The sequence below is a fragment of the Sinomonas atrocyanea genome (genome assembly GCF_001577305.1).
Lineage (GTDB): Bacteria > Actinomycetota > Actinomycetes > Actinomycetales > Micrococcaceae > Sinomonas > Sinomonas atrocyanea.
Genome location: NZ_CP014518.1, coordinates 2,776,544 through 2,833,179 on the forward strand (window position 1 = coordinate 2,776,544; position 56,636 = coordinate 2,833,179).

Genomic DNA, 56,636 nt, shown 5'->3' on the forward strand with positions numbered 1-56,636 from the left:
GCCCGCGAGGAGTGGATCTTGTTCAGGATCGAGTCCTTGAGGGCGGCCGGCGCCTGCTCGTGGCAGCTGCGCTTCATGGCCGACCGGATCATGCACTCGAGGTCATGCTCCTCGAGGCACTCGGGGCAGGACTCGAGATGGTCGCGGATCTCGGCGACCTCGTGCGCCGGGAGCGCTCCGTCGAGGTACTCGTACAGCCGGTGGAGGCGGCTGTCGTCACAGTCGCCCAGGCCCTGGCAATCGCTCATTGTTCCTTCTCCTGGGATGCCGCCACGGCCCGGGCACCGGCGAACCCGCGCTCGGCGGCGTAGTCCGCGAGACGGTCCCGGAGCATCTTGCGGCCGCGGTGCAGGCGGCTCATGACCGTGCCGATGGGGGTGTTCATGATGTCCGAGATCTCCTTGTACGCGAAGCCCTCCACGTCCGCGAAGTAGACCGCAAGGCGGAACTCCTCCGGGATGGACTGCAGGGCCTCCTTGACGTCGGAGTCCGGCAGGTGATCGAGGGCCTCGGCCTCGGCCGAGCGGAGCCCCGTCGAGGTGTGGGACTCGGCGCGCGCGAGCTGCCAGTCCTCGACGCTGTCCGTCTGCGCCTGCTGGGGCTCGCGCTGCCGCTTCCGGTACAGGTTGATGTACGTGTTCGTGAGGATCCTGTACAGCCAGGCCTTCAGGTTGGTGCCCGGCTTGTACTGGTGGAAGGCGGCGAACGCCTTCGCGTAGGCCTCCTGCACGAGGTCCTCCGCATCGGCGGGGTTGCGCGCCATGCGCATCGCGGCCGAGTAGAGCTGGTCGACGTACTGCATCGCGTCGCGTTCGAAGCGCTCGCGGCGCTGGTCGTCGGTCTCGGCTGCGACGTCGGCGCGTGCGCCCGACTCGCCACCCTGACCGTGGACGGGGGCTCTGGCTCGTGGGACTCGGCGGCGCTCATTGCCGCCCAGTCTACTGTCGGTGCCGCACGGACTGCTGTGCGTACATCAGGGCGTTCGAGGACCAGCACTCGGCTCCTTCCATCCGGCGGCGCCTGCTGGCGCCGCGTTCACCGTGCCCGGGGTACCGCTGACGCAGGCCCGCGGGGCCGCTGCGAGGCGCTCTGCCCGCCGGACACGAGGGAGAACGCGGCGGGAGAAGGAAAATATTCCCCAAAGATGCCAGACTGGGTCGCGTCGGAACACGCCCGAACCCAGCCTCAGGAGGCCCGATGTCCGCAGTCCGATTCCTCGCCCGACCGCTTCTCGGCTCGTCATTCATCGTCGCCGGCGCGGGAAAGCTGAAGAACGCGGATGACACGGCCGAGCAGCTCTCGCCCGTGCTGCGCCAGGCGGCCGATGCCCTCCCGATCCAGGTGGACGAGAAGGTCCTCGCCCGGGCCGTCGGCGCCAGCCAGCTCGGCGCCGGCATCCTCTTCGCGCTGGGCAAGGCGCCGCGGCTGTCCGCCTCCGTGCTCGCGATCACGAGCGCACTGAACACCTTCGTCGAGTGGCGCAGCGCCGACATCAGCACCCCGGCGGGCCGCGAGGCGCGCCGGAGCGGGCTGCTGAAGAACCTCTCGCTCCTGGGCGGCGTGCTGCTCGCGAGCGTCGACACCAACGGGCGGCCCTCCCTGGCCTGGCGCACGCAGCATCTCGCGGCCGACGCCACCAAGGCGGGCCGGCGCCAGTTCGCGGCCGCCGAGAAGCACACGAGCAAGGCGGTCCACCGCGCCGCGCGCCGTGCCGAGCACACCGCCCGGCGGGCGCAGCGCACCGTGCGCTCCGCGGCGAAGGAAGCGGCCAGCGCCGCCTCGGACGTCCTCTCGTGAACCACTGGCCGGCGCCCTTCGCTGACCGGCCGGTCGACGCCACCGTCACCGTGCCCGGCTCGAAGTCGCTGACCAACCGCTACCTCGTGCTGGCGGCGCTCGCCGATGGCCCCTCCCGCCTGCGGGCACCCCTCCACTCGCGCGACTCCGCCCTGATGGTCCAGGCCCTGCGGGTCCTCGGTGCCACGGTGACCGAGGTCCCCGGCGACGGCGAGTACGGTCCCGACCTCGAGATCGTCCCGGCCCCCCGCGGCGCCGACGCCGCCGATCTCGGCAGCGTGGCCGTGGACTGCGGACTGGCCGGCACCGTGATGCGCTTCGTGCCGCCGCTCGCCGCGCTCGCCCGCGGCGTGATCGCGTTCGACGGCGACCCGCACGCGCGGGTGCGTCCCATGGGCCCCGTGATCGAGGGCCTCCGCGGGCTGGGCGTCGACCTCACGTCCCCCGACGGCGGCACGCCCCGCTCGCTGCCGTTCACGGTGCAGGGCACCGGCGCGGTGCGGGGCGGCCACGTCGCCGTCGACGCCAGCGGCTCGAGCCAGTTCGTCTCCGCGCTCCTGCTCGCGGGCGCCCGCTTCACCGACGGGCTCCACCTCGAGCACGTCGGCGGCCCGGTGCCGAGCCTCGACCACATCTCGATGACCGTCGAGGTCCTGCGCGGCGTCGGGGTGGAGGTCGACGACACGGTCCCCCACCACTGGGTCGTCTCGCCCGGCCCCATCCGGGCCTTCGATGTCCGGATCGAGCAGGACCTCTCCAACGCGGGCCCGTTCCTCGCCGCGGCCCTCGCCACCCGGGGCACCGTCCGCGTCCCCAACTGGCCCGAGCACACCACCCAGGTCGGCGACGCCTGGCGCGAGATCCTCCCCCGCCTCGGAGCCGAGGTGACCCTCGACGCCGGCACCCTCACCGTCCGCGGCGGGGAGCGCATCACCGGAGCGGACCTGGCCGACACGAGCGAGCTCGCCCCGACGGTCGCGGCGCTGTGCGCGCTCGCCGACTCGCCCTCGCGGCTCACCGGCATCGCGCACCTCCGCGGGCACGAGACGGACCGGCTCGCGGCGCTCGTCGCCGAGATCACCCGGCTCGGAGGGGACGCCGAGGAGACCGACGACGGCCTCGTGATCCGGCCCGCCCCGCTGCACGGCGGCGTGGTCCGCTCCTACGCCGACCACCGCATGGCCACCGCCGGCGCCATCCTGGGGCTCGCCGTCCCCGGGGTCGAGGTCGAGGACATCGCCACGACGTCCAAGACCATGCCGGAGTTCCCCCAGATGTGGGCGCGCATGCTGGGCCAGCACGCGCAGGCGGGAGCCGGCTCCTAGCATGGGGCAGCGCGAGTGGGACGAGAGCGACGTCCGCGTCCGCCCGAACAAGCGTGGCAGCCGTCCGCGCACCAAGGACCGGCCGAGCCACGAGGACGCCGTCGTGGGCCGCATCGTCACGGTGGACCGCGGGCGCTACACGGCGGTCCTCGACGAGGACACGCCCCAGGAGCGGGTGGTGATCGCCGCACGGGCCCGGGAGCTGCGCCGCACGCCCGTGGTGCCCGGCGACTTCGTGGGCCTGGTGGGCGACGTCAGCGGCCGGCCCGACACCCTCGCACGGCTCGTCCGCATCGAGGAGCGCTCGACCGTCCTGCGGCGCAGCGCCGACGACACGGACCCGGACGAGCGGGTCGTCGTCGCGAACGCGGACCAGCTCGTGATCGTGGTCGCCGCTGCCAACCCCGAGCCCCGCACCGGCTTCATCGACCGGGCCCTCGTCGCGGCCTACGATGCCGGGATTGAGCCACTGCTGCTCGTGACGAAGGCGGACCTGAAGGATCCGGCCGCGCTCCTGGCCAACTACCGGCTCCTGCCCCTCACCGTCGTCGTGAGCCGCACCGCCGAGGAGCCCGCAGAGGGCGCCCAAACCGAAGACGGCGCCTCGGCCCGGCTCGACGACGAGGCCGTGGAGCGGCTCCGCGCCCAGCTCGAGGGCCACGTGACGGTACTGCTCGGCCACTCGGGCGTGGGCAAGTCCACCATGGTCAACGCGCTCACCGGCGCCGACCGCGCCACCGGCGGGGTCAACGCGGTGACCGGGCGCGGCCGGCACACCTCCTCCTCGGCGCTCGCGCTGCGCCTCGCCGACGCCCCGTCGGGCAGCTGGATCATCGACACTCCCGGGATCCGCTCGTTCGGGCTCGCCCACGTGGACCCCGACCGGATCCTGCACGCCTTCGCGGACCTCGAGCCGGGCATCGAGGCATGCGAACGCGGCTGCCGGCATGACGCCGCGGCAGTGGGCTGCGGCCTCGACGCGTGGGTCGCCGGCGGGCACGCGGGCGACGCCGGCCCGGCCCGCCTCGCGTCGCTGCGCCGCCTCCTCGGGGCCGGCCCGCGGGAGGAAGCGCAGGACGAGAAGGAACTCGGCGTCTAGGCTGTGCTCCCGTCTCGGCTGTGCCTCGCGGCCGGCGCGCGCCCCAGGGGATAGCGTGGGGTCCATGACCTCAGTGACCGAGACCTCGTACAACGACGACCTCCGCCTCGCCCACGTCCTGGCGGACTCGGTCGACGCCCAGACGATGGAGCGGTTCAAGGCCCTCGACCTGAAGGTGGAGACCAAGCCGGACCTGACCCCGGTCACCGACGCCGACCGCGCCGCCGAGGAGGCGATCCGCGGGCAGCTCTCCCGCTCCCGGCCCCGCGACGCGGTGGTGGGCGAGGAGTTCGGGACCACGGGCCACGGGTCCCGCCGCTGGATCATCGACCCGATCGACGGCACCAAGAACTTCGTCCGCGGCGTGCCCGTGTGGGCGTCCCTGATCGCCCTGGCCGACGGCGACGAGATCGTGGTCGGCGTGGTGAGCGCCCCGGCCCTCGGCCGGCGGTGGTGGGCGGCCAAGGGCACCGGCGCCTACACGGGGCGCTCCCTCGCCTCCGCCACGCGGCTGAAGGTCTCCGACGTCTCGAAGCTGCAGGACGCATCGCTGTCCTATTCCTCGCTCTCGGGCTGGAAGGAGCGCGGGAGCCTCGAGGACTTCCTCGGCCTCACCGACGAGGTCTGGCGGACCCGCGCCTACGGGGACTTCTGGTCCTACTGCCTCGTCGCCGAGGGCGCCGTGGACATCGCCACAGAGCCCGAGCTCGCCCTCTACGACATGGCCGCCCTCGTGCCCATCGTCACCGAGGCGGGGGGCCGCTTCACCTCCCTGGACGGGCAGGACGGCCCGTGGGGCGGCAATGCGCTCGCGACCAACGGGATCCTGCACTCCGAGGTGCTCGGCAAGCTGAACCCCGGCCGCGACGACCTCCTGCCGGACTGACGCGGGCCCCGGCAGCCGGCCCGCGCCCCGTCACCGTTCGTCACACTGACCCGCTGCGCGCCGCCCGGCGTGCGCGGCCCTCCCGCGTGCCCTAGGGTCTTTGCCAAGGTCACGAGTGCCAGCGCGAAACCCCGGTTTGCTGGCCGGCAACCCTCCCAGACGCGGCGGGGTGCCCCGGGTGACGACCGGGCCGGTCCGGAACGGATGCGGCAAGCGCGGACCCGAGGGTCCCTCGCCTGTGAGGAACGCCGATGAGCACTGTCCTGTCCCCCACCGCCGACGCTGCCGAGCTGAGCGCGCGGTACCCCGACGCGCTCGAGCCACTCGCCGCCGTCGTCGGCGCCGACCTCGCCGCGCCGCTCGTGACCGGCGGGAGCGTCCGGTACGCCAATCTCGACTACGCGGCCTCCGCCCCGGCGCTGGCCGAGGTCGCCGACCACCTCACCGAGGTGCTGCCCTTCTACGCGAGCGTGCACCGCGGCGCCGGCTACGCCTCGCAGATCAGCACGAGCGTCTACGAGAACGCGCGCGGAACCGTGCGCGCCTTCGCCGGGGCGAGGCCGGACGACGCGGTCGTGTTCACGCGCAACACCACCGACTCCCTCAACCTGCTCGCCGGCTGCGTCCCGCCCGGCCTCGACGTCCTCTACCTGGACATCGAGCACCACGCGAACCTCCTGCCCTGGCAGGGCCGCCCGCACCGCAGCGTCGTCGCCGCGGACACGGTCGCCGAGACGCTCGAGCGCCTCGGCGCAGAGCTCGCCCACGGCGGGGTGGGCCTCCTCGCCGTGACCGGGGCCTCCAACGTCACCGGGGAAGTCCTCCCCCTCGCCGAGCTCGCCGCCCTCGCCCACGCCCACGGGGCCAGGATCCTCGTCGACGCCGCCCAGCTGGCCCCGCACCGCCGGATCGACATGGCGGGGGACCCCGGAGCCGTCACGGGCATCGACTACCTCGCCTTCTCGGGCCACAAGCTCTACGCCCCCTTCGGCAGCGGCGTGCTCGTGGGCCGGCCGGACTGGCTCGACGCCGGCCGGCCGCACCTCGCCGGCGGCGGCGCCGTCAGCGAGGTCCGCCTCGAGTCCGTGGCCTGGGCCACCGGGCCGGCCCGGCACGAGGCCGGCTCCCCCAACGTCCTCGGCGCGGCGACGCTCGCCCGCGCCGCCGAGGTCCTCGGCGCCCTGGACCCCGTCGCGTGGACCCGCCACGAGGAGCAGCTGCGCGCCGCGCTCGTGGACGGCCTGGAGGCGATCGACGGCGTCGGCGTCCACCGCCTCTTCGCCGACGCGCCGTCGGCGATCGGCGTGGTGAACTTCTCGATTGCCGGCTACGACGCGGGCCTCGCGGCCGCCTACCTCTCCGCAGAGCACGGCATCGGCGTGCGGGACGGGCGATTCTGCGCCCATCCTGCCCTGACCCGGCTCGGGCTGCCGGCGGGCTCCCTGCGGGCCAGCTTCGGCGTCGGCTCCCGGCTCGAGGACGTCGAGCGGCTCGTGGCAGCGGTCGGGCAGCTCGTCGAGGCCGGGCTGGGCATCGACTACGCCGTCGACGCCGGGCGATGGGTCCCTGCCCGGGACACCCGGCCGTTCCCCGCCTGGGCGCCCAACACCCCGGGCACCGCGGGGGCGGCGCCGTGCAGCCTCGGCGAGTGAGCGGCGTCGTCCGCACGCCCTAGGGGCCGCGCCCGACGTAGAGTGGGGAGCCGGAATCCTCGAAAGGAACTGATGGGACGGGGCGGGCCGAAGTTCGACGACGCGCGGCGGCGCGAGCTCGCCGGGGCGTTCTCCGCCGGCGGCGAGCACTACGAACGGGTCCGCCCCGGCTACCCGAGGGAGGCGGCCGACTGGATCGTCCCGGACGGCGCGCGCACCGCGGTCGATCTCGGGGCCGGCACCGGCAAGTTCACCGAGCTGCTCGTGGCCCGCGGCCTCGCCGTGACCGCCGTGGACCCGTCCGCGGACATGCTGGCCCAGCTCGCCGCCAGGCTCCCCTCGGTCACGTGCGTCGCTGCCCCCGCCGAGCGGACCGGGCTGCCGGACGCCTCCACGGACGTGGTGGTCGCCGCCCAGGCCTGGCACTGGTTCGACCCGGCGGCCGCGACCCGCGAGGCGGCCCGCCTCCTCCGTCCGGGCGGCCGCGCCGGGCTCGTGTGGAACCAGCTCGACACGCGCATCCCCTGGGTCCACCGGCTCTCGCGCATCATGCACGCCGGCGACGTCCACAAGCCGGACTACCACCCGCCGTCGGGCCCGGAGCTGCACGGCTGGGAGCCGCTCGTGATCGCCTGGGAGGACCCGACCACCCCCGAGGGCATCGTGGAGCTGACGAAGTCCCGCAGCTACTACCTGCGGGCCTCCGAGAAGAACCGGCGCAGGGTCGAGGACAACCTCGCCTGGTACCTCTTCGAGCACCTCGGCCACTCCGCTGGCGAGCCCCTCGCCCTGCCCTACATCACCCAGGCGTGGCGCGCCACGGAGGCACCGCGCTGACGCCGGTGCGCAGCACCTTGCCGCACGCAAGCGCAGCCCGTAGTGTTTAGGTGTACCGAAAACTTATGTTTGGCGCGTCTAAGTGCCAGGCAGGCGCTGGCGAGGAGGCCGGTCGAGGGTGGACAGGGTGCTGAAGGCGCAGCGCACGGCCGCGGGCCGCTCCCGCTGGCCCCTGCTCCTCGGGGCCCTCGGACCGGCGTTCGTGGCCTCCGTGGCCTATGTGGACCCCGGCAATGTGGCGGCGAACCTGACCGCAGGCGCCCGATACGGCTACCTGCTCATGTGGGTGCTCGTCCTCGCCAACCTCATGGCGATGCTCATCCAGTACCTCTCGGCGAAGCTCGGCGTGGTCACGGGGCGCACGCTCCCCGAGCTGCTGGGAGCCCGCCTGAGGCCCGGACCCCGCCGGCTCTACTGGGCGCAGGCCGAGATCGTCGCGCTCGCCACAGACCTCGCCGAGGTGGTGGGCGGCGCGCTCGCGCTGCAGCTCCTGTTCCGGGTCCCGCTCCCCGTGGGCGCCGTCATCGTCGGGGTCGTCTCGATGGGGATCCTCGCGATCCAGGATTTCCGCACCCAGCAGCGGTTCGAGCTGGCGATCGTTGCCCTCCTCGCCGTCATCGCGCTCGGCTTCCTCGCCGGCCTCGCCGTCAGCGCGCCCTCCCCGGCCGCCATGGCCGGCGGGCTCCTTCCCCGGTTCGACGGCCCCGACTCGGTCCTGCTCGCCGCCTCCATGCTGGGGGCCACCGTCATGCCCCACGCGATCTACGTCCATTCGGCGCTGTCCCGCGACCGCCACCGCGGCGACGCCGACGGCCACCCGGGCGCCCCGGCCATCCGGCGGCTCCTGCGGGGGACGCGCGTGGACGTGGTCATCGCCCTCGGGGTCGCGGGCGTCGTCAACATCGGCATGCTCCTCCTCGCAGCCTCCACTCTCGGCGGCACCGAGGGAACGGACTCGATCGAGGGGGCGCACGCGGCGATCGAGAGGGCGCTCGGCCCCGCCGTTGGCATCGTCTTCGCCGTGGGGCTGCTCGCCAGCGGCCTCGCCTCCACCGCCGTGGGCTCCTACGCCGGTGCGACGATCATGCAGGGCCTGCTCGAACGCCGCATTCCCCTCGTCCTCCGCCGGGCGATCACGCTGGTCCCGTCGGTGCTGGTCCTCGCCCTCGGCGTGGACCCCACGTGGGCCCTCGTCGTGAGCCAGGCGGTCCTGAGCTTCGGGATCCCGTTCGCCCTCGTCCCGCTCATCCGGCTCAGCACCCAGGCCGCCGTGGTCGGCGAGCACACGCTGCGGCCGCCGCTGGTGGTCGCCGCCTGGCTCAGCGCGGCGCTGGTCATCGTGCTCAACGTCGCCCTGCTCTGGCTCACGGCCGGCCCCCTGCTCGGACGGTAGGGTGGATGGCGTGAAGAGCCAGCTCTCCTCCTCCACCGAGGACTACGTGAAGACGATCTATGCCTTCACCGAGTGGCAGGACGCCCCCATCACGTCCTCGCAGCTCGCGGCACGGCTCGGCGTGGCGAACTCGTCGGTGTCCGAGATGGTGCGCAAGCTCAAGGACCTCGGCCTCGTGGACCACCGCCCGTACGGCGCGGTGCGGCTCACCCAGGAGGGCCGGCGCGTGGCGCTCACCATGGTCCGGCGGCACCGCCTCCTCGAGACCTTCCTGGTCAGCGAGCTGGGCTACAGCTGGGACGAGGTCCACGTCGAGGCCGAGCTGCTCGAGCACGCGGTCTCCGACCTCTTCGTCGAGCGCCTGGCCGCCAAGCTCGGCAACCCTGCCCGCGATCCCCACGGGGACCCGATCCCGACGGCGGAGGGGACCGTGCCCCGCATCGACGCCCACCGCCTCAGCGAGCTCGATCCCGGCCACACGGGACGGATCGCCCGGATCAGCGACGAGAACCCGGATCTGCTCCGCTACCTCGCCCAGGAGAGGATCTCCCTCGACACGGACGTGACGGTGGTGCGGCGCAAGCCGTTCGGCGGCCCGCTCGTGGTCCGCATCGACGAGGGCGACGGCTCGCGCGACTTCGACGTTGCCGACGAGGTGGCCGGAGCGGTGTGGGTCCGGAACGGGCCGCCCCACGCGGGCTGTGCCCTCGAGCCCGGCTCCTAGTACTTCCGCTGGAGCCAGAACGCGAGCACCGTATCGGCCAGCGCCAGCACCGCCAGGACGAGGCCCAGCGGCTGCCCGCAGGCCGCGGCGGCCAGCCCCGCCGCCGCGAACGCGGCCAGGCCCACGAGCGGGCGCCGGGGCCAGGAGATCCTCCGCCGCGCCTTCGGCGCCATGAACAGGCCCCACGCGACCGCGAAGGCGCCGGCCAGGACCAAGCCCGCGACGGCACCGCCTGCCGCGGGGGCCAGCCTGCTGCCGATGTACCAGAACGCACCGAGGGCGGCGACCTCGAGGAGGAACGCGAGCGCCGCGTGCAGCATCCCCCACGGGCCGCCTGGCGCCTCGGGGCCCGGTGCGGCGGGCCGGCGGCTGTCCCGGCGGCGCGTGGCATCAGAGGTCATGGCTGTCCCTCCCAGAACGTGTTCGGTCCCCCCGTGCCCTGATCCTAGCCGCGGGGATGCCCACCGCAGAGGTCGCCGCGGCGGCGGCGAGCAGGAGCGCCGTCGCCGCAGCCCCGCGGCGGAAGCCCACGTCGTCGAGCACCCCTCCGACGATCGCCCCCGAAGCGGCGATCGCCACGAGGGACGCGATGCGCGCGGCGGCGTTGTTCACCGCGGAGCCCACGCCCTCCGACCCGGCGGGCACGGCCCCGAGGACGGTCGAGGTGAGCGGGGCGACCATGACCGCGAGGCCGAGCCCCAGGAGCACCATGGGCCCGAAGACGTCCCGCCAGTACGCCAGCGGCGGCGCGGCGAGGGCGAGCCACACGAAGCCCGCGGCAGCGGTGGCCGGACCGGCGGCCATCGGCAGCCGCGGACCAGTGCGCCCGGTCAGCCGGGCCACCGTGCCCGAGAGCAGGAGCATCGGCACCGTGGCGGGCAGCATGCCGACGCCGGCCGCGAACGCCGTCAGGCCCATCCGCTGCTGGAGGTAGAGGCCCACGAGGAACGCACCGAGCCCGAGGGCGCCGTAGGCCCAGACGGTGGCCACGTTCCCGGCGGCGAAGGTGCGGTTGCGGAACAGGGCCAGCGGGAGCTGGGGCGAGGCGGTACGGCGCTGCCGCGCGACGTAGGCGCCGACGGCCGCCGCCCCGACCGCGAGCGGGCCGAGGACCAAGGCGCTCGCCCATCCCAGCGTGGTCTGCCAGATCAGCCCCAGGACGATTCCTCCCAGGCCCACCACTCCCATCACGGCGCTCGCCAGATCGAACGGCCCGGGCTGGGGCGGCCGCGGGGACGCGTCGCGCCGCAGCACGGCCAGCGGGCGCGCCAGGACGGCGGCGGGGACGAGATTGACGAGGAACACGAGCCGCCAGCTGCCGAGCGTCACGAGGGCGCCGCCGAGGAACGGCGCCGCCACGGAGGCCGCCGCCGTCCACGCCGTCCAGCGGGCGATGAGCCGGAGCCGGACCGGGCCCTGTGCGGACGCCGTGATGAGCGCGAGGGCACTCGGGGTGATGAGGGCGCCCGCCGCCCCCTGGAGCACCCTCGCGCCCACGAGGAACCAGCCCGCCGGCGCGAGGCCGCAGGCCAGGGACGTCAGGGTGAACGCCGCGGTGCCCACCGCCAGCACGCGCTCGGTGCCGAACCGGTCCGCGACCGCCCCGGCGGCGAGGAGCAGCGAGCCGAGGGTGAGCAAATAGCCGTCCACGACCCACTGCTGGAGCAGGAGTCCGCCGCCCAGCTCGCGCTGGATCGCCGGCAGGGCGAGGCTCACCCCCGAGGAGTCGATGATCACGAGGCAGCTCGAGGTCACGGCCGCGAGCAGCACGCGGCGCAGGCCGGCCGCATCCGGGACGTTCACAGGGCCATCCTGCCCGCGATCGCCGGCCGGGACGAGGTCTGGGCCACGAAACCCTGGCACCGCCGGCGCCGCGGGCATTAAACCACGGCAGCGGCCCATCCGTGGTGGATGGGCCGCTGCCGTGCGGGGTGGAGATGGGGGGAATTGAACCCCCGTCCGGTGCGGTTTTGCCAGGTATTCTCCGGGCGCAGTGTGCGTCGGGATTTCTCGGCCCCAGCCATCATGCACACCAGTGGCTGACCCGGGCCCAGTCGCCTTGAAGTCCCAGCAGCTCCGACGACGAGAGCTGCCAGCAGTGGCTATCTAATCGACGCCAGGATCCGGGACGATAGCAATCCCGGGCTGACGGACTTGCTCGCTACTTAGGCAGCGAGGGCGAAGTCAGTGCGCTTAGAGTTGGCACTTATTGGTTTACAGAGAGCGTTGACGAGATGACTCTGCATCCTCGGCCCGCTTCCCCTGTCTCGACCTACACCGTCGAAACCGATCATCCCCGTATGTGGTTGTCAAACCGCCCCGGCCTGGACCGGGACCCCGTCGGCGAACCGCCGGAACAGCCAGTATAGCGCGTGGGCCGCCGCGGATATTCCCACGGCCCGCACGGAGGTCACCGTCGTCACCGGGGAAGCAGGCCGGCCCGGTCCTTGGCCTCGAGCACGGCCAGTGCGGCGGCGTCCACCGCGGACGCGAACCCGCGGTCCGCCTTGGCGCGGGCCACCATCCCGGCCCAGACCCGCGGGGCCAGCTGCTGGTCGGTGCAGAGCGCCATCGTGCCGCCCGCGGCGAGGAAGTCCGCGCCCCGGTCCTCAGGGGCGGTGGCGGAGAGCTGGACGGCGTCGCAGAGGTCGTCCGAGACGACGATGCCGCGGAAGCCGAGGTCGCCGCGCAGCATTCCCCCGATCACCGTCGGCGAGAAGACCGCATCGTGGCGCGGATCGATCTCGGGATAGGAGGCGTTGGAGAGCATCACCCACGGCACCCCGGCCCGGACCGCGTCCGCGAAGGGCGCGACGAAGGGATCGTGCCGCCCGGTTGTGGAGTCCGTGACCCCGGAGGCCGTGTCGGTGTTCGCCGTGACGCGCCCGAGGCCCGGGAAGTGCTTGGGCACGGCGATGAGGCCGGCGTCGGCCATCCCCTGCGCGAAGGCGATGCCGTGGGCGGAGACCGCCGCCGGCGTGTAGCCGAACTCGCGCTGGAAGTGGCCGATGGGCGTGTTCTGCGGCGCGAAGGCCGCCGACGGCACGGTGTCCATGACCGGGGCGAAGTTCACGTCCACCCCTGCGGCAGCCAGCTCGCGGCCCCATCCGGCGGCCGCGGCCCGCAGGTCCGCGGGCGCCATGCTCCCCTGCGCGAGGGCCGAGGGCATGTCGGAGAATCCGGGGCCGCGCAGCACCTGCACCTGGCCGCCCTCCTGGTCGGTGGCGACGAACTGCCCCACGCGCCTGGTCGCGGCGTCGGTGGCCTCGGCCCTGATGCCCCGCACCACGGCGGAGATGGCACCGACCCCGGCGGTCGAACGGCCCTTGAGGAAGACGTTGCCGATATGGAGCCGGCGCATCGCGTCGAGGGCCGCGGCGTCCGGGCCGGCGGCCGGGGAGCTGACCATGATGATCTGCCCCACCCGCTGCTCGAGGCTCATTGACGCCAGGATCTGGGCCGCGCGGCTCCCGGCGGGACTCGGCGCCGTGCTCGGGCCGGGCGCGGACGACGCCGGTGGCGCGCCGACGGCAGTCCGGGTCGCGGTCGGCGTCGGCTGGCTGCTGGTCCCGGAGGGCGAGGCGGAGGGCGGACCGGCGGTCCCCTCGGAGGGGGTCGGCGCCAGCCCGGCCGTGGGGCCGGCGAGGAGGCGCGGGAGGACGAGGGCACCGGCAACCGCGAGCACGGCGACGATGCCCGCCGCGACCGCGGCCCAGGTCTTCCAGTTCCTGTGCGGCATGGCCTGTCCCCAGCGCCCTTCCTTCAGCGGAGGTCCCCCTCAGCGGCGATTGCGGGCCCGCATGGCGCGCAGGGCCTCGCGCTTGTCCTGCGCCTCGCGGAGGGCGTGGCGCTTGTCATAGTCCTTCTTGCCTCGTGCCAGCGCGATCTCGACCTTGGCGCGGCCGTCGCTGAAGTACACCTGCAGGGGCACCACGGTCAGGCCCGATTCATTGACCTTGTGCTCGATCTTGGCCAGTTCCTCCCGGTGCAGCAGGAGCTTGCGCTTCCGCTTGGAGGGGTGGTTGGTCCAGGACCCCTGGCTGTATTCGGGGATGTTGACCGCTTCGAGCCACAGCTCGCCGCGGTCAAAGTGGCAGAAGCCCTCGCCGAGGGAGATGTGGCCCTCGCGGAGGGACTTCACCTCGGTGCCCATGAGGACGAGCCCGGCCTCCCAGGTGTCCAGGACCTCGTAGTCATGCCGGGCCTTGCGGTTGGTGGCCACGACCTTCCGGCCACTTTCTCTGGGCACGGCGGCGCTCCTTGGGGACTCGGTGATCGGCGAGGATCAGGACGGACATTCGCGCCGGCGCGGGGGCGCGGCACGGGACCTACCAGTCTACAGCAGCCCCATGGGATCGACGGGCTGGCCGTTGAGCCAGGTCTCGAAGTGGGCGTGGCATCCGGTCGAGTTGCCGGTGCTGCCCGAATAGGCGATGACCTGCCCCTGGCTCACGTGCTGGCCAGGCGACACGACGACATTCGTGTTGTGGTAGTAGACGGTCGTGAGGGAGTTCCCGTTGACCACGCCGTGGGAGATCATGACGGTCCACCCGCCTCCGCCGGTGGTCCACCCGCCCACGGTGACGGTCCCGGCCGCGGCGGCATGGACCGGGGTGCCGCACGCGGCGCCGAAGTCGATGCCGGTGTGCATGTAGCCGCCGGTCCCGTAGAAGTCGATGGTGCCCGGGGGCGTGGCACGCCAGCCGAAGCCCGACGTGATGGGGATGTTGCCGTCGAAGGGGTGGATCAGCCCGAACGCGGACGGGGTCACCGGGGCCGCCTGCGCCTGGCGCGTCTGCTCCGCGGCCTGGTTGGCCGCCGCCTGGGCCGCGGCCTCGGCGGCGGCCTGCGCCTGGCCGGCGCGGATGGCGGCCTGGCGGGCCTCTTCGGCCCGCTGGGCGGCGATGCGCCGCTGCTCGGCCTCCCAGGCCTCGCGCAGCCGGCGGTCGCGGTCCTGGATCTGGGCCGCGACCTGGTCCTGCTGGGCCTTGACGTCGGCGATCTGCTGCTGGATGGCGGGCTTCTGCGCCTCGAGCTCCTTGCTCAGGCGGCTGGTGTCGTCGACGAGCTTGTCCACGGCCGCCTTCTTCGACGCGGCGTCGTCGCGGGCGGCCTGCTCCTTCTTGAGGGCCTCGTCCGCCTTGCCCTTGAGGTCCTTGATCTGGGCCTCGACGGCCGCGAGCCGGGCCTGGGAGTTCACGTTCGCGGCGTTCTGCTGCGCGAGCTGGTCCAGGGCCGTGTTCTGGGACTCCATGACGGTGTCCGTGAGGTCGAGCGAGCCCGTCAGCGAAGTCTGGTTGCCCGAGCCGAGCATCAGCCCGACGTTCGAGGGCACGCCGCCGGACATGTAGGACTCACTCGCGATCTCGCCGATGAGCTTCTTGGTGCTGTCCATCTTGCCGCGGTCGCTCGCGAGCTGCTCGGTGATCTTGGCCTTGCTCTGCTGCGCGGCGTCGACGCGCACCGCGAGGGCGTCCACCTCGTTGGTCGCCGCTGTGACGCGGTCCTGCGCGTCGAGGAGTGCCTGCTGGGCTCCGGGGAGCCGGGCCTGGTAGGTCGCGAGGTCCGCCGCGGTCTGCTGGATCCGGCCGTCGAGGAACTCGAGCGATTCCTTGACCTCCTGCGCGCGCTGGTCCAGCTGGGCCTTCTGGTCGTCGAGGTTGTCCGCCCGCGCCCCCGAGCCGGCCAGTGTGAGGGTGACCACGAGCATCGCCGCGGCCATGAGCCCGGTGCCCCGACGGAACGCCCTACGGCTTCCCCCCGGCCACGGGGCGCGTCGTGTGGTGACCGCCTGCATCCTTCTGCGCTCCTGTCCGACTAGACCTTGAGATACCGACGCAGGGTCAGCATCGATGAGACGCCCGCGAGGACCACGCCCGTTCCGACGAGCAGGGGTGCGAGCATGAGGGTCTGGGACGGCGAGATGAACGCCGTCCCGGGGTACTGGGACGTCAGGACGTCGCCGAGGAAGAACTTGGCCACCGCCCAGAGCGTGCCGGAGGCGAGGACGGCGCCGATCACGGCCGCGATGGTCCCCTCCAGCACGAACGGGAGCTGGATCATGAGCTTGGACGCCCCGACGAGCCGCATGATCCCGGTCTCGCGGCGTCTGCTGAAGGCCGAGAGCCTGATGGTCGTGGCGATGAGGAGGATCGCGCAGACGATCATCACCCCTGCGATGACGATGGCGACGAGCGAGGCGGCGTTCATGACCGAGAAGAGCCGTTCGAGGACCTCGCGCTGGTCGCTGACGAGCCGGACGCCCGGGCGCGAGGAGAAGGTCTCGGAGATGATCTGGTACTTCTGCGGGTCCTTGAGGTTGACCCTGAAGGAGGCCGGGAGCTGGTCCGGGGTCACGGAGTCCACGATCGGGGAGTTCGCGAACTGCTCCCGGTAGTGCTGGTAGGCCTCGTTCTGGGACTCGAAGTGGTAGTCGGAGACGTACTGGGCGACCGCCGGCGAGGACAGCAGGGCCTCGAGCGCCTTGCGCTGGTCGTCCGTCACGGCGCCGGAGACGCAGCCGGGGGCCTTCGAGGTGCCGTTGCACAGGAAGATGGCCACCTGGACACGGTCGTACCAGTAGCCCTTCATCTGGTTGATCTGCAGCTGCAGCATGCCGGCGGCGCCGACGAACGTCAGCGAGACGAAGGTCACGAGGATGACCGAGACCACCATGGTCAGGTTCCGGCGCAGACCGCCTGCGATCTCGCCGAGGATGAAGGCGGCCCTCATGCGCGCTCTCCCCCGGTCGGGGCCACCGCGGGGATCATCGAGGTGTACAGGGCCTTGGCCTCGTCGCGGATCACCCTGCCGTCCACGAGCTCGATCACGCGCTTGCGCATCGAGTTGACGATGTCGGTGTCGTGGGTGGCCATCACCACGGTGGTGCCGTTCTGGTTGATCCGGTCGAGGACGGACATGATCCCCTGGCTCGTGGCCGGGTCGAGGTTGCCGGTCGGCTCGTCCGCGAGGAGGATCCCCGGGCGGTTCACGACGGCGCGGGCGATCGCCACGCGCTGCTGCTCGCCGCCGGAGAGCTCGTGCGGCATGCGGTGGCCCTTGCCCTCCAGGCCCACGGTCTTGAGCACTTCGGGCACGGCGTCGCGGATGATCGCCCGGCTGCGCCCGATCACCTGCATCGCGAAGGCGACGTTGGCGAACACCGTCTTCTGCGGGAGGAGCCGGAAGTCCTGGAACACGACGCCGATCCCGCGCCTCAGCCGCGGCACGCGCCAGCTCGGAAGCGAGGCCACGTTCTGCCCGGCGACCAGCACCGCGCCGCTCGTCGCCCGCTCCTCGCGCATGACGAGCCTGAGGAACGTGGACTTGCCGGACCCCGAGGCACCGACGAGGAAGGCGAACTCGCCGCGCTCGATCTCGAGGCTCACCGAGTCGAGTGCCGGGCGGGCCTTCCGGTCGTAGACCTTCGTGACATTGTCGAAGCGGATCATTGCTCTCAAACCCGTCGGGACGCACGCGTCCTGAGCCCGGCGCTCGGGCGAGGCTCGGAGGCAGGGGGCGCCGGCTGCTCGACTATAAGCACAAGGGCGGGACGTCCCGGGGTTCTCACCCCGGCGTGTCGGAGTCTCGGAGCGCGGCGGTCCCGGCCGCGAGCGGACCCCCGGCCAGCACGGCCCGCGCCACGGCGGCCGCGCCGTCGGCCGTCATGACGATCGTGTAGTGGTTCGTTCCGGGCACGTCGCGCACCTCGATCGCCGGATGCTCCTCGCGCACCCGGTCCATGACCTCGTCCGGGTAGAGGGGCGGAAGCTGGCCGAGGAGTCCGCGCTCGGCCCGCAGCAGGAGCGTGGGCACGCGCAGCCGGTCGAGGGCGCCGAGCAGGGACGCCCCGCCGTAGAGGTCGGCGTTGTCGTCGGCGAGCGCGGCCAGGGCCGTCGCGGGGCGGAGACGTGGCGCGGCCCCGTCGAGGTCGTAGCGGATGTACTCCTCGAACTCGGGCGTCCACGCTCCGGTGAACGCCGGGTGCGGCTCCCAGTAGTCGAGGTACGCCTCCGGGCTCGCGAACTCCATCCGCAGCCGCTCGGCGGCCGGTCCCAGGAGCGCCTGGAGCGCCTCCTCCGGGCTCATCCCGGGCGGCGGCGCGAGCGGGATGCCGCCGTCCACGAGGACGAGCCGCTCCACGAGCTCGGCGTGCCGGTCCGCGAGGACGAGGGACGCGAACGCGCCCATCGAGTGGCCCACGACGACGGCGGGCCGGTCCGCGTCGGCTCCCGCCGCGCGCAGCACGGCGGCCAGATCGTCGGCGTGCTGGGCCATGCCGTACGGGCCGGGCAGGGAGTTGCTGCGGCCGCGGCCGCGCAGGTCCGGGGCCACCACCCGGGCGACGCCGGGTGCGGAACCGGGCCCCTCGGCGTCGTCCGCGGAATCACCCTGCCCCGCTGCCGGCGGCACGAGCAGCTGGCGCGCCACGAACGGCCACGCGAGGTGCGAGGAGGTGACCCCGTGCACCGCGAGGACGGTCTGCCCGCCCTCGGCCCCCCTCCGGGACCACTCTCCGGCGCGCAGCGAACCGCCGCGCACCTCGACGTCGAAGGTGCGGTAGTCCAGGGTCTCACTCATGCGAGGCGTCCTCTCTCGGTCTGTCTGCTGGTGCCGGCGCGGGGGCCAGGCCGCGCTGGATGATGCCCATGAGCTCGTCGAGCACACGGTCCGGGATCTCCACGCGGGGCCCCCCGGCCCCGCGGTCCTCGGCCTCCCACAGGATGTACCGCATCCCGAAGAGCTCACCCATGCCCATGAGGGCCCACGCCGCGACCTCCGGGTCCACGGGGCGGACCTCGCCCGCCTCCTGGGCTGCGGCGAGGCCGTGCACGTAGCTGCGCACGATGTTCTCGTAGTGGCGCCGCTGGGCCGCGGGCGAGACGAACTCTGCCTGCCGGATGATCCGGTAAAGGGCGGGGTGCTCCGCCGTGAAGCGGAAGAACGCGCGGAACCCGGCCCGCTCCGCTTCCAGGCGCGTCCCCGCCGTGCGGGCCGCCTCGGTCATCGCGTGCCGGACGCGGGCATTGAGGTCGTCCACGACCTCGTCGAAGATCTCCTGCTTGCCGGCGAAGTAGAGGTAGAACGTGCCGAGGCCGATCCCCGCCTGCTCGGTGATCTTCACGATCGAGGCGTCGTGGTAGCCGGCGGAGGCGAAGACCTCCTCGGCGGCCGCGAGCAGCCTCGCCCTGGTCCTCGTGCCGCGCGCGGTGCGGGGCTGGGCGCTCATGCGCGCTCCCCCGCCGCGGTCCCTGCGCTGCGGGCGGACCCCTCGGTGCGGTCCCGCAGCCTCGCCCTGGCGACCTTGTGCAGGCCCGTGCGGGGCACCTCGTCGACGAACTCGACGGTGCGGGGCACCTTGAAGTGTGCGAGGACGCCGCGGAGGTGCTCGGTGAGCTCCTGGGCGTCGGTCGCCGCTCCCTGGCGGACGACGACGAAGGCAGCCCCCGTCTCACCCCAGCGCTCGTCGGGAGCTCCGACGACCGCCGCGTCCGCAACCGCCGGGTGCGCGAGCAGGGCCTGTTCGACCTCCGAGGGCGAGACGTTCTCCCCGCCCGAGATGTAGATGTCCTTGAGCCGGTCGACGACGCGCAGGAACCCGTCGCCGTCGCGCTCGACGACGTCCCCCGTGCGCAGCCAGCCGTCCACGAGGACCTCGGCCGTCGCGGCGGGGTCGTCGAGGTAGCCGGCGAACACGCCGGGCCCGCGCACCCACAGTTCGCCGCGTCCCCCGCCCTCGAGCTCCTCGCCCGTGGCCGGGTCGGCCACGGCGATCTCGACATGCGGATAGGGCGTCCCGGCGGAGCCCACGCGGCGCAGCGCCTCCTCGGGGGCCAGGCACAGCACGTTGGGGCCCGCCTCGGTCAGCCCGTACCCCTGGGTGAGCGCGACGCCGCGGGCGTGCCACGTGCGCAGCAGCGGCGCCGGCATGGGCGCCCCGCCGACCACCGCGCGGTCCAGGCTCGTCAGGTCGGCGCGCGCGAAGCCCGGATGCTGGGACAGCATCAGGTAGTGCGCCGGGACGCCCATCATGGTCGTGACCCTGCGCTGGGCGATGAGCTGCAGGACCCGGCCGGCGTCGAAGCCGCGCTCGAGGACCACCGTCGCGCCGGTCCACCACGCGAGCAGGGCATGGATGTTCCAGCCGCCCACGTGGAACTGCGGCATGATGCACAGCACCACGTCGTCGCGCCCGACCTCGACGGTGCGTGAGAACGAGAGGTTGGTCCAGAAGCAGTTGGCGTGGGTCAGCACGGCGGCCTTCGGCCGGCCCCCGGACGTGCCGGAGGTGAACACCGCGAGCAGCGGGTCGTCGTCGTCCACCCGGCGCCGCGGCACCGCCTCCCCTGCCCGCGGGAGCCCGCGCTCGATCCCGTCCCGGCCCGGCGCGGCGGTCCGCGGCGGCTGCGGCAGCAGCGCGGTCGCGGCGGCCCCGAGGGCGGCGTGCTCGGGCTCGATGACCAGGAGCGCGGGGGCGCACACGGCGAGCTGCTCGGCGAGCTCGGCGGGGGCGAGCCGCCACGAGAGCGGGACGAGCGTGAGGCCTGCCTTCGCGCAGGCGAAGAAGGCCACGACGTGGTCGGCGCTGTTGCCCGTGAGCGTCGCGATCCGCTGGCCGGCGGCGTACCCGGCGTCCGCGAAGGCGCCGGCGAGCGCGACGGCGCGCTGGTCGAGCTCCCGGTACGTGAGCGTCACGCCGCGGTCGTCGATCGCGATGCGCTCCGGCGTGCTGCGGGCACGGTCGGCCGTCCACCGTCCGAGGGTGTGCAGGCCGTCGGCGTCCTGTGCTCTCATGCATCCTCCAGTACTCGTTCGAGCCGTTCCTCCGGCTCGGGCGCGCGTGCGGCGCCGCGGCGGCGCGGCCGCAGTCTCGCGGCGGCGCCGGCGAGGCCGCCGGGAAGGAACACCACCACGAGGATGAACAGCGTACCGAGGATGAACAGGGGTTCGGACAGCGGGATCCTGAGCACCGGGGGCAGGTCCTTGACGGCGGCCGAACCCGCGAGCGCGGCCAGCCGCTGGTCGAGCAGCGTGTACAGCACGCCTCCGACCACAGCACCCCACCGCGACCCGACGCCGCCGAGCACCACCATGACCAGGAGGGTGATGGTGAAGTCCGAGGAGACCGAGCTCGGCACGGCGCCCGACTGCAGGAGCAGGAAGACCATGCCGGCCACCGCTGCCAGCGTCCCGCCCACCGTGAACACGATCAGCTTCGGCGCGAACGGTGCCAGCCCGAGCACCCGCGCCCTCAGCTCGTTCTCCCGGACGGCCTCGGCCACGTGGCCGGCGCGGCTGGACTGGATCCACAGCACGACCGCGTAGACCGCGACCAGTGCCGCGAGCGCGAGCCAGTAGAGGTTGCGCGTGTTGACCACGCCCACGAGGGCATCCGGCAGGTGCTCGGTGGACAGGCCCAGGCCCTCGTCGCCGCCCGTCGCGCCGCCCGGGTTGCGGCGCACGAGCACCGAACCAGCCTGGGCGAAGGCGAGCGTCACCATTGCGAACGGGATGCCCCCGACGCGCAGACTGATGCTCCCGACCGCGAGGGCGAGGGCGATGGCCAGCACGAGGGCCAGCAGCGCCGCGGGCACGAGGGGCAGCCCGAGGTGGCCGAGGATGACGGCGAGGCCGTACACCCCCGCGCCGAAGGAGAGGGCGTGGCCGAAGGAGAGCAGCCCGGCCGCGCCGAGCAGGAGGTGGTAGCTCAGCGCTGCCGCCGCCATGGCGAAGCACAGGGCGAGCAGCTGCAGCGATCCGGGCGTGTAGGTGGGGCCCGGGAGCACGCCCGGAAGGTCGATAGCGAAGAGCGGAAGCAGGGCCAGCGCCGCGACCACGGCCGCGCCTCCGGCAACCAGCCTCCACGGCGCGGCGCCGCGGCGCACGGGGGTCCGACGCCGCTGCCCCGCGCTCATGCCGCCGCCCCGAGGAGGCCGCGGGGGCGGACGAGCAGCACCACGGCGAGGGCGAGGACGACCACGAAATCACCGATCCCGAAGTAGAAGTTGGCGAACTGCTGGAGGACCGCGACCCCGACGGAGGCGATCGCGGCTCCGGTGAGCGAGCCGAGGCCGCCGATCACGGTGACGATGAACGCGAAGATCAGCAGCGAGCCGCCCAGCAGGGGCGAGACGTAGCCGAAGTAGTGGCTCGCGAGCACGCCGCCCAGGCCCGCGGCGGCGCCGCCGATCGCGAAGACGAGCGTGAAGGCCTTCCGCACGTCGATGCCGAGCGCGGTCACCATGGCCCGGTTCTCCACTCCGGCGCGGATGATCAGGCCGTAGCGGGTGCGCTTGAGGAAGACCACGAGCCCGGCGAGGACGAGGCCCGCGCAGACGATGGCCACGAACCTGTCGTTGGGGACTTTGGCGCCGAGGATGTCGGTCGTGTCCTTGAACCAGGCCGGGCCGCCGATGTAGACGGCGTCGGTGCCCCAGATCCCGTCGAACAGCGCCACGGTCGCGAGCGAGAGGCCCACCGTGACGAGCACCTGCTCGATGTGCCGGAGGTATAGCGGGCGGATGAGCGCGAGCTCGGTGACCGCCGCGACGGCGGCCCCGGCGGCCGCGCCCACGACGAGTGAGAGCAGGAAGGACCACCACGAGTCCGCGCCCAGCCGGCGCGCGGCCTCCCAGCCGAGGAAGGCCCCGAGCGTGAGGAACGAGCCGTGCGCGAAGTTCAGGACCCCCATGAGGCCGTAGATGAGGGACAGGCCCGAGGCCACGAGGAAGTAGAGGGCGCCGAGGCCCAGGCCGGTGACGAGCAGGAGGATGACGGTGCTCATCGGGCGGCCTCCCGGGCATCCCCGCCGACGCCGAGCAGGCGCCGGGTGAGCGGCTCGTCGTCGAGCAGCGCGCGGGCGTCGTCGGTCCGGTGCACGACCCGGCCGCCCGAGAGCACGACCGCCCCTGCGGCGAGCCGGCGGACCACCGCCAGGTTCTGCTCCACGAGCAGGATCGGGACGGTCTCGGCGGCGGCCTCGAGGGCGACGGCGACCTCCTGGACGACCTTGGGGGCGAGGCCCTTGGTCGGCTCGTCCACGAGGAGGATCCGGTTCTCGTTCAGCAGGGCCCGGGCCAGCGAGACCATCTGCTGCTGGCCGCCCGAGAGCGTCCCGGCCGCCTGCTGGGACCGGCGGACCAGGTCGGGGAACAGGTCCGCGACGAGGTCCCGGCGCTCCTTCGAGCCGCGCCCGCGGACCGAGAGCTGGAGGTTCTCCTGCACGGTGAGCTTGGAGAACACCTCGCGGTCCTCGGGCACGTAGCCCACCCCGAGCTGGACGATCCGGTGGGTCGGCTGCCCGTCGATCCGCTCGCCGGCCAGGGTGACCCGCCCTCGGCGGCCGATGAGGCCGAGGACGGCCTTGAGGGTGCTCGTCTTGCCCACGCCGTTGCGGCCCAGCAGGGCCGTCACGCCCCGGTCGGGGACGGCGAACCCCACGTCCTCGACCACCTGCTGTCCGCCCACGTGGGCCGAGAGCCCCTCGATCTCGAGCACGGCGCTCATACGGGCTCCCCCAGGTACGCGGCCTGCACGGTGTCGTCGGCCATGACGGCGTCCGGGGTGCCGATGGCCAGCAGCCGCCCGTGGTGCATCACCGCGACGCGGTCTACGAGCCCGAGGACCACGTCCATGTGGTGCTCGACCATGAGCACGGTGGTCCCGCGGTCACGATGGAGGCCCCGGATCACCTCGGTCAGCGCGCCGACGTCCCCCGAGCCGACGCCCGCCATGGGCTCGTCGAGCAGGACCACGCTCGGGTCGGTCGCGAGCATCATCGCGATCTCCACCTTCCTCTTGTCTCCGTGGGAGAGGTCCTGCGCCCGCAGCCCCTCCTTGTCGGCGAGCCCCACCTCGGCGAGCCTCTCACGCGCACGGCGGGTGGCGGCGTCGTGCGTCCGCGGGAAGGCGAGGACCGAGAGCGAGCCGCCGAGCCGTGCCTGGGCGGCGAGGCGGACGTTCTCGAGCACGGTGAGGGCGCCGAACAGGCTGGACGTCTGGAACGTGCGGCCCAGGCCGGCCTTGGCCCGCCGGTGCACCGGGAGGCCGGTGACGTCCCGGCCGTCGAGGAGCACGCGGCCCGCGGTGGGCCGGGCGAGGCCGGAGAGGACGTTGAACAGGGTGGTCTTGCCCGCGCCGTTGGGGCCGATCACCCCGAGCATCTCCCCGCGGGCGACGGCGAAGCCGACCTCGGAGAGGATGCTCGCGCCCCCGATCGCGAGCCCGAGGCCCTCCACCGCGAGGGCAGGACGCCCCGGGCCCGCTGCCACGCTTCTCAGCCCTTCTTCTCGGCCGGGGCCACGGCCTCGGCCGGGACGGTCTTGACCAGCTGCGGCGTCCAGGCGCCGTCCTTCTGGACGAGCTTGGCCTGGTACATCGGCTGGACGAGCACGTGGTCGGAGGCGCGGACGCTCTCCTTGCCCTTGGGGCCGTCGAACGAGTAGCCCTCGAGGCCCTTGACCATGTCGTCGACGTTCGCCCCGGCCTTGACGGCCTGGACGATCATCTGGCCGGCCACGAAGCCGTCGGGGGTGAAGAGGTCGGGCTTGGCCCCGGCGGCCTCGACGTCCTTGACCATCTCCTGCTCGACCGCGTTGTTGCCGCCGGCGCCCGGGAAGTAGTGGCTGAGGAAGCTGATCTTGCCGCTCGCCGCGCCGTAGGCGGAGAAGGTGGAGGCGTCGCCGAGGCCGGTGACGACGGGGGCGGCGTCGAAGACGCCCTGCTGGCTCAGCGACTGCCACATGGCCCCGCTCGTGGCGCCGGCCCACGCAACGAAGGTCATCGCGGGCTTGGCGTCGATGATCTGGCGCGCGAACGGGGTGAACTCGGTGGCGTCCTCGGGCACGAGGACCTGCTGCACGGTGGCGCCCTTGGCGCCCAGGACCGCCTTGACGGCCGCGACGTTGCCCTGGCCGAAGGCGTTGTTCTGGGCGAAGACCACGATCTTCTTGCCCTGGAGGTTGTCCACGAAGGTGCCCGCGGTGGCCACGTCCTGGAGCGACTGGCGCCCGGAGCGGAACGTGTACTTGTTGACGCCCTGGAGCGCGTCGGTGGCCGCGGGCCCGGAGATGTAGAGGACCTTGTTCTGCTCCGCCTGCTGGGCCAGCTTGAGGGCGACGCCGGAGGCGACCGTGCCGGCGAGGATCTTGTAGTCCTTGCCGATGAGGTCCTTGGCCTCGGCGACGGCCTTGTCCGGATCGCCCGCGTCATCCTGGTAGGTCAGGTTCAGGGTCGCGTTGCCCACCTTGCCGGTGCCGCCCGTCGCGTACTTGATCCCGGCCTGGAGGCCCTGGTAGTACGCCGCGCCGTAGGCGGCGAGGGGGCCGGTCTTCGAGTAGACGATGCCGACGTTGACCGTGCGCGCCGAGTCCGAGCCGCTGGCGGCGCTGGACGTGCTCGGGGCGCAGCCCGTCGCGGCGAGACCTGTGGCCAGGGAGGCGGTGAGGAGGAACTTCGTCGTTGCCTTCACGCGGGTGCCTTTCATACGGGTGCTTCGGGGGTGGCTCCGGCGAGCGCGCCGGAACCTGAAAGGTGATTCAGGTTACAGAAAACGTACGACGGCGGCGGGTCGCCGTCAAGGGGCCCCTCCCCTCGCCTCCCCCTCCCGCGACGTCATCCCGCCGGAGCGCGACGTCGCCCCTGGGAGCGCACACAGAAAGGGCCCGGGGCCTCCGTCAGGAGGCTCCGGGCCCGGGCGACTCTGGGGTCGCTCTAGCTCTCGGCGTGCTGGCGCTGCCCCGCGCGCCAGCGGATGCCGGCATCGATGAAGTCGTCGATGTCGCCGTCGAGGACCGCGGCCGTGTTGCCGACCTCGTGGTCCGTGCGCAGGTCCTTGACCATCTGGTACGGGTTGAGCACGTACGAGCGCATCTGGTCGCCCCAGGACGCCTTGACGTCGCCGGCGAGGGCCTTCTTCTCGGCGTCCTCCTGCTCCTTCTTCAGCAGCAGGAGCCGGGACTGCAGGACGCGCATGGCGGCGGCCCGGTTCTGGATCTGGGACTTCTCGTTCTGCATCGAGACCACGAGGCCGGTGGGGATGTGCGTGAGCCGCACAGCCGAGTCGGTCGTGTTGACGGACTGGCCGCCCGGGCCCGAGGACCTGAAGACGTCGACCCGGATCTCGTTGTCCGGGATGTCGATGTGGTCGGTCTGCTCGATGAGGGGGATGACCTCGACGGCCGCGAAGGACGTCTGGCGGCGCCCCTGGTTGTCGAAGGGGCTGATCCTCACGAGGCGGTGCGTGCCGGCCTCGACCGAGAGCGTGCCGTAGGCGTACGGGGCGTTGACCTCGAAGGTGGCGGACTTGAGGCCGGCCTCTTCCGCGTAGGAGGTGTCCATGACCTTGGTCGAGTAGCCGCGCCGCTCGGCCCAGCGGAGGTACATGCGCATGAGCATCTCGGCGAAGTCAGCCGCATCGACGCCGCCCGCGCCGGCGCGGATCGTCACGACGGCCTCGCGCTCGTCGTACTCGCCGTTGAGGAGCGTGACGACCTCGAGGTCCTCGAGGGCCCTGCTGATCGAGCCGAGCTCCTTGGACGCCTCGGCAAGGGTCTCGGCGTCGCCCTCTTCCTTGGCCAGCTCTACGAGGACCTCGAGGTCGTCGATGCGCTCCCCGAGCTTCTCGACCCGCTCGAGCTCCGACTGCCGGTGGGACAGCCTGGACGTGACCTGCTGGGCCTTCGAGGGGTCGTCCCACAGGTCCGGGACGCCGGCGGCCTCGCTCAGCTCGGCGATCTCGGCCCGCAGCGAGTCGACGTCCGTGACCTGCTCGATGGAGGCGTGGGTGGCCCGGAGGGCGCGGATCTCTGCGGGAAAGTCGATGTCAGCCATATCCATCCAAGATTACGCCATGAGCGCGGCGTGCCCGCGCGGCTCAGTACCCGGGGGCAGCGGACATCAGGAAGTACTGCTCGAGGGTCGGCACACCCCAGGAGCGCATCTGGGCGGCGGCATTGGTGCCCACGTACCGCAGGTGCCAGGGCTCGAAAGTGTACCCGGTGATCCCCTGGAACCCGTCGGGATAGCGGACGATGAACCCGTACCTCCACGCATTGGCCGCTGCGAACCTCCCCGCGGGGGTGTCGCGGAAGCACGCCTGCAGGCCGCAGTCGGCACCGGGGTTGCCGATGTCCATGGCGAGCCCGGTCTGGTGCTCGCTGAACCCTGGGCGCGCCGAGATCGTGTCGGCATAGGCTTGGCCGTACCACGCCACGTACGAGGCGTAGAGCGTCGCCTGGTCGCTGTAGGAGCGGTACCCGCTCACGGTCGTGATCTGCACCCCGGCCGCGGCGGCGTCGCCGATCATCCTGCGGAGCGCGGCCGCCGCATCTGCACGCATCAGCTGGGTCCCGACCCAGCTCAAGGAAGGCGGTGCGTAGGAGAGCGGGCTGAGGGGATGGCGCTTGTTGACCGCCACGAGAGGGTTCCAGTCCCACAGGCTGTACGACATCGGCGCGGTGGGATTCCACGTGATCTGGCCGCCCCAGAAGCTCTGCGTGCACCGTCCCGAGCACACCTCGGCCGAGGTCGGATAGCCGAACGGCCCGTTCTCCCACCCGTACGACGCCCAGTACGCGCCGATCGCTCCCCACACCGGGTTCGTTCCGAAGGCCGGGGACCAGTAGACCTTCCCGCCCTGGAAGTCCTGGTAGCAGCCCCCTCCGCGCAGCCCGCAGTGCTCTCCGCCGACCGCGTAGCCGAGGTGTCCGGTCTCCCAGCCGAGCGTCGCGTAGCGCTGCAGGATGGCGCCCCACACCGGGTTGGCCCCGGATGCGGGAGACCAGTAGACCTTCCCGCCCTGGAAGTCCTGGTAGCAGCCGCCTCCGCGCAGCCCGCAGTGCTCCTCGCCGAGGGGGTACCCGAGCTGGCCGGCCTCCCACCCGAGCCCTGCCCACCTCGCCTCGATGCCTCCCCAGGTCGCGTGGGCGCCGCTGGCCGGGGAGTAGTGGATGCTTCCGCCCTGATAGTGACGGACGCAGCCGTTGTCCCTGAGTCCGCAGCGCCCGGCATCGGTGGGGCTCCCGAGCCGGCCGGCGCTGCCTCCGAGCCGCTGGTAGGCGGCGCTGATGGCGCCGCCGTCGTCCAGTGCGGCTGCGGGCGAGGCTCCGAGGGCGCCGGCGAGGAGGACCGCGGCGATGAGTGCCGCGCACCTGCGGAGGAAAGTGGTCATGACGCCCCCTGGTCCCGGGCCGGCTGCCGCCGTGGTCCGCCCGTCATCTTCCCGCATCGTAGGGCTGCCCCTGCCGGCCGACAAGGGACCAGGGGCCCGGCCGGCCTCATCTCAGCAGCCTCGCCCTCGCGCTCGAGGTAGCCCGGATCGGGACCCCGTCGGGCAGGATGACGCTGACCACCGGGATGCGCGCGACGGCCGTCAGCGTCACGGTGGCCGTGCGGCCGTCCGGGCTCCCGGTCGCTGCCGCCACGGACAGGCCTTCGAACCGGGCCGCGGAGCCGTCGCGTGCGAGGTAGGACGCCGCCACTGCCCGCACCCTCTCCGGTGCGAGCACCGCAGCGGGCGGCCCCTCCCCGGCGGTGTCCGCGACGGTGAAGCTGTCGGCGGCGGCCACCGCGGCGCCGTCGGCCGCCGAGAGCAGCTTCTTGAACTCGAGGTGCACGGCCGAGACTGCGATCACGGTGGTGGCCACGAGGAGGCACAGCGCGGTGAACCCGATGATCAGCACCGTCAGCTGCCCGGACTCGTCTGCCGCACGCCTGCGCCGCCTGCAGCGCACGACGGCGGGCGCCCACCCGGTCATCGGAACCTCCCCACGATCTGCGTGGCGGACGCGTCGATCCGCCCGACGGTGAGCCCGAACGCGTTCGTCACCGGGCTGAACGGCAGGGGGACATCGACGTGCACCCTGGCGCGGACCGCCGTGCCGGCCTCGAGGCACGGAGTGCGGTCGCAGGTGACTTCGAGGCGGGCGGACCGCTCGGTGAGCCCGAAGTCTGCCAGGGCCACGCGCACCGAGGCCTCGGCCGCCGCACGGGCCGAGGCCTCGTCCGCCGCCTGGGCGAACGTCTTGGCTGCATGGTCCGCGGCACCGGCCGCGGCGAACGAGGCGCCCTGGAGCGCGGCGACGGTGATGACGAAGTAGACGACGGGAACCAGGAGGAGCACGCCGAGGAAGACGAACTCGACGACGGCGCTCCCGCCCTCCCCCCGCGCGGCACCGCGCAGGCGCCCGGCCCCGTCACTGCAGCGGCGCATGGCCCACAACCTCCATCGTCCCGGCTGGCCCGATCAGGCCGATGACGGGGATCGGCGCGACCACGCGCACCTCGAGGGTGCGCACCCCCGAGTCCTCGGACTGCCCCACTGTGACGCGCGCCGCGTACTCGGCTCCCACCGCCCCCGTGATGAGGTCGGTGGCGCGCTGCCGGGCGTCGGCCGGCGTCCGGTCGCCGAGCGTCCCGTACCGGGCACCGGAGGCAGCAGCGTCGACGAGCACGTTGCGCACATGGAGGACGAGGGCAAGCTGGACGACGGCGAGCGCCAGGGCGGTCAGCAGTCCCCCGACCATGACGAAATCCGCCACGGCGGAGCCGCGCTCGTCGCCCGCGCCCCCGCGCAGGGCCGGGGCCATGCCTACCTGCTGACCCGGCTGATGGCTTGGTTGAACAGTCCTTCCAGGGCGGGGCCGGCCACGGCGAGGAGGCCCATGACGAGGACGGCAGACATGAGCGTGATCATGACCCAGCCCGGTACGTCCCCGCGCTCTCTGGAGCCGTAGGCGAGGCGCTGTGGCAGCGCCGCGAAGAGCATGGACAGCGCGATGCCCGCGCGCATGAGAGCGCTCCTGCGGATGGTCGGTTTCATGTCGGTTCCCTTTCCCCCGATCGGGTGCTGCGTGAGTGGTATGGGTGGATGGTCAGAAGTCCAGGGTGATGGCGGCGATGCCCGGATAGACCGCGAAGACCACGGTCAGGGGAAGGACTCCGAAGACCAGGGGCACCATCATCCCGATCTCCTTCTTCCCGGCGGCCTCCATGAGTTCCCGTTTGGCCAGGTCGCGCACGTCCTGCGCCTGGGCGCGGAGGACGTCGGCCAGTGGTGTGCCGCGTTCGATCGCGACGACCAGGCCGTCGACGAAGCGCGAGATGGGGGCGAGGTCCACGCGGTCGCCCATGGCCTCCAGTGCCCCGACAAGTGGCGTGCCCGAGCGGGTGTCGGCGAGCACCGCCGCGAACTCGCGTGCGAGCTCGCCACGGGAGACCCGTGCCGTGCGGTCCAGCGCTCCCGCCGCTGTCTCCCCCGCGCCGACGGCCAGGGCCATCATGTCGGCGACGGAGGGGAACTCCGCGAGGATGCGCTGCTTGCGCCTGCTGACGGCCAGGCCGAGAAGGTAGTCACGCGCCATGAACCCGGCGGCCGTGGCCGCCAGGACCATGAGGACGGCGAAGAGGGCGTTGAGCCTCCCGGAGAACGCCGCGGCGGCCGATCCGAGGGTGGCCAGCACGAAGCTGGCGCCCGCCCAGAGGAGCTGCTCCGCCCTGAAGTCGACGGGGTTCTTGGGCGAGCCTGCCTGCGCGAGCCGGCGGGCGAGGGCCGCATTTCCGAGGTTCAGCCGGCCGAGCGAGCCCACGGCGTCGTGCAGGAGTGGGCGGAGGATCTGCTCGAGCGGCCCGAACGGCGTGACGTTCGCCTCGGCGTCCTGCAGGAGGCGGGAACGCCGCTCTGCCGAGCGCAGCTGGGGTGCAACCCGTTCGCTGAAGGTGGTCCGCCGCATCACCGGGAGCCGCACGAAGGCCAGCCAGAGGCCCACACCGCCGGTGGCGCCGGCGAGCACGGCCAGCGCCGTCGTGGCGCTCATCGGAGCACCCGCTCTTCTTCGGGAAGCGCCGCGATGCGGAGCATGAGCCGGTAGCACAGCGCGGAGACCCCGAGTCCGACGATGAGCACCGCGAGTCCTGTGGGCCGGGCATAGGCAGCCATGGCCTCGGGCCTCGTCGACATCAGCAGCAGCACGATCCACGGGGCCGCTACCGCGAGGCGGGCGGCGTTGACCGTCCAGGACTGGCGCGCCTCGAGCTCGCTGCGGGTCCGGGCACTCTCCCGGAGGAACTCGGACAGGGTTCCCAGCAGTCGGCCGAGGTCAGAGCCGCCGACCTCGCGCGTGAGCCGGAGCGCCTCGACGATCCGGTCCGCGACCGGGTCGCCCAGACGGTCCTTGAGCCGGTCGAGCGCGAGTGAAAAGCTGCCGCCCGAGCGGTAGTCCGCGGCGAAGTCGAGGAAGACGCCGCGGAGGGGCTCGGGACCCTTGTAGCCGAGCTGCATGAGCGCTTCGGGCAGCGACAGGCCGGCACGGATCGCGGAGCGGAGGTGGTCCACGACGTCGGGCCACAGCTCTCGCAGGACCGCGGAGCGGCGCTTCGCCTGCCAGCGCACGAGGCCCACGGGCAGGCCGGCGGCGAAGATCCCGAAGCACAGCGCCACGGGGGCTGCAGCCGTCACCACGAAGAACGCCAGGGCCACGAATCCGCCCAGCCCCGCGCTCGAGAGGACGAGCCCTGCCGGCGAGACCCGTTCGAGGCCGGCCTGCGCGATGAGCCGCCGCAGCCGTCCGGGTGGCTTGGGCTCGGACGACCGGACCGGCAGCGGCCAGAACGACCACCAGATGAGGAAGAGGCCGATCCCGCCGGCGAGCCCCACCGCCGCCGCCATCAGGCGGCCTCCAGGAGCTGGAGCACGTCGATGCCCGCACGCTCGAACTTCTCGGTGGCCGGGACGCCGGTGGGGCGCGCCCGCAGCACGCCGTCGGCGTCGAGCGCGAAGACGGAGGACGTCTCGATGATGCCGCCCTCGACCCGTTGTCCCACCGCGAGGATCTCGGTGACGCGACGCCGTCCGCTGGCCTGGCGGCCGCAGTGCACCACAAGGTCGATGCAGGCGGCGACCGTCGGCACGACGAAGGATGACGAGATGTTGGCCCCAGCGAGCAGCGGCAGGGTGCAGAGCTTGGTGACCGCGTCCGCCGCGGAGTTGGCGTGGATCGTGCACATGCCCGGCAGCCCCGAGTTGAGGGCGATCAGCATGTCGAGGCTCTCCGCCTCGCGGACCTCGCCGACGACGAGCCGGTCCGGCCGCATCCGCAGGGCCTCCTTGACCAGTCGACGGAGCGGGATCTCGCCGCTGCCCTCGAGGTTGGGCTGGCGGCACTGGAGGCCGACGACGTCGCGCAGCGGGAACTGCAGCTCGAAGATCTCCTCGACCGTGACCACCCGCTCACGCGAGCCAATCGCGGCGCCGAGACAGTTGAGCATGGTCGTCTTGCCTGCCTGGGTGGCGCCCGAGACGAGGATGTTCAGGCCGCCGGCCACGGCGGCCGAGAGGAACCTGGCGGCCTGGTGGCTGAGCGAGCCGAGCTCGACGAGGTGTTCGAGCCGGCTCGCCTTCACGACGAATTTGCGGATGTTCACCGCCCAGTGGCGTCGGGTCACGTCCGGGATGACGACGTGCAGGCGCGAGCCGTCGGGCAGCGCCGCGTCGACGAAGGGACTGGAGAGGTCGAGGCGCCGGCCCGAGGACTTGAGCATCCGTTCGACCAGATCGCGCACTTCCTGGTCGGAGAGGGTGGTCCCGGTGAGCTCGGACTCGCCGTCCCTGGCCACATAGACCTCGTGCGGGGCGTTGAGCCAGATCTCCTCGATGGTCGGGTCATCGAGGAACGGCTGGAGTGGGCCGAAGCCGGCGACCGCGTCGAAGAGCGCTCTCCGGGCGGCATCGAGCGGGCCGAGCGGCGGCACCGCGCCGAGGAGCGCGCGCTCGTCGTAGTCCACCACTGCCGCGTCGATGAGGCGCCGGACCTCGCCGGCCTCCCGCAGCGGATCGAGGCCGCGGAGCCTGATGAGCTCCCTGACCTCCCCTTCGACCATGCGCAGAGCATCCACAGACTTCCCCCCCCGGGTGCGCCCTTCGCGCCGGGCCCCTACCCGGCAGCAGCCTCAGCCTAACGGATCCTGTAAACCGCCGTCCCGCGAGGAGGGTGCCCTGTGGACAACTCCCCGTTCACCGGGAATCTCCTCCGTCCCGCTCGTCCAGCGGGTAGGTGCGGAGGCGGTCGGTCCAGGGGGTGGGGTGGAAGCCGGTGGCCTCGATCTTGGCCAGGTCCAGGGTGGAGCGCAGGGGCCGTGGTGCGGCGGACCTGTCGGTGAAGTACTCGGTGGTGGAGACGCGGTGGACGCGGGCGGGATCGGTGCCGGCGGCGGCGAAGACGTCCGCGGCGACGTCGGCCCAACTGGCCTCGGGGCCGGCGCCGGTGAGGTTGTAGGTCCCGTAGGGGGCGCGGTCCTCGAGCAGGTGGCGGATGCCGGCGGCGAGGTCGGCGGTGAAGGTCGGCCGTCCGATCTGGTCGTCCACCACGGAGGGCTCCACGCCTCTGCGGGCGAGGTCGGCCATGGTGGCCACGAAGTTGCGGCCCTCGCCGATGACCCATGAGGTGCGCACGATGTAGTGCCGGGGCACGACGGAGACCACGGCGTCGCCGGCGGCCTTGGTCTGCCCGTAGACGCCCAGGGGGGAGAACGGCTCGTCCTCGGTGTGGAGGGCCTCGGCGCCGTCGAAGACGTAGTCGCTGGAGACGTGGACGAGGGTCAGGCCGTGCCCGACGGCGACCTGTGCCAGCCGGGTGAGCGCGCCGACGTTGACGGCCCAGGCCGCGCGGCGGCCCTCGGGGGTCTCGGCCGCGTCGACCCGGGTGTAGGCGGCGGCGTTGATGACCGCGGTGTAGTCCTTCCAGTTCCGTGCGCGGAAGGAGGCCGGGTCGGCGAGGTCGAACTCGCCCCGGGAGGCGAACTCCACGTGCGCGGCGCCGTCGTACTCCGCCCTCAGCGCCCGCCCGAGCTGGCCGTCCGCTCCCAGGACCAGGACCTTGCGCGGCCGCATGGGCGTGACCTCGGCCAGGCGCGGGTGTGCCCGGTCCTTCTCGGACAGCTCGGCCCGCTCCAGCGGGATCGGCCACGGGACCGCGACGGTCTCGTCGGCGAGGTTGAGGAAGGTGTACTCCCCCTGCGCGGCGGCGGACCAGTGGTCGTTGACGAGGTAGGTGTAGGCGGTGGCGTCCTCGAGGGTCTGGAAGGCGTTGCCGACCCCGCGCGGGACGAAGATGGCCCTGGACGGGTCGAGCTCGGCGGTGAAGACGGTCCCGAAGCTCGGGCCTTCGCGCAGGTCGACCCACGCGCCGAAGACCCGCCCGGTGGCCACGGAGATGAACTTGTCCCATGGCTCGGCGTGGATGCCGCGGGTGGTGCCGGCCTTGGCGTTGAAGGAGATGTTGTTCTGCACCGGGGCGAAGTCGGGCAGCCCGAGGGCGGCCATCTTCTCCCGCTGCCAGTTCTCCTTGAACCAGCCCCGGCTGTCCCCGTGGACCGGGAGGTCGAACAGCACCACGCCCGGGATCGGCGTCCCGTGCGCGGCGAGCTGCCTGGAGAACTCGATGCCGTCCCCCGGCGCGGTCACTGGCCCTGCTCCTGGTACCTGGCCTCGGTGGCGGACTTCTGCGGCCGCCACCAGGCCTCGTGGTCGCGGTACCACTGGACCGTGGCCGCCAGCCCGGCCTCGAAGTCGCCGTAGCGGGGGCGCCAGCCCAGCTCGGTGCGCAGCTTCGTGGAGTCGATCGCGTACCGAAGGTCGTGGCCCGGGCGATCGACCACCTTCTCGTACGCGTCGGGGGCCTGGCCCATCTCCTTCAGGATCAGCTCCACGACGCTCCTGTTGTCCTTCTCACCGTCGGCCCCGATGAGGTAGGTCTGCCCGATCCGCCCCCTCTCCAGGATGGCCAGGACCGCGGAGGAGTGGTCGTCCGCGTGGATCCAGTCGCGCACGTTCCGGCCCTCGCCGTAGAGCTTGGGCCGCACCCCGTCGATCACGTTGGTGATCTGGCGCGGGATGAACTTCTCCACGTGCTGGTACGGGCCGTAGTTGTTCGAGCAGTTGCTGATCGTCGCCTGCAGGCCGAAGGACCGGACCCAGGCCCGCACCAGCAGGTCCGAGCCGGCCTTCGTGGACGAGTACGGGCTCGAGGGGTTGTAGGGCGTCTGCTCGGTGAACCGCTCCGCGTCCTCCAGGGCCAGGTCGCCGTACACCTCGTCGGTGGAGATGTGGTGGAACCGCGTCCCGTGCCGCCGCGCGGCCTCGATCAGCGTGTACGTGCCGATGATGTTGGTCTCGAGGAACGGCCTCGGATCATGGAGGGAATTGTCATTGTGGCTCTCCGCCGCGTAATGCACCACCGCGTCGACCGACCCGACAAGCTCCTCGACCAGCGCAGCATCCGCGATGTCGCCCCTGACGAAGCGGAAACGCGCCCCCGGCAGACCCCGCAGCGAATCCAGATTCCCCGCATACGTGAGCTTGTCCAGCACCGTCACGTCATAATCCGTGTGCCGCAGAACAAAGTGGACGAAGTTCGAGCCGATAAAACCGGCACCCCCAGTGACGAGCAATCGCATGAAATGAATCTAACGGTTGGGAAAGCCCGCAGGAACAGACATGATGTCCCCCATGAAGGGAATCATCCTGGCCGGGGGAACAGGGTCCAGACTCCACCCCATCACGCTCGGCGTCAGCAAGCAGCTTGTCCCCGTCTACGACAAGCCCATGATCTACTACCCGCTCTCCACCCTCCTGCTGGCAGGAATCCGGGACATCCTCGTCATCACCACCCCCGACGACGCCGCGCACTTCCGCCGGCTCCTCGGCGACGGGGCCGACTTCGGGGTCTCGATCACCTACGTCCAGCAGCCCTCCCCCGACGGCCTCGCCCAGGCCTTCCTCCTCGGCGAGGACCACATCGGCAACGACACCGTCGCCCTCGTGCTCGGCGACAACATCTTCTACGGCCCCGGCATGGGCGCCCAGCTGCGCCGCCACCAGGACATCGACGGCGCCGCCGTCTTCGGCTACTGGGTCAAGGACCCCAGCGCCTACGGCGTCGTCGAATTCGACCACACCGGGCGCGCAGTCTCGCTCGAGGAGAAGCCCGCCTCCCCCAAGTCCAACTACGCCGTCCCCGGGCTCTACTTCTACGACAACGACGTCGTCGCCATCGCCAAGTCCCTCAGGCCCTCCGCCCGCGGCGAGCTCGAGATCACCGACGTCAACCGCACCTACCTCGACGCCGGAACCCTGCAGGTCGAGGTCCTCCCCCGCGGCACCGCATGGCTGGACACCGGGACCTTCGCCGACCTCAACGACGCCTCCAACTTCATCCGCACCATCGAGAACCGCCAAGGACTCAAGATCGGCGCCCCCGAAGAGATCGCCTGGCGCCAGGGCTTCCTCACCGACGACGAGCTCCGCGCCCGCGCCACCAAACTCGCCAAGAGCGGATACGGCACCTACCTCCTCGGCCTCCTGGGCGGCTGACCACCGGCTCCCGCCCGCGGCCCGAGGACGCAGAGTTATCTGCACTATCATTATTCACACTGGCCACGCAATTCACTTCAACCACATCTGTGTTAGGCTCGCCGAGCGCCCCGGAGTCCTGGACTCCTGAAGCTCTTGGAGATAGTCATGCTGCACACGTTGTGGACCAGCCGCCGGAACCGGGTCCTCCCGGCGACCGCCGCGAGCGCAGTCCTCGCCGTCGGATTCCTTCTCGGCCCGCTCCAGCCGGCACTCGCCGACAACGCGCAGCCGACCTCGCCCGCCACGCCCAGCCCGGCCTCCACAGCGCCGGCCCAGACCGCGCCGTCGTCCGGGACCGGCGCGACGCCCTCGGCGCCGCCGTCGGTCGTGCCCAGCCCCGCGCCGTCGTCCGTCCCGCCCACAAAGCCCGGCACCCGCGATCCCGAGGACGCGGGCAAGGATCCATCGGCGCGGGCCGCCATGCGGTCCCTGATCGGGCCCGGGGCCAAGATGGGGCAGGCCAACCCGCAGTCAAAGAACAAGGGCGGGAACAACGCCCGCGGCATGGGCGTGCCGAGCCTGCTCCCCGGAGCATGGCAGCCCTCCTGGGGGATCTCCGGCGTCGACGTCAGCGCCTACCAGTCGAGCCTCGACTGGGGCAGCATGTACAGCCAGGGCGTCCGGTTTGCCTACGTGAAGGCGTCGGAGGGCAACTACTACACCAACAGCCAGTTCTCCTCGCAGTACTTCGGATCCCAGAGCGCCGGCATGATCCGCGGCGCGTACCACTTCGCGATCCCCAACTGGTCCTCCGGCGCGGACCAGGCCAACTACTTCGTCAGCAACGGCGGCGGCTGGACGCCCGACGGCATCACCCTGCCTCCCGTGCTCGACATCGAGTACAACCCGTACGCGGGCCAGACCATCAACGGCGTCTACATGGGCGACACGTGCTACAGCATGAACGCCTCCCAGATGGTCGGGTGGATCAACGACTTCTCGAACACCGTCCTGAACCTCACCGGCCGCCGGCCGATGATCTACTCCACGAGCGACTGGTGGTCCCGCTGCACCGGGAACTCCGCAGGCTTCTCGAACAACCCGCTGTGGATCGCCGCGTACAACACCTCGGGGCCGGGCACCCTGCCCGCGAGCTGGGGCAACTTCAGCGTCTGGCAGTACAGCTCGAGCGGGCCGTACCCCGGCGACTCCAACGTCTGGAACGGCGACTACTCGGGGCTCCAGCGCTTCGCGACCTACGGCGACACCGATCCGAGCGCGTCGATGGGAGCGGCAGCCAGCGCCTACACGGGCCTGGGCGGCCAGACCTCAGGGATCGCGTGCGGACTGAAGAACGGCGGCTGCTACCAGTTCTTCCAGAATGGGGCGCTCAACTGGAGCTCCGCCACGGGGGCACGGCCCACCTACTACGGACCGGTCCGCACGGCCTGGGCCAACAGCGGCTATGAGAACGGCGCCCTCGGCTATCCCACCACTGACCAGACCTGCGGGCAGCTCAATGGCGGCTGCTACCAGATGTTCCAGGGCGGAGCCATCAGCTACAGCCCGGCCACCGGCGCCCAGCTGAGCCTGTACGGGCCGATCCGTGATGCGTGGGGCGCGAACGGCTTCGAGCGGGGCATCCTCGGCTACCCGACCACCGGCAAGATCTGCGGCCAGCTCAACGGCGGCTGCTACCAGATGTTCCAGGGCGGCGGCATCAACTGGACGTCGGCGACCGGCGCCCAACTGAGCATCTACGGCCCCATCCGCGATGCCTGGGGCGCCAGCGGCTTCGAGAACGGCCCCCTCGGCTACCCCACCACCGGGAAGATCTGCGGCCAGGTCAACGGCGGCTGCTACCAGATGTTCCAGGGCGGCGGCATCAACTGGACGTCGGCGACCGGAGCCCAGCTGAGCATCTACGGCCCCATCCGCAACGCATGGGGGGCCAACGGCTTCGAGAACGGCATCCTGGGCTACCCGACCACCGGGAAGATCTGCGGCCAGGTCAACGGCGGCTGCTACCAGATGTTCCAGGGCGGCGGCATCAACTACAGCCCCGCCACCGGCGCGCAGCTGAGCACCTGGGGCGCCATCCGCAACGCGTGGGCCGCGACCGGCTTCCAGGACGGGCGGATGGGCTACCCGACCTCGAGCGGCGACACCTGCGGACTGCTCAACGGCGGCTGCTACCAGATGTTCCAGGGCGGCGGCATCGTCTGGAGCCCCGCCACCGGCGCGCAGCTGAGCACGTGGGGGGCGATCCGCACGGCGTGGGCGAACCTCGGGTTCCAGAACAGCCGGCTGGGCTACCCCACGACCGGGGAGATCTGCTCGTCGTCGAGCTCGTGCTACCAGAAGTACCAGGGCGGGACGATCAGCTGGACCGCGACCGGAGGGGCCGTCGTCGCCTACTCCTGAACGGGTACTCCTGAGCGGGTAGGCTGGTCGGTGCGCCATTCGCGCACCGACCAGCCGATGTCCGTTCCGACCATGGGAGCACCGTGACCAGCCCAGCGCCCACGCCCCGAGTGAGCCTCGTCATCCCGCTGTACAACGGCGCCGCAGTGATCGGCCGGGCCCTCGACAGTGTCCGCGCGCAGACCTTCGGCGGCTGGGAGGCCGTGGTCGTCGACGACTGCTCCACGGACGGGGGCGCGCAGGCCGTCCGCGACTACATCAGGGCCACCGGCGATCAGCGCATCCGGCTGGTCTCCCTCCAGGCCAACTCCGGCCCCAGCGCTGCGCGCAACGCCGGCGTCGCCGCGTCCACGGGCGAGTTCGTGGGCTTCCTCGACAGCGACGACGAGCTGCTCCCCCTCGCGCTGGACCACCTCCTCGCGCTCGCGGCGGACCCGGCGGTCGACGTCGCCGCCGGAGCCCACGTGGCCAAGCTGGCCAGCGGGCGCGAGAGTGTCCGGCCCGACCGCGTGACGGGCACGCTCACCGGCCTCGAAGCGGTCGAGGCGCTCCTGCAGGAGCGCATCTGGAACTACAACCACGGCAAGCTCTACCGCCGGCGCCTGTTCGATGCCGTCCAGCACCGCGAGGACATCCGGCGCTACGAGGACATCATCTTCAACGCGGCGGCCTATTCCTACAGCACCGCGGTGAGGTTCAGCGCCACCCCGGTCTACGCCTACTACGTCGACGCTGCCTCGACCACATGGTCGCAGAAGCTCACCGCCGACTTCGTCACGGACACCGAAGCGTTCCTGCGCGACGGCCTCAACCCAGGGGTGGCCCCCCTCGTCTCGCAGCGGTCCTGGCGCTGCATGCGGGCCACGCTCGCGGTGGTCGTGCTCTCCGGCGCCCTCGCCGGCGGTGCCGACGGGCAGACCGTGGCGGCCCTCTCGGCCGTCCTGCGGGACAAGGTCCGGCTGCGGGACCTGCCGGACGTGTTCATGTGCGCGCCCGTCATCGCCGCCTCGGCCGTCGCAGCGCGGGTGGCACCGGGCCTCTACGCGACGGCGTACCGGTCCTACATCCGCCGCCAGTACGAGCTCGGGGCATGAGCCGGCAGCCCGAGCAGGCGGTGGCCGTCGCGGCTGCGCCGGCCAGCCACCGGTTCCTGTACCTCCTCGCCGCCGTCGCCCAGGGCGCCGGTCCGCTGATCACCCAGCCGTTCGTGCAGCGGACCCTCGACCCCGAGCAGTGGGGCCGGGTCTCGTTCTCGATCTCGCTCGTGTCCGTCGCGCTGATCGTCATCCTCGTGGGCCTGCCGCTCATCATCACCCGCGCCTACTTCGACGGCCCCGACGGCCCGCGCAAGGCGGCGTCGCTGTCCGGCTTCGGCATCCTGCAGAGCGCCGGCCTGGGCGTGCTCGGCGTCGGCGTCGCCGTCGCGCTGGCCGCCGCGGCCGGGCGACTCGCCGACAACCTCTCCACGGTGATCGCGCTGGCGGTGGTCGGGCTGCTGGGCGGAATCCAGATGTGCCTCTCCGTCCTGCGGGCGCAGCACCGGGCCATGGCCTTCGTCGGGATCACCATCGGCGCCCAGACGCTCGGTCACCTCGCGGGCCTCGCCGCCGTCCTGTTCGTCTCGCGCAGCGCCGCGGCGTACATGGGCGCCTTCGCCGTCGTCGTCGCCCTCACCTCGGCCGCCAGCCTGATCGCCTCGAAGCCGGGCCGGCCCTTCGCCTTCCCGGGACTGGTGGGCTCGGCGCTGCGGACCTCGGCGCCGATGCTCCCCCACAGCGTCGCGCTCGTGCTCATGCTCCAGGGCGAGTCGTTCATCCTCACCGCCCTCCACGGACCGGCGTTCTACGGCAAGTACGGGGCCATGCTGCCCATGGCCCTCGGGCCCCTCGCCGTGATCATGGCCCTCGCCAACGTGTGGGAGACGGCCATCCTCGCGCACCGCGGGGACGACGCGAAGGGCGCCGTGCGCCGCATCATGGTCGAGGGGGTCGCCGTCGGCGTGGCCCTCGCGGTCGCCGCGAGCGCGTCCGCCGTGCTGGCCGCCAACATCCTCGCGCACGACCCGACCGTCGAGCAGCTCCAGCTCGCCCGGATCATGCCGGCCATGGCCATGGGCTACATCGTCTTCCTGCTCGGCACGACGCAGCTCGTGGCCATCGGCCGCACCCGCCTCATGGCGCTGGTCACCCCGGCCGTTGCCATCCTCGATCTGGCGGTCATGCTGATCCCCGCCGCGACGGGGAGCCTGTTCTGGGTGGGGGCCACCAAGGTGCTGGCCTTCGTCCTGCTGGGCCTGGCCTACATGGCCGCGGCGCGGCGCCACGGCCGCCATCTGATGGACGCGCGGATCATGGTCCTCGGCCTGGTGGTGAGCGTCGCCGTCTGCGCCCTCATGCTCCTGCTGCCCACCGACTTCTGGTTCGGCGTCGGGACCTTCGCCGCGGCCCTGGTCGCGTTCGCCGCCGCCGCGCTGTGGCTGTGGCGTTCGGGACGGCTCAAGGCCGTCATCGGCTGACGCGGGAGCCCCCAAAAGAAGGGCAGGCACAGACACCGGCGGCGCCGGACCGGAGGGTCCGGCGCCGCCGGTGTCGTGCGGGGCTGCCGCCTAGGGGCGCAGCGCGTGCACCGTGAGCCTCTTGAGCCCGGGCCACATCCGCTTCTGGACGACCTTGGGGGTCAGCGACACCGCGTTGAGCCGGGAGGTCAGGTGGACGCGGGCCGCGCGGGCCGCCCTCGTCCATCCCAGACGGGCGAAGTCGGCGGCGCACTCGTCGAAGAAGGCCCGCTCCTCGGCGAACCGGCGCCCGTCGAGGGCGCGCACGGAGGAGTCCGACTCGCGGTGGCGCCGGTACTGGAAGCACACGGTGTCGGTGACGAGCATCTTGCCGCCGTCCATGATGATGTCCATCGCGAGGGCGAGGTCCTGGACCACGTTGTACTGCTCGCGGAAGTCGTGCTTGAGGATCGCCTCGGCACGCCAGGCCACCGAGGGGAAGTAGAGCCAGTCGCCGGTGATGAGGCTCTCCGCGATCGCCTCACCCTCGATGATGGCCTCCGACGAACCGCCGACGGCGAGCCTCCGCAGGAAGCCCTTGACGCGGTCGCCGAGCGGCTCGTAGACACTGCCGTTCTCGTCGATCACCTCGACGCCGGGCTGGACGATCGCCACGTCCGGGTTCTGGAACGCCTTGCGGACCGTGCCGATGTAGTTCGGCAGCATGATGTCGTCCGCGCCCATGACCACGACCACATCGTGCTCGACGAGGGACAGGCACTTCTTGTAGTTTCCGTTGGCGCCGAGGTTCTTCTCGTTGCGGAAGTAGCGCACCCGCGGATCGCCCTCGACCAGGTTGGCGAAGTACTCCGGGAGCGTCTCGTCGGGGTAGCCGTCGTCGACGATGGTCAGACGGAAGTCCTCGTCCTCCTGGCTGAGCACGGAGGCCACGGCGGCCTTCATCATGGCAACGTCCCCGTAGTAGGGGAACATCACGTCAATGGTCACTGTCAACCTCTTCTGATGCGATCGGGCGTGCAGGATGGTGCACTGCGGTCGGGTCTTGGGGGATCTCGGCCGAGGTCGTGGCGGTCCTGCGGAGCACGTCGACGGACTGGCGCAGGATGGCCACCTCTTCGGCGAGGATCCTGGTCTCCTCCTCGAGGACCGTGAGCTCGCGCGAGACATGGAGGCCGACGCCGACGAGGAGCACGATCGAGAGGGCGAAGAGGAGGTTGGCCGGAACCTTGATGCCGACCAGGGACGCTGCCCAGTCCAGCAGCCCCGGGAAGATCCCCAGGATGATCGTGAGCCCGCCGACGACGAGCCACAGGACGGCGTACTTCTCGCGCAGCTTGCCGGAACGGAGCATGGCCAGAACGGCCAGCACCATCCCGATCGCGATGACGAGGGAGAAGGCGACGCTCACGCGGAGGCCCCCGTCTCCCCGGCGATGTCGCCGGCGGCGGGCGCGCTGATCTCGGCGGGCATCTTGGTGCGGGGGCGTGCGAGCGCGAAGCAGAGCACGAGACCTGATCTGGCCAAGTAGATGGTCGCCTTCCAGGGGCTGTGGCTCGGCGTGCCGGCCTGCCGGGCCTTCATTTCGACGGGGACCTGGGTGACCTTGCACCCCGACTTCACCGCCACGACGAGGGAGTCGATGGTGTCTCCGAGGTACTCGGCCGGGAAGTGCTCCATGTACTGGTGCAGCGCCTTGAGGTTCGCTGCCCGGAAGCCGGAGGTGACATCGGTCAGGCGCGTTCCGGCGACCGCGGAGATGACCCTCGCGAGCACGACCATGGCCCAGCGGCGGGGGCCCTTGGCGCCGTACGTCCCGCGGCCGGCGAAGCGTGCTCCGATCGAGATGTCCGCGCCGTCGAGCCCGGCGAGCACCCGGTCGATGTCGTGCGGATCGTGCTGGCCGTCGGAATCGACCTGGATGGCGCGCGTGTAGCCGTTCCGGAGCGCGTACTTGAACCCTGCCCGCATGGCTCCGCCGACGCCGAGGTTGAACGGCAGCCTCAGCACCGCCGCTCCGGCTTCGGCGGCAATCCGTGCCGTCGCGTCCTTCGAGCCGTCGTCCACGACCAGGATGTCGTGGTGCGGGACGATGGCCCTCACGTTCTGGATGGTGCCGCCGATGGCTTCCGCCTCATTCCAGGCGGGCATGATGATGAGCGCGCCTGATCGCCTCGGTGTACCCATGATTGGCAACTATACCAAGAGCCCCCGGTCCCCCTTCTGCACGTCCGACACAGCACGACAGGGCATACTTAGGGGGTTGACCGACGCGAGGAGCCTCACCAGATGACCTGGATCCAGACCATCCCGACCTTCGCGGCAGCATTGGTGGTGATGTTCGGGCCCGGTCTGGCGGTGCTCGCAGCGGCCGGTGTCAGGCGGCTGAACCTCGCCGCGCTGGCCGCTCCGGTCTCCGCCTCCGTCGCAGGCTGCACGGCCGTGGTGGCGCCCTTCGTGCGGCTGCCCTTCAACCCGGTGGTCTACTTCGTGGTCTCGGCCGTCCTGGTCGTCGGCACCCTGGCCGTGCGCATCCTCTGGCGCCGCCGGTCCTCCCAGCGTCACGGCGGCGGGGTCCTCGCCTCCAACGGTCCGCTCACGCACCTCGACCTCGGCCGGTGGATCGTCTGGGCCGGCGTGCCGCTCTCGGTAGCGTTCGCTGCCCTCGTCATCGGCCGCCGCTACATCCTCGGCTTCGGCGCCCCCGAAGACTTCTCGCAGACGTTCGACAACATCTACCACCTCAACGCGATCCGCTACATCGAGGACCACGCCAACGGGTCCTCTCTCACGCTGGGCAACCTCACCGACGCGTCCCACTCGTTCTACCCGGCCGCGATGCACGACTCCATGGCGCTCATCCTCCAGCTGGCCGGCGGCCCCGTGCCGGTCGTGGTCAACGTCGCGACGATCGTCATCGGAGCCCTCGTCTGGCCGCTCTCGTGCCTGTTCCTGATCAGCCGGATCGTCGGATACCGCCCGGTTCCGCTCATGGCCGCCGGGGCGCTCTCGGCGGGCTTCAGCGCCTTCCCCTACCTCATGGTGGCGTTCGGCGTCCTGTACCCCAACCATGCCGCGATCGCGCTCATGCCGGCCGTGCTCGGGCTGGCGATCGAGGCCCTCGGCATGGCGCGCAGCCAGCCGTCCTCGCCCCTTCCGCCGATCCTCGCCCTCGTCGCGACCTTCCCCGGCCTCGCCCTGACCCACCCCTCGACGGCGATCGGCCTGCTCGGCTTCGCGGTGCCGGTGGTCTGGGCGCGCTTCTTCGTCACCTGGGGCGCGTGGCGGAAGCGGACGACGTCGCGCCGGGCCCTGCGCGTCTGGGGCGCCTTCGCGCTGGTCTACTCCATCGGGGTGGCCGGCATCTGGTACCTGCTGCGGCCGAGCCTGAGCGCCGCCCCGTGGGCCCCCTTCCAGTCCAACGCGCGGGCCATCGGCGAGGTCCTCGCGAACGCCCCCATGGGGACGACGGTCGCCTGGATCCTCACCCCCCTGACCTTCATCGGCCTGTACGTGCTGGCCCGCCAGCTGCGCCGCCTCTGGTGGGTCCTGGCGATGTACGCGATCGGGGGCGCCCTCTACGTCGTCGTCTCGAGCTGGAACCCGGGCTGGCTGCGCACCTTCCTCACGGGCGTCTGGTACAACGACAGCTTCCGGCTGGCGGCCATCCTGCCCGTCGTGGCCCTTCCGGTCGCCATCCTGGGCGCAGAATGGCTCCTCTGGCGCCTCCGCGCCGGCCTGGAGCTCGCGCGGGAATGGGCGGCCGGGACGAAGCGCCTGAGCCCGCTCGCCGCCTCGGCCGCGCCACGTTGGCAGGGCATCACCGCCATCGTGGTCTCCCTCGTGATCCTGGTGATGGGCGTGGGCTCGCAGGGCGGAACGCTCTCGAGCGTCCAGGACCGCATCCACCAGGTCTTCACCCTCGACGCCAACTCGATGCTCGTGGACTCGGACGAGCGCGCGCTGCTCCAGCAGGTCCCGGGCATCGTGCCTGCTGGCGACACCATCGTGGCCAACCCCCTCATGGGCGGCTCCCTCGTGTACGCGCTCGAGGACCGGCGCACCGTGGCCCCGCACGTCTTCGGCGACCGGAACCCCACTGAGGCGATGGTCCTCAACCATTGGGACGAGGCGGCCTACAACTCGCGGGTGTGCCCCGCGATCAAGGAGCTGCGGGCCTACTGGGCGCTCGATTTCGGCGACAAGACCGTCATCCCGTCCGATGACCCGTTCGTCGGGCTCAACGACCTGGCCACGGACTCCGCCCCTGGCGTCAAGCTCGTCGCCGAGGTCGGCCACGCGCGGCTCTTCAGAGTGAACTGCCCCTAGCGGCCTCCTCGGCCGCCTCCGCACCGCTGGACGCCCGCACGGCTGGTGGGAAGACCCAGAGGCGCATGAGCGTGAAGGTGCAGGCCGCGACCACGGCGGTGGCCGCGAGCTGCGCGGGGATCTGCGGCCAGCCCCAGCCCTCGACGAGCGCAGTGAGCAGGACGTAGTTGACCCCGTAGCCGACCGCGTTCGCCCCGAGGAATCGCAGGACGGTGGGCCAGAGCGGTCCGTCGTGGCCGAACGTCCAGGCGCGGTTGCCCCAGAAGCTCACGGCCATGCCGACCACGTAGCTGACGGTCATGGCCTCGGTGTGCCCGACCCCGGCGAGGGACTGCACGACGAAGAGGCCGTAGCCGACGGCATTGTTCACGAGGCCGACCACCACGAAGCGGAAGAGCCTCGCCAGCGCCGCAGGGCCCGGGCGCCGGAGGTCCGGCGTCATGCGTCGCCGACGCGCGCGGCGCCGTTCGGGGCGCCCGCCGTCGGCCGCCCCTCCCCGTGCCGGTACACCGACCGCACGGTGTAGAGCGGCCGGTCCTGCACTTCGCGGTAGATGCGGCCGATGTACTGGCCGAGGATCCCCAGCATGCTGATCTGGAGTCCGCCCACGAACAGCACGCTCATGACGATGAAGGTCCATCCGTCCACGACGTTCTGGGGCGCGAAGAGCTTCATCGCGAGCGCGTACAGCGCGCCGAGGACGGCAAGCCCCGAGGCGAGGAAGCCGATCCTGGAGATGACGGTGAGCGGGAACGTGGAGAAGCCGAGGATCCCGTCCGCCGCGAGCTTGAGCATCTTGGCCATCGGATAGCCCGTCTCGCCGTGCAGCCGCTCATCGCGGTCGAACGGCACCGCCACCTGCGTGAAGCCGACATGGCTGACCATCCCGCGCAGGTACCGGTCCACTTCGCGGTACTTCTTGAGCTCCTCGACGACGCGGCGGTCGATGAGCCGGAAGTCGCCGGTGTTGGCGGGGATGTCGATGTCGGAGAGCCTGCGCAGGAGGCGGTAGTACGCGGACGCCGTCGTGCGCTTGAACCAGGAGTCCTTCCTGGTTCGCCGCTCGGCGTACGCGACGTCCGCGCCCCCCTGCCAGGCGGCCACGAGGTCGAACACCACCTCCGGCGGATCCTGCAGGTCGGTGTCCATGATGACTACGGCGTCGCCCCGCGCCTCGTCGAGGCCCGCCGTCACGGCGATCTGGTGCCCGAAGTTCCGCGAGAAGTCGATCACGACCACGCGCGGGTCCCGGCGCGCGAGGCCGCGGAGCACCGCAAGGGACTCGTCGGTGCTGCCGTCGTTGACGTAGATGAACTCGGCCTCGTGGCCCAGCTGCTCGACGATCGCGGTGAGGCGCCCGTGCAGGGGATGCACGTTCGCCGCTTCGTTGTGGACAGGGAGGACGAAGCTCAGGAGCCCGGCGGACGGTCGGTCGGCGTCCCCCATGTTTTCAAGCACGCTCACGATTCTACGAGACGGCCGCGGAGCCGGCGGCGTCCGGGTCCGGGCGCCTTCTCGCGCGCCAGCGCGCGAGCGCGGCGTGGCCGTCGGCGACCGCGGCCGAGACGAGCACCGCGACCACCGGGACGTAGAGGTAGATGTAGCGGGCCCTGTTCTCGAAGAGGGCCAGGAAGACCAGCAGTGCCAGGAAGGCCAGCCGCCCGGCCGTGCCGGCCCAGGCGTCCCTGCCCGGGCCCCTGATCAGCGCCGAGAGGGCGAGGACCGCGAGCACGGCGAACCATGCCGCCTGCCAGGCGCTGCGCAGGAAAGGTGCGCCGTCGCCATCGAACGTGTAGAAGCGGCGGATCTGCTCGCTGAGCGGATCGTGGGCGGGGAAGCTGTGGTTCTCCCGGGTGACCCCCTCCGCCCAGGCGTAGAACGATCCGTCGCCGAGCGACCAGCCGAGCTTGTCCAGGAGGAAGCCCGGGTAGCCCGTGGGCCCCATGGCCTCGACGCGGTCGAGGTAGCCGTTGAGCCCGTTGGCGAATCGGTCTGCCGGCGGGGTGCTCAGGGTGTTCCGGATGTCGTCCGCGTTGAAGCCGCCCCGCCCCGTGGCACCCATCTTGAGGAAGTGCGTGAACGGCACTGCCTGCGTATTGGTGTCGAGGTTGAACTGGACGACGTGCGCGCCCCTGACCGCCGCGCTGCTGCCGAAGAACGCCGCGCCCGCGAAGGCGAGGGCCACGAGCGCCGCCACCGCGGTCCGGACCCACTCGCGGGCCCCCTCGAGGCGAGCATCGTCGTCAGCCCCGCCGCTGCGAGGGCGAAGACCACCGTCGGCTTGATCTGCGCCCCGACCGCGGTGAGCACGCCGACCGCGGCCCAGAGCAGTACCGAGCGCCCACGGGGGGCGGTGCGGGCCACGTCCGCGAGGAGCAGGATGGCGATGGGGAACGGCATCGAGAGCGTGTCGGAGTAGGGGACCCCGCTCCACGGCCCGAGGGCCACGAACGGAACGGTGACGAGCAGGGTGCCCACGCCGGCCGCCTGGCCCGCCACCCGCCGGGCGAGGCGGACGGCGAGGAGCGAGCTCACGGCCATGAAGAGGGCGTGCAGCCAGATCGCCGCGGCCAGGGTGTCCGTCACGCCGAACGCGCCGACGAGCTTGAAGTAGCATCCGAGCGCGAGGGCCAGGAAGAGGTTGTTCGGGTACCAGGCGAAGTACTGCTCCGCGAAGTCGTAGTGCGTGCCCCGCGCGAAGGCCGTCGCGGTGTCCAGGACCGCTCCGGCATCCCAGCCCGGCGGCACGCGGACGGCCAGTCCGATGACCGCGGGAACGAGCGTGAGGACCAGCAGGGCGGCTGCCGCGAGGGTCCACCGGGCCGGGCGGGGCATCCGGTCGAGCCTGCCGGCGCACCACGCGGCGGCCGTGTGCAGCAGCGGCGTGAGGGCGAGGAGACCGAGGGCTGCGGCCACGACGAGCGCGGTGCTGTACGGAACGAGCGTGGGCGGCGGGTCCGCCACGACATCGACGAGGACGAGCGCCACCAGCGTGGACAGGATCGCGGCGACGGCGATGGCCCCGCGGGGCCTGCGCTCGGCCTCCCCCGTGGCCGCCTCCTGCGGCTCAGCCGTGGACCGCAGCATCGAATCTCCTGCTGACCAGGGGCACGAGCGACTTGACGTAGGTGCGCGAGACGTGGTCCCGGTCGAAGTAGACGTGGGCGCCGCCGATGACCGCATAGCAGGTATTCCCGGGGCAGAACTGGTCGGAGAGGTCCAGGACGCTGAGGCGCCGGTCGTGGAGCGCGCGGACGCCCTCTGCCAGCGGGTCCGGGGGAAGCGCCGCCGACCGGGGGTTCGAGCACCTCTGCGGATCGTCCGGATTCTGGGCGACGCAGTCGGGGGTGGAATGGTCGAGGGTGAGGGGGGTGTCCCGGATCACGAGGACACGGGACCCGGCAGCGGCCCAGGGCACGAAGCGGCGGCTGACTGCGGACCGGTACTGGTCCAGCTGCGGCCGGCCCGTGCCGTCGTCCACGGTCTCGCCGCTGGCGAAGGTGGACGCGATGACCAGGTTGGGCCGTTCCGCGGTGATCCTGGCGGCGAGGTCGCGGCTCCAGCTCAGGCATTTCTGCTGCAGCGCCGGGTTGTCCGACGGCACGCCCATGAACGCCACGCGCTTGGCGTCGACGAGCGGGCATCCTCCGACGAGGCTCTCGTAGAGGACCCAGTGCCGCTGCCGGGCGAGCTCGTGGATCGCGGCCTTCCACTGTTCGGCGTGGGAGTCCCCGACGAGCCAGACCGTCTCGGAGGCGGGCTGGCCCTGGGTGAAGTCGCACCGCAGGAGGGCCCTCTGCTGGCCGGCCATGACCGGGTTGGGCGCCGGGCTGCATTCCGGGGCGTTGAACCAGGGGGCCTCGCCGTCGCCGACGTTCGCGACCTCGGCGGGACCGAAGGGGTCCGTGCATCCCTTCGGATCGGCAAGGCTCGCCGCGCCGAAGCACGCCCCGCTCGCCAGCAGGGCCGCCCGGTGCTCCTGGGCCGCCTGCTCGGCGGACGCGGCGCCGGTCAGGGACAGTCCGGCGACGGCCACGGCGCTCATCGCCGCAGCCGTCGCCAGGATCACCTTCCGCGGGGACGAGGCGCGCAGCAGCCGGCTCCTGCCCGGGTCCTCGACGAAGCGCTTGGTGGCGGCGGCGAGCACGAGCGAGAGGGCCACGATGGCGATCCGGTCGGCCGTGCCGGCCTCCCTCGCGAGGACCGCCGGGGCGAGGATGATGAGCGGCCAGTGCCAGAGGTAGAGCGAGTAGGAGATGTCCCCCACGTACTGGACGGCCCTGTTCTCAAGGACGCGCACGGGCGACCACCCGGGGCGCTGGGGCCCGGACGCGATGATCAGCGCCGTCCCCGCCACGGGGACGGCGGCGAGGTAGCCGGGGAAGGGCGTGGTCTCGTTGAAGGCGAGCGCCGCGACGACGAGGAGGACGAGCCCCGCCGTCTGGAGGATCCCCCTGACGGGCATCGGCAGGGGCCGTGTGCCGCGCTCGCGGAGCCGGTGGCCGACGACCGCGATGAGCCCGCCGGCCGCGAACTCCCACGCGCGCCCCGGGGTGACGAAGTACGCGGGGCTGCGGTCCGTCATCGTGTACCAGATGCAGAAGGCGAAGGAGGCGGCCCCCACGAGCGAGAAGGCGAGCGTGAGGCTGCGGTGGTGGCGGAAGCCGAATCTCCTGGCCACGGCCCAGGCGGCGAGGAGCAGGAGCGGCCACAGCAGGTAGAACTGCTCCTCCACGGACAGCGACCAGTAGTGCTGGACTGTGGAGGCGCCCTCGCTGTGGGCCGAGTAGTCGACCGACTTGGCCGCCAGCACCCAGTTCTCGGCGTAGAAGGCGGCCGCGATGGTCTCCTGGGCAATGACCGCCCAGCGGTTGAACGGCAGCCAGATGTACGCCGCCGCCAGGGCCACCAGCCCGACCAGGAGCGCCGCGGGGAGGAGCCTCTTGGCGCGCCGTGCGTAGAACGAGCCGAGCCGGACCGTCCCCGTCCGGCGGACCTCCGACAGGAGGTGGTTGCTGATGAGGTAGCCGGAGATGACGAAGAAGATGTCGACGCCGACGTAGCCGCCGGGGAGGTGCCGGGGCCACACGTGGTTCACGACGACGGCGGCCACCGCGAGGGCCCGGAGGGCCTGGATGTCCTTGCGGACCGTGCGCGGAGCGGCGGGGGCCGCGGCTGCCGGCTCCGTGGAGCGCCGCTCCCCCGGCTCGGTCTGCGTCACGGCGGCGCTACTTGCCGCTGCGCGCGAGGTACGCGCAGCGGGCGAGTCCGGGCATCACCGTCTGGATGGCCCACTTGATGGAGGTGGGCGAGGCGGCGACGAGGGCGAGGAAGTCCTGGTCCGTGTTGAGCAGGAGGGTCGAGCCGCGCCGTTGGGCGGGGATCCCGGCCAGGGTCTTGCCGTCCGCGATGTCTTTGTGCTCGTCCGGGCGGACCCCGACCACGACGACATCCGCCACGAGCTCGTCGGCCCGGTTCGCGTCGAGGTAGACCGTCTTGGGACCGGACCCCGCGCTGTTGGGCTGGGCGTCCGCGACGATCCTCGCCAGGGCGGGCGCGGGCTTGAGGCCGAAGTCCGCGAGGACGCGCATGGCGTTGGAGTCCTGGGTGTGGACCTCGAACGAGGCCCCGGGCACGGAGCGTGCCTCCAGGCACAGCACGGTGGCGCCCGCGAGGTCCTTGTAGGCGCCCGCCGCGTCGCGGATGGCGCCTTCGGTGGAGGTCACGAGCGAGCGGCCGGCGTCCTTGCGGCCGAGCGCCTGGGCGACCATCGTCGTCGTCGTCCGCCAGTCGGTGTCCTTCGGGCGGCCGGGCCACGCGACGGTGGGGGCGATCTTGGTCAGCTGGGTGTAGATGTCCGCCGTCTCGGACGCGTCCCTCCCGAAGGCGGCGTTGACGGCGAGGATGAGGTCGGGCTTGATGTCGGTCAGGTCGCCCCAGGGCACACCGCCGTCGTCGTGGTAGTTGCGGGGCAGGAGCGCGTCGAGCTGGCTCACGGCCTTGGAGAACCAGGGCGGAGTCCCATAGCCGCGCAGCGCCTCCACCGGGTAGCCGGCGGGCAGCACGCCGAGCTCGACGCAGACGTCTGCACTCGACCACCCGAGGGTGGCGATGATGCGCGGCTCCTCCTCGATGGTGGTGGATCCCAGGGCGTGCCTGATGGTCGTCGGGAAGGAGTTGTCCTCGACGGCGGTCCGGTCGGCGCTCTTCTTGTCGAGGCACCCGGTCAGGAGGAAGGGCAGCGACACGCCCCCCGCCAAGAACGCCCGTCGGCTCCAAGAGCTGGTCGACGTCGTCGGGGGCTTCGGCATCCGCTTCCTCATCCTTCATTCCTCGAACGCCGGAAGGGCCGGCGCACCCAGTCAATGGTAGCGGTCAAGGCTTGACGAACTTGACGACCACGTGGCCGGGGCCCGTCCAGCGCGCCTGTTCCGTGAACCCGCGGCTGCGGAGGAACTGCTCCTCCTGGGGCTTCTCCACCGGCCTGATGGCGAAGACGACCTTCTGCCGGTCCACGAGGGCCGATCGGCTCTCGAGCGGGAACCGCTGATCGAAGATCAGGCCCCACTGCGCGGCGCTGATGCCGCGGGTGAGGTCCACGAGCCCCTCGAAGGGCCGGGGGTAGGCCGCAAGGAAGAGGTCCTCCCCCGCGGCGACCGCGAAGGACTCCCCCGGCCGGGCATGGTCCCGGATCGTGTCAGCGACGAAGCGGAAGTCATCGGAGGGGCTCCGCGCGAATTCCGTACGCTGCCCGGCGATGGCAAGGACGGCCCCGCCGGCGAGCGTGAGCGCTGCCGCGCCGGCGACCCAGCGGGACGCGGCGGCCCGGCTCAGGGAGACGGCACCGTTGGCGGCGAGCAGGCACAGCCCGGGCGCGGTGAAGGTCAGGTAGCGCGGAAGGTAGTAGGAGCTGCCCATCAGGGCCGATCCGATGAGGAGCACAGCGAGCGGGACCACGATGAGCCCGAGGCCGAGCACGGTGGTGAACGAGCGCGGGCGGCGGACCGTGCCCCAGACCGCGAGCGCCAGCACGGCGACGGCGGTCATCACCATGCCGACGACGAGCGGGGCCGACGCGCGCGGGACGATGCCGGCGTCGGTCCACATCGAGGCGTGCGAGAAGTACTGCAGGAGGAAGATCTCGGGGACCACGTGCCCGTCGAGCGGAGGGATCCAGGCCACCTGGAACGTCTGGCGCGAGGCGAGCGATGCGACCCATGCCGCGAGCCCGGCGGCCGGGACGCTGGCGAGCGCCACCTTCCACCAGTGCGGACGGAGGCTGCGGTCGGCGAGGGCCGCGAGCACCGCGACCGGGGCGAGCAGGATGCAGTAGAACGAGAGCCCGGTGGAGACCATGAGCGCGGCGCCGAAGCCCACGGCGGCGCGCCACCGCCCCGAATCCCTCAGCGCCGCCAGTGCCGCCAGGCAGAGCGAGGTGCCCAGGACCGTGAGCACGTAGGACCGCGCGTCCGTCGCCGCGAACTGGAACCGCGGCAGGAGGACGAGCACGGCGGCGGCGGCGAGCCCCGCGCGCGGGCCGCCGAGGCGTCGGCCCGCCACGGCCAGGGCCGCGGCAGCCGCGGCGCCCGCTGCGATGCTCGGGGCGCGCAGGCTCAGCTCGCTCACGCCCACCGCATCGGTCAGCGACTTCACGAGCATGTAGTACAGGCCGTGGACGACGTCGACCTTGCCCAGCATGAAGAACAGCTCGGGCCACGAACGGCGGACCGCGCTCGCGGTCGCAGCCTCATCGGTCCACAGGCTCGGCACCCAGAAGGCCGGCACGAGGGTGACGAGCGCGAACGCCGCGGCCGCGAGGGGCAGAATCAGGCGCGACCGCTGGGAGACATGCGTCTCCTGCACGGCGCCACCGTGGCTCACGCCTCCGTGCCCGCGGATTCCGCGCTGCGGCGGCGGAGCTCCTTCACCACCTCGTGCACCTCGCCGTCCATGATCACCTTGCCGTGCTCGAGCAGGACCCCCCGCTCGCAGATGGTCGAGACGAGGTCGAGGTCGTGGCTCACCACGAACAGGGTCTTCCCCGCCTCGGCGAGCTCCTTGATCTTGGAGATGCACTTGCGCTGGAACGGCTCGTCGCCCACGGCCAGGATCTCGTCGATGAGGAAGACCTCGGGATCCGTGTGGACAGCGATGCTGAAGGCGAGGCGCAGGTACATGCCCGAGGAATAGAACTTGACCTCGGTGTCGATGAACTCGCCGATCTCGGAGAACTCGACGATCGAGTCGAACATCGCGTCGATCTGCTGCTCCGACATCCCCAGGATCGCGCCGTTGAGGTAGACGTTGTCCCGCCCGCTGAGGTCGTGGTGGAACCCGGCGCCCACCTCGATGAGCCCGGCGACGCGGCCGCGGGTGCGCACCGACCCGGCGTCCGGCTGCAGCACCCCCGAGATGAGCTTGAGCAAGGTCGACTTGCCCGAGCCGTTCAGGCCCATCAGGGCCACGGTCTCGCCCTCCTCCACGTGGAGGGAGACGTCCTTGAGGGCGTCGAACTTCTTGGAGATGTCTCCGCGGCGGCCGCGGAGGATCCACATGACCGCCTCCTTGAGGGAGCGGGTGTGCCGGAGCACGAACTCCTTGCGGACTCCCTGGACCGTGATGGCGGTCTGCATCGTGACGGTGTGGTCAGTCATTCACAGCTCCTGCGCGAACTTGACCGACAGGCGCGAGAACGTGAACTGCCCCACCAGGAGGATGGCCACGGTCACCACGCCCGCGAGGGGGAACCACAGCTCGAACAGCCCCGGCACGGTGGCCGTCGACGGCGCGGTGAGCTGCGCGCCGTCGAGGGTCGGGCGCCAGAAGGCCCAGTGGAACACCTCCACGGCAATGGTCATGGGATTGAGCTGGTAGAGCGGGAAGAACGCCCCCAGCACCCGCTCCACCTGGCTCCACAGGTAGAGGACGGGCGAGGCCCATGTGACCATCATGATCAGCAGGTCCACGAGGTTCTCCGAATCGCGGAAGTATACGTTGATCGCCCCGAAGAACAGCCCGAGGCCGATGGCGAGGACGGCCAGCATCACGAAGGCCGCGACTACCGCCAGCACCGACCACACGGTCGGCAGCCAGCCGAAGAACAGGCACACGACCAGGAGGATGAGGACCTGGGGCAGGAAGTGCGCCGCGGACACCCAGACACTCGCGACCGGGAACAGCTCGCGGGGCAGGTAGATCTTCCGGATGAGGTCCCGGTTGTTCACGATCGACCGCGTGGCATTGCCGAGGGCCTCGGTGAAGAAGTTCACGAGGACGATGCCGGCGAAGAGGTAGATCGGGTAGTTCGGCGTCGACCCCTGGGCGTTCAGGAAGAGCCCCAGGGCGATGTAGAACACCAGGAACTGCATGCCGGGCCGCATGTAGGACCAGACGATGCCGAGGACCGAGCCGCGGTAGCGGACCTTGATCTCCTTGCGGACCAGGAGCTTGAGCAGGAAGCGGTTCCGGTAGACGTCCCTGAGGCCCCCGCTGCGCCCCGGCTGGGTCAGGCCCGCTTCGACGTCAGTGCTTGCCACGGTTCCTTCCTCCATCGCTGCGGGTGTGCTCGGCGAACGTGGCGCGCCAGGCCTCGAGGCTCGTCACGCGTGCCGCGGCCTCGCGGTAGCGGGCGGCGAGGGCGTCCCAGTCGCGCCACAGCCCGGCATGCACCGCGGCGGACTTGGCGATCCCGGGCTTGAGCAGCTCGGGGCGCCGACGGTACCACGAGGACGCCGTGCCCTCGGCGTTGGTGATCACCACGGAGTCGTAGTTGGCCAGGCGCCACCACTTGTTGTCCTTGTGGGCGAGGTGGGCCTGCGGGTGCTCCGCGGCCTCGGGCGCCACCGCGCGGGTCAGCTGCCGCGCGAAGGCCTTCGCGGCCCACGGGATCAGCTCCTTCCTGGTGGGCGACCCCGCCGCGTCGATGCCCCGGGGCGCCTCCGCGCTGTGCGGCGCGGGGAACTCGTCGACGTCGTCGCGGAACTGCGCCTCGCTGTACTGCGACCGGAGGGCGACGGCGTCGGGCAGCTTCACCGGCAGGTCGGCGTGGAGCGCCTCGGGGCCGCGCTGGACATCGGCGAGCGCGATCGAGCGGAGCGCTTCCGCGTAGTACTGCATGGAGAAGAGGTGCTTGACGTCGATCTGGAACGACTCCCGCAGCACGCGGCCGCCGTGGGCGAACGGGCTGTGCAGCAGCGCGGCGACCAGGCGGTTGCGGGCGTAGAAGTAGGCCTGCCAGCCGATGTCGTCCTGCTTGTCCTCCCACGAGACGTGCCAGAGGCCGGCTCCGGGGAGGGAGACCGTGGGGAACCCGGCCTTCTTGGCCCGCAGCCCGTACTCGATGTCGTCCCACTTGATGAACAGCGGCAGCGAGAGGCCGACCTCACGGATCACGGCGGCCGGGATCAGGCACATCCACCAGCCGTTGTAGTCCGAGTCCGCCCGGCGGTGCAGCCACGGCGTCTGACGGAGGTTCGAGTCGACGAAGTCATGCCGCAGGCGCATGTCGACCCTGGGGATCTCCGGGGTGATCCGGTAGGGGTCGACCACCTCGGCGTACGCATGGAGGATGGTCCGGGCGTGCAGGTCGAACATGTGCCCGCCGACCAGCGTGGGCTTCTTGCAGTGATCTGCGAAGGTCACGAGCCGCACAATGCTCTCGGGCTCCACGACGACGTCGTCGTCCAGCAGGAGGACGTAGTCGTAGCCGCCCTCGACGGCCTCGAACATCCCGCGGGCGAACCCGCCGGAGCCGCCGAGGTTGGACTGCTCGATCACCCGCAGGCGGCCGCCGAGCGCCGCCTCGACGGCGGCGAACTCGGGGTGGTCCCGCACGTGGTCGGTGCCCTGGTCGACGATGAGGATCTCGCTGATGCGCTCGAGCACCTCGGGGTGGGCGGCGAACTGCTTGGCGTTCTCGATGCAGTACCCGGGCTTGTTCAGGGTCGTGATCTCGACCAGGACCGATCCGGACCGGGCCGGCACACCGGTGTGGGTCCGCCCGGGACGGGCGTCCCAGTGCGCGCGGACGAGCTGGATCCCATCGCGGCTCGCGTTCAGGTCGAACCAGTACCAGCCGCCGTCGCCGAACGGCGAGAGGTCGAGCTCGAACTCCGCCCGCTGGCGGCCGTCGACGGCGTGGGACGCCACCCGCTGCAGGTGTCCCCTGGCGTTGGACCGGTACACGACGACGGTGCCGCGCCCCTCGGTCTCCACGACGAGGCGCACACGGCGGACCGCGGTCCACCGGCGCCAGTAGCTCGCGGGGAACGCGTTGAAGTAGGTGCCGAACGAGACGTGCTGGCCGGGCCGC

The 56,636-nt window shown here is 71.9% G+C and carries 53 protein-coding genes, 1 other RNA gene, 1 pseudogene and 1 riboswitch (2 of these 56 running past the window's edge); of the genes and pseudogenes, 13 read left to right on the forward strand and 42 right to left on the reverse strand.

Annotated features, from left to right (window positions below; all coding sequences use genetic code 11):
* Together rsrA and SA2016_RS12785 are read right to left on the reverse strand one after the other, a co-directional pair.
* Positions 1-248: the 5' portion of a mycothiol system anti-sigma-R factor gene (gene rsrA / locus SA2016_RS12780; RefSeq protein ID WP_066498633.1), read on the reverse strand. Its footprint begins 10 nt before the window's first position; 248 of the gene's 258 nt are visible here — the first part of the coding sequence; its start codon is at positions 246-248; the stop codon falls past the left edge of the window.
* Positions 245-937, reverse strand: coding sequence for a sigma-70 family RNA polymerase sigma factor (locus SA2016_RS12785; protein ID WP_371326662.1), 693 nt, complete (start codon positions 935-937; stop codon positions 245-247). The genes rsrA and SA2016_RS12785 overlap by 4 nt, the downstream gene beginning before the upstream one ends.
* A 260-nt stretch (positions 938-1,197) precedes the next feature.
* Here SA2016_RS12785 and SA2016_RS12790 point away from each other — a divergent pair, with 260 nt between their 5' ends.
* The 8 genes from SA2016_RS12790 (at position 1,198) to SA2016_RS12825 (ending at position 9,713) form a co-directional block, all read left to right on the forward strand.
* Positions 1,198-1,797, forward strand: a complete 600-nt coding sequence (locus SA2016_RS12790) for a DoxX family protein (protein WP_066498635.1) — start codon at positions 1,198-1,200, stop codon at positions 1,795-1,797.
* Complete coding sequence (aroA, locus tag SA2016_RS12795; RefSeq protein WP_066498636.1) at positions 1,794-3,122, forward strand: 3-phosphoshikimate 1-carboxyvinyltransferase; 1,329 nt, start codon at positions 1,794-1,796, stop codon at positions 3,120-3,122. Before SA2016_RS12790 ends, aroA begins: the two co-directional genes overlap by 4 nt.
* A gap of 1 nt (position 3,123) precedes the next feature.
* Entirely contained in the window at positions 3,124-4,221 is a 1,098-nt protein-coding gene (gene rsgA, locus SA2016_RS12800; RefSeq protein ID WP_066498638.1) for a ribosome small subunit-dependent GTPase A, read from the forward strand.
* A gap of 64 nt (positions 4,222-4,285) precedes the next feature.
* On the forward strand, positions 4,286-5,107 hold the full coding sequence (gene hisN, locus SA2016_RS12805; protein WP_066498640.1) for a histidinol-phosphatase: 822 nt from the start codon (positions 4,286-4,288) through the stop codon (positions 5,105-5,107).
* Between the two features lie 107 nt (positions 5,108-5,214).
* Positions 5,215-5,329, forward strand: a riboswitch (SAM riboswitch).
* A gap of 29 nt (positions 5,330-5,358) precedes the next feature.
* On the forward strand, positions 5,359-6,759 hold the full coding sequence (locus SA2016_RS12810; protein ID WP_066498641.1) for an aminotransferase class V-fold PLP-dependent enzyme: 1,401 nt from the start codon (positions 5,359-5,361) through the stop codon (positions 6,757-6,759).
* Between the two features lie 72 nt (positions 6,760-6,831).
* Positions 6,832-7,596: a class I SAM-dependent methyltransferase gene (locus SA2016_RS12815; RefSeq protein WP_066498642.1), complete on the forward strand. Its 765-nt coding sequence runs from the start codon at positions 6,832-6,834 to the stop codon at positions 7,594-7,596.
* 127 nt (positions 7,597-7,723) lie between these two features.
* A complete protein-coding gene (locus SA2016_RS12820) occupies positions 7,724-8,989 on the forward strand; it encodes an Nramp family divalent metal transporter (protein ID WP_174835354.1) in 1,266 nt (421 codons plus the stop codon).
* Positions 8,990-8,999: 10 nt separating this feature from the next.
* Positions 9,000-9,713 (forward strand): metal-dependent transcriptional regulator, encoded by a 714-nt coding sequence (locus SA2016_RS12825; protein WP_066498650.1) that lies wholly within the window; start codon positions 9,000-9,002, stop codon positions 9,711-9,713.
* Here SA2016_RS12825 and SA2016_RS12830 read toward each other — a convergent pair.
* The 27 genes from SA2016_RS12830 to rfbB form a co-directional block, all read right to left on the reverse strand.
* A complete protein-coding gene (locus tag SA2016_RS12830; protein WP_084249500.1) occupies positions 9,710-10,114 on the reverse strand; it encodes a YrdB family protein in 405 nt (134 codons plus the stop codon). The genes SA2016_RS12825 and SA2016_RS12830 overlap by 4 nt on opposite strands.
* A complete protein-coding gene (locus SA2016_RS12835) occupies positions 10,104-11,516 on the reverse strand; it encodes an MFS transporter (protein ID WP_066498654.1) in 1,413 nt (470 codons plus the stop codon). Before SA2016_RS12835 ends, SA2016_RS12830 begins: the two co-directional genes overlap by 11 nt.
* 126 nt (positions 11,517-11,642) lie before the next feature.
* Positions 11,643-12,011, reverse strand: a transfer-messenger RNA (tmRNA) gene (ssrA, locus tag SA2016_RS12840).
* Between the two features lie 121 nt (positions 12,012-12,132).
* The gene (locus SA2016_RS12845) at positions 12,133-13,452 is read right to left on the reverse strand and encodes a glycoside hydrolase family 3 N-terminal domain-containing protein (RefSeq protein WP_084249502.1); all 1,320 of its coding nucleotides are present in this window, start codon (positions 13,450-13,452) and stop codon (positions 12,133-12,135) included.
* A 39-nt stretch (positions 13,453-13,491) separates the two neighbouring features.
* Positions 13,492-13,962 carry an SsrA-binding protein SmpB gene (gene smpB, locus SA2016_RS12850; protein WP_066498656.1) on the reverse strand — a complete coding sequence of 157 codons (471 nt, stop codon included), beginning with the start codon at positions 13,960-13,962 and terminating at the stop codon, positions 13,492-13,494.
* A gap of 87 nt (positions 13,963-14,049) precedes the next feature.
* Entirely contained in the window at positions 14,050-15,510 is a 1,461-nt protein-coding gene (locus SA2016_RS12855) for a M23 family metallopeptidase (protein WP_066498658.1), read from the reverse strand.
* 20 nt (positions 15,511-15,530) lie between these two features.
* Positions 15,531-16,445: a permease-like cell division protein FtsX gene (gene ftsX, locus SA2016_RS12860; protein WP_066498666.1), complete on the reverse strand. Its 915-nt coding sequence runs from the start codon at positions 16,443-16,445 to the stop codon at positions 15,531-15,533.
* Positions 16,442-17,164, reverse strand: a complete 723-nt coding sequence (ftsE, locus tag SA2016_RS12865) for a cell division ATP-binding protein FtsE (protein WP_066498667.1) — start codon at positions 17,162-17,164, stop codon at positions 16,442-16,444. The genes ftsX and ftsE overlap by 4 nt, the downstream gene beginning before the upstream one ends.
* A gap of 115 nt (positions 17,165-17,279) precedes the next feature.
* Entirely contained in the window at positions 17,280-18,293 is a 1,014-nt protein-coding gene (locus SA2016_RS12870; RefSeq protein WP_066498668.1) for an alpha/beta fold hydrolase, read from the reverse strand.
* Positions 18,286-18,942: a TetR/AcrR family transcriptional regulator gene (locus SA2016_RS12875; protein WP_066498670.1), complete on the reverse strand. Its 657-nt coding sequence runs from the start codon at positions 18,940-18,942 to the stop codon at positions 18,286-18,288. The genes SA2016_RS12870 and SA2016_RS12875 overlap by 8 nt, the downstream gene beginning before the upstream one ends.
* Positions 18,939-20,507, reverse strand: coding sequence for an AMP-binding protein (locus tag SA2016_RS12880; RefSeq protein WP_066498672.1), 1,569 nt, complete (start codon positions 20,505-20,507; stop codon positions 18,939-18,941). The genes SA2016_RS12875 and SA2016_RS12880 overlap by 4 nt, the downstream gene beginning before the upstream one ends.
* A complete protein-coding gene (locus SA2016_RS12885; protein WP_066498676.1) occupies positions 20,504-21,628 on the reverse strand; it encodes a branched-chain amino acid ABC transporter permease in 1,125 nt (374 codons plus the stop codon). Before SA2016_RS12885 ends, SA2016_RS12880 begins: the two co-directional genes overlap by 4 nt.
* Complete coding sequence (locus SA2016_RS12890; protein WP_066498680.1) at positions 21,625-22,497, reverse strand: branched-chain amino acid ABC transporter permease; 873 nt, start codon at positions 22,495-22,497, stop codon at positions 21,625-21,627. The genes SA2016_RS12885 and SA2016_RS12890 overlap by 4 nt, the downstream gene beginning before the upstream one ends.
* A complete protein-coding gene (locus SA2016_RS12895; RefSeq protein ID WP_066498684.1) occupies positions 22,494-23,219 on the reverse strand; it encodes an ABC transporter ATP-binding protein in 726 nt (241 codons plus the stop codon). The genes SA2016_RS12890 and SA2016_RS12895 overlap by 4 nt, the downstream gene beginning before the upstream one ends.
* Entirely contained in the window at positions 23,216-23,983 is a 768-nt protein-coding gene (locus SA2016_RS12900) for an ABC transporter ATP-binding protein (RefSeq protein ID WP_066498689.1), read from the reverse strand. Before SA2016_RS12900 ends, SA2016_RS12895 begins: the two co-directional genes overlap by 4 nt.
* 5 nt (positions 23,984-23,988) lie before the next feature.
* Positions 23,989-25,182 (reverse strand): substrate-binding domain-containing protein, encoded by a 1,194-nt coding sequence (locus tag SA2016_RS12905; protein ID WP_066498692.1) that lies wholly within the window; start codon positions 25,180-25,182, stop codon positions 23,989-23,991.
* Positions 25,183-25,424: 242 nt separating this feature from the next.
* A complete protein-coding gene (gene prfB / locus SA2016_RS12910; protein WP_066498695.1) occupies positions 25,425-26,543 on the reverse strand; it encodes a peptide chain release factor 2 in 1,119 nt (372 codons plus the stop codon).
* Between the two features lie 43 nt (positions 26,544-26,586).
* The gene (locus tag SA2016_RS12915; protein WP_066498698.1) at positions 26,587-27,882 is read right to left on the reverse strand and encodes a D-alanyl-D-alanine carboxypeptidase family protein; all 1,296 of its coding nucleotides are present in this window, start codon (positions 27,880-27,882) and stop codon (positions 26,587-26,589) included.
* Positions 27,883-27,988: 106 nt separating this feature from the next.
* A complete protein-coding gene (locus SA2016_RS12920; protein ID WP_229710750.1) occupies positions 27,989-28,468 on the reverse strand; it encodes a pilus assembly protein TadG-related protein in 480 nt (159 codons plus the stop codon).
* A complete protein-coding gene (locus SA2016_RS21470) occupies positions 28,465-28,923 on the reverse strand; it encodes a hypothetical protein (protein WP_066498700.1) in 459 nt (152 codons plus the stop codon). The genes SA2016_RS12920 and SA2016_RS21470 overlap by 4 nt, the downstream gene beginning before the upstream one ends.
* Complete coding sequence (locus SA2016_RS12930; RefSeq protein ID WP_066498701.1) at positions 28,907-29,299, reverse strand: TadE/TadG family type IV pilus assembly protein; 393 nt, start codon at positions 29,297-29,299, stop codon at positions 28,907-28,909. The genes SA2016_RS21470 and SA2016_RS12930 overlap by 17 nt, the downstream gene beginning before the upstream one ends.
* A 2-nt stretch (positions 29,300-29,301) precedes the next feature.
* Positions 29,302-29,532, reverse strand: coding sequence for a hypothetical protein (locus tag SA2016_RS12935; RefSeq protein WP_174835351.1), 231 nt, complete (start codon positions 29,530-29,532; stop codon positions 29,302-29,304).
* Positions 29,533-29,584: 52 nt separating this feature from the next.
* Positions 29,585-30,526, reverse strand: coding sequence for a type II secretion system F family protein (locus SA2016_RS12940; RefSeq protein WP_066498705.1), 942 nt, complete (start codon positions 30,524-30,526; stop codon positions 29,585-29,587).
* A complete protein-coding gene (locus SA2016_RS12945; RefSeq protein WP_066498707.1) occupies positions 30,523-31,377 on the reverse strand; it encodes a type II secretion system F family protein in 855 nt (284 codons plus the stop codon). Before SA2016_RS12945 ends, SA2016_RS12940 begins: the two co-directional genes overlap by 4 nt.
* Positions 31,377-32,603, reverse strand: coding sequence for a TadA family conjugal transfer-associated ATPase (locus SA2016_RS12950; protein WP_066498709.1), 1,227 nt, complete (start codon positions 32,601-32,603; stop codon positions 31,377-31,379). Before SA2016_RS12950 ends, SA2016_RS12945 begins: the two co-directional genes overlap by 1 nt.
* 118 nt (positions 32,604-32,721) lie before the next feature.
* A complete protein-coding gene (locus SA2016_RS12955) occupies positions 32,722-34,170 on the reverse strand; it encodes a sugar nucleotide-binding protein (RefSeq protein WP_229710749.1) in 1,449 nt (482 codons plus the stop codon).
* Positions 34,167-35,162 (reverse strand): dTDP-glucose 4,6-dehydratase, encoded by a 996-nt coding sequence (gene rfbB / locus SA2016_RS12960; protein WP_066498710.1) that lies wholly within the window; start codon positions 35,160-35,162, stop codon positions 34,167-34,169. Before rfbB ends, SA2016_RS12955 begins: the two co-directional genes overlap by 4 nt.
* A 52-nt stretch (positions 35,163-35,214) precedes the next feature.
* Here rfbB and rfbA point away from each other — a divergent pair, with 52 nt between their 5' ends.
* From rfbA to SA2016_RS12980, 4 genes are all read left to right on the forward strand, one after another.
* Positions 35,215-36,078: a glucose-1-phosphate thymidylyltransferase RfbA gene (rfbA, locus tag SA2016_RS12965; protein ID WP_066502518.1), complete on the forward strand. Its 864-nt coding sequence runs from the start codon at positions 35,215-35,217 to the stop codon at positions 36,076-36,078.
* A 147-nt stretch (positions 36,079-36,225) separates the two neighbouring features.
* The gene (locus SA2016_RS12970; RefSeq protein ID WP_066498714.1) at positions 36,226-38,484 is read left to right on the forward strand and encodes a GH25 family lysozyme; all 2,259 of its coding nucleotides are present in this window, start codon (positions 36,226-36,228) and stop codon (positions 38,482-38,484) included.
* Between the two features lie 83 nt (positions 38,485-38,567).
* Positions 38,568-39,578 (forward strand): glycosyltransferase, encoded by a 1,011-nt coding sequence (locus tag SA2016_RS22005; RefSeq protein WP_218030573.1) that lies wholly within the window; start codon positions 38,568-38,570, stop codon positions 39,576-39,578.
* Positions 39,575-40,999 (forward strand): lipopolysaccharide biosynthesis protein, encoded by a 1,425-nt coding sequence (locus tag SA2016_RS12980; protein WP_066498721.1) that lies wholly within the window; start codon positions 39,575-39,577, stop codon positions 40,997-40,999. Before SA2016_RS22005 ends, SA2016_RS12980 begins: the two co-directional genes overlap by 4 nt.
* A gap of 90 nt (positions 41,000-41,089) precedes the next feature.
* Here the strand turns inward: SA2016_RS12980 and SA2016_RS12985 are convergent, their stop codons facing one another.
* From SA2016_RS12985 to SA2016_RS12995, 3 genes are read right to left on the reverse strand one after another with little or no spacing between them, the layout of a single operon-like run.
* Positions 41,090-41,986, reverse strand: a complete 897-nt coding sequence (locus SA2016_RS12985; protein WP_066498725.1) for a glycosyltransferase family 2 protein — start codon at positions 41,984-41,986, stop codon at positions 41,090-41,092.
* Positions 41,976-42,407 carry a DUF2304 domain-containing protein gene (locus SA2016_RS12990; protein ID WP_084249507.1) on the reverse strand — a complete coding sequence of 144 codons (432 nt, stop codon included), beginning with the start codon at positions 42,405-42,407 and terminating at the stop codon, positions 41,976-41,978. Before SA2016_RS12990 ends, SA2016_RS12985 begins: the two co-directional genes overlap by 11 nt.
* Positions 42,404-43,183 carry a glycosyltransferase family 2 protein gene (locus SA2016_RS12995; RefSeq protein ID WP_066498727.1) on the reverse strand — a complete coding sequence of 260 codons (780 nt, stop codon included), beginning with the start codon at positions 43,181-43,183 and terminating at the stop codon, positions 42,404-42,406. Before SA2016_RS12995 ends, SA2016_RS12990 begins: the two co-directional genes overlap by 4 nt.
* A gap of 102 nt (positions 43,184-43,285) precedes the next feature.
* On the opposite strand from SA2016_RS12995, the gene SA2016_RS13000 reads away from it, so the two are divergent.
* Positions 43,286-45,325 carry a DUF6541 family protein gene (locus SA2016_RS13000; protein ID WP_066498730.1) on the forward strand — a complete coding sequence of 680 codons (2,040 nt, stop codon included), beginning with the start codon at positions 43,286-43,288 and terminating at the stop codon, positions 45,323-45,325.
* On the opposite strand, the gene SA2016_RS13005 is transcribed toward SA2016_RS13000, so the two are convergent.
* From SA2016_RS13005 to SA2016_RS13050, 10 genes and pseudogenes are all read right to left on the reverse strand, one after another.
* The gene (locus SA2016_RS13005; protein WP_066498733.1) at positions 45,306-45,767 is read right to left on the reverse strand and encodes a GtrA family protein; all 462 of its coding nucleotides are present in this window, start codon (positions 45,765-45,767) and stop codon (positions 45,306-45,308) included. The two genes, SA2016_RS13000 and SA2016_RS13005, sit on opposite strands and share 20 nt — an antisense overlap.
* A complete protein-coding gene (locus SA2016_RS13010; RefSeq protein WP_218030572.1) occupies positions 45,764-46,783 on the reverse strand; it encodes a glycosyltransferase family 2 protein in 1,020 nt (339 codons plus the stop codon). Before SA2016_RS13010 ends, SA2016_RS13005 begins: the two co-directional genes overlap by 4 nt.
* A 10-nt stretch (positions 46,784-46,793) precedes the next feature.
* Positions 46,794-47,522 carry a glycosyltransferase-like membrane protein gene (locus SA2016_RS21795; RefSeq protein ID WP_503413205.1) on the reverse strand — a complete coding sequence of 243 codons (729 nt, stop codon included), beginning with the start codon at positions 47,520-47,522 and terminating at the stop codon, positions 46,794-46,796.
* Positions 47,523-47,569: 47 nt separating this feature from the next.
* Positions 47,570-48,508 (reverse strand): annotated as a pseudogene (locus SA2016_RS13020) (glycosyltransferase-like membrane protein); the annotation flags it as partial.
* Entirely contained in the window at positions 48,393-50,546 is a 2,154-nt protein-coding gene (locus tag SA2016_RS13025; RefSeq protein WP_066498742.1) for an acyltransferase family protein, read from the reverse strand. The gene SA2016_RS13025 and the pseudogene SA2016_RS13020, both read right to left, overlap by 116 nt.
* A 7-nt stretch (positions 50,547-50,553) precedes the next feature.
* The gene (locus SA2016_RS13030) at positions 50,554-51,573 is read right to left on the reverse strand and encodes an ABC transporter substrate-binding protein (protein ID WP_066498748.1); all 1,020 of its coding nucleotides are present in this window, start codon (positions 51,571-51,573) and stop codon (positions 50,554-50,556) included.
* Positions 51,574-51,700: 127 nt separating this feature from the next.
* Positions 51,701-53,206 carry a glycosyltransferase family protein gene (locus SA2016_RS13035; RefSeq protein WP_066498750.1) on the reverse strand — a complete coding sequence of 502 codons (1,506 nt, stop codon included), beginning with the start codon at positions 53,204-53,206 and terminating at the stop codon, positions 51,701-51,703.
* The gene (locus tag SA2016_RS13040) at positions 53,203-53,958 is read right to left on the reverse strand and encodes an ABC transporter ATP-binding protein (RefSeq protein WP_066502520.1); all 756 of its coding nucleotides are present in this window, start codon (positions 53,956-53,958) and stop codon (positions 53,203-53,205) included. The genes SA2016_RS13035 and SA2016_RS13040 overlap by 4 nt, the downstream gene beginning before the upstream one ends.
* Before the next feature lie 21 nt (positions 53,959-53,979).
* Complete coding sequence (locus tag SA2016_RS13045) at positions 53,980-54,876, reverse strand: ABC transporter permease (protein WP_066498752.1); 897 nt, start codon at positions 54,874-54,876, stop codon at positions 53,980-53,982.
* Positions 54,848-56,636 carry the 3' portion of a glycosyltransferase gene (locus tag SA2016_RS13050; protein ID WP_066498756.1) on the reverse strand. Its footprint extends 269 nt past the window's final position, so 1,789 of the gene's 2,058 nt are visible here — the last part of the coding sequence; its start codon lies off the right edge, out of view; the stop codon is at positions 54,848-54,850. The genes SA2016_RS13045 and SA2016_RS13050 overlap by 29 nt, the downstream gene beginning before the upstream one ends.

Excerpts from the sequence above, each read along its gene's own strand:
- SA2016_RS13000 (WP_066498730.1), top strand. The coding sequence starts at position 43,286 with ATGACCTGGATCCAGACCATCCCGACCTTCGCGGCAGCATTGGTGGTG.
- SA2016_RS12980 (WP_066498721.1), top strand. The coding sequence starts at position 39,575 with ATGAGCCGGCAGCCCGAGCAGGCGGTGGCCGTCGCGGCTGCGCCGGCC.
- SA2016_RS12845 (WP_084249502.1), bottom strand. The coding sequence starts at position 13,452 with ATGCCGCACAGGAACTGGAAGACCTGGGCCGCGGTCGCGGCGGGCATC.
- SA2016_RS12895 (WP_066498684.1), bottom strand. The coding sequence starts at position 23,219 with ATGAGCGCCGTGCTCGAGATCGAGGGGCTCTCGGCCCACGTGGGCGGA.
- SA2016_RS12930 (WP_066498701.1), bottom strand. The coding sequence starts at position 29,299 with ATGGCCCCGGCCCTGCGCGGGGGCGCGGGCGACGAGCGCGGCTCCGCC.
- SA2016_RS12940 (WP_066498705.1), bottom strand. The coding sequence starts at position 30,526 with ATGAGCGCCACGACGGCGCTGGCCGTGCTCGCCGGCGCCACCGGCGGT.
- SA2016_RS12815 (WP_066498642.1), top strand. The coding sequence starts at position 6,832 with ATGGGACGGGGCGGGCCGAAGTTCGACGACGCGCGGCGGCGCGAGCTC.
- SA2016_RS12830 (WP_084249500.1), bottom strand. The coding sequence starts at position 10,114 with ATGACCTCTGATGCCACGCGCCGCCGGGACAGCCGCCGGCCCGCCGCA.
- ftsE (WP_066498667.1), bottom strand. The coding sequence starts at position 17,164 with ATGATCCGCTTCGACAATGTCACGAAGGTCTACGACCGGAAGGCCCGC.
- SA2016_RS12870 (WP_066498668.1), bottom strand. The coding sequence starts at position 18,293 with ATGAGTGAGACCCTGGACTACCGCACCTTCGACGTCGAGGTGCGCGGC.
- SA2016_RS12790 (WP_066498635.1), top strand. The coding sequence starts at position 1,198 with ATGTCCGCAGTCCGATTCCTCGCCCGACCGCTTCTCGGCTCGTCATTC.
- SA2016_RS12880 (WP_066498672.1), bottom strand. The coding sequence starts at position 20,507 with ATGAGAGCACAGGACGCCGACGGCCTGCACACCCTCGGACGGTGGACG.
- rfbA (WP_066502518.1), top strand. The coding sequence starts at position 35,215 with ATGAAGGGAATCATCCTGGCCGGGGGAACAGGGTCCAGACTCCACCCC.
- SA2016_RS12995 (WP_066498727.1), bottom strand. The coding sequence starts at position 43,183 with ATGGGTACACCGAGGCGATCAGGCGCGCTCATCATCATGCCCGCCTGG.
- SA2016_RS12875 (WP_066498670.1), bottom strand. The coding sequence starts at position 18,942 with ATGAGCGCCCAGCCCCGCACCGCGCGCGGCACGAGGACCAGGGCGAGG.
- SA2016_RS13040 (WP_066502520.1), bottom strand. The coding sequence starts at position 53,958 with ATGCAGACCGCCATCACGGTCCAGGGAGTCCGCAAGGAGTTCGTGCTC.
- SA2016_RS13005 (WP_066498733.1), bottom strand. The coding sequence starts at position 45,767 with ATGACGCCGGACCTCCGGCGCCCGGGCCCTGCGGCGCTGGCGAGGCTC.
- SA2016_RS13045 (WP_066498752.1), bottom strand. The coding sequence starts at position 54,876 with ATGGAGGAAGGAACCGTGGCAAGCACTGACGTCGAAGCGGGCCTGACC.
- SA2016_RS21470 (WP_066498700.1), bottom strand. The coding sequence starts at position 28,923 with ATGCGCCGCTGCAGTGACGGGGCCGGGCGCCTGCGCGGTGCCGCGCGG.
- SA2016_RS12920 (WP_229710750.1), bottom strand. The coding sequence starts at position 28,468 with ATGACCGGGTGGGCGCCCGCCGTCGTGCGCTGCAGGCGGCGCAGGCGT.
- SA2016_RS12935 (WP_174835351.1), bottom strand. The coding sequence starts at position 29,532 with ATGAAACCGACCATCCGCAGGAGCGCTCTCATGCGCGCGGGCATCGCG.
- SA2016_RS12915 (WP_066498698.1), bottom strand. The coding sequence starts at position 27,882 with ATGACCACTTTCCTCCGCAGGTGCGCGGCACTCATCGCCGCGGTCCTC.
- rfbB (WP_066498710.1), bottom strand. The coding sequence starts at position 35,162 with ATGCGATTGCTCGTCACTGGGGGTGCCGGTTTTATCGGCTCGAACTTC.
- SA2016_RS12885 (WP_066498676.1), bottom strand. The coding sequence starts at position 21,628 with ATGAGCGCGGGGCAGCGGCGTCGGACCCCCGTGCGCCGCGGCGCCGCG.
- SA2016_RS12890 (WP_066498680.1), bottom strand. The coding sequence starts at position 22,497 with ATGAGCACCGTCATCCTCCTGCTCGTCACCGGCCTGGGCCTCGGCGCC.
- ftsX (WP_066498666.1), bottom strand. The coding sequence starts at position 16,445 with ATGAGGGCCGCCTTCATCCTCGGCGAGATCGCAGGCGGTCTGCGCCGG.
- SA2016_RS12945 (WP_066498707.1), bottom strand. The coding sequence starts at position 31,377 with ATGGCGGCGGCGGTGGGGCTCGCCGGCGGGATCGGCCTCTTCCTCATC.
- prfB (WP_066498695.1), bottom strand. The coding sequence starts at position 26,543 with ATGGCTGACATCGACTTTCCCGCAGAGATCCGCGCCCTCCGGGCCACC.
- rsgA (WP_066498638.1), top strand. The coding sequence starts at position 3,124 with ATGGGGCAGCGCGAGTGGGACGAGAGCGACGTCCGCGTCCGCCCGAAC.
- hisN (WP_066498640.1), top strand. The coding sequence starts at position 4,286 with ATGACCTCAGTGACCGAGACCTCGTACAACGACGACCTCCGCCTCGCC.
- SA2016_RS12810 (WP_066498641.1), top strand. The coding sequence starts at position 5,359 with ATGAGCACTGTCCTGTCCCCCACCGCCGACGCTGCCGAGCTGAGCGCG.
- SA2016_RS12855 (WP_066498658.1), bottom strand. The coding sequence starts at position 15,510 with ATGCAGGCGGTCACCACACGACGCGCCCCGTGGCCGGGGGGAAGCCGT.
- SA2016_RS12970 (WP_066498714.1), top strand. The coding sequence starts at position 36,226 with ATGCTGCACACGTTGTGGACCAGCCGCCGGAACCGGGTCCTCCCGGCG.